We start from the raw sequence: 56,915 nt of genomic DNA on the forward strand, positions 1-56,915 counted from the left end.
CCATACAAGTGCCGTCCAACAAGGCATTCAAGCCGACGGCCCCGCCTCCGGCGGGTCCGCAGCTTAATTTGGGCGTTGGGCCACACAGCATTCGGGAACACAAAGGACTTAGTCATGTTCACTGCTAAGCGTCCTGTCGTGATCACAGCGCTCAAGTCAAAAGCGCACGTACTTCGGCGGGTTGCGTCCGAGCACAACCTGTCATACGAAGAAAGATCAGTGCCTGGGGAAAATGATCTGGTCAAGTTCTTCTTTGAGGAGCTAGATGCGGAAAAAACCAAGGCTTTTGTATTTGATGTACCTCGTGAGGTATATGCGTTTAGAGGAGTGATGTGAGCAAATTCAAGGCGGGTTTGAACGGCCGGACAGATAGGTAACAAAAAAGTCCGGAGACATGGGTAACAGTCACCGGTGGCGTAACAAGCTGCCGTTGGCCTCTTCGATTCGCATATGGCACTCATACAAGCGGCCGAGTTTCAGCGTTGGACGTCATGAAATCGGGTTCTCTCGAGTCTTTTGCTCGCAGCGTCGTAGATAACGTCGTTTCGGCAATCGCGCTTCAAGACCTTTGCGCCGTTCACTCGGTTGGCATGTTGGCGCTCCTTGACCAACTGGCAGGCCACATTGCTCGCGGCTACAGCACGGATGTCTGGTCATTTGCGGACGCGGATGCAGCAATGAATCATCTCTGGGCTTTTCTATGTTCGCAAAAGGACTTCGAGATTCCGTCGTATTTCTATAGCGTTTACGAAGCATTTGATGCTGGTGAGTACTGCCATTCAGGAGGCGCCCAAGATGTCTCTCCAGAGGAGCGTTATACAAAGCCGCTCATTGAAGCGATATTGGGCAGTTCGTGACAATGCCGCCCAACAAGTGTTTCCAGCGGGGGCGCCTCCGCCGCGGCAGCACCGCCCCTGAAGCAAGGCGTTGTGGATCAAAAGATGAGCGCGTTCTCTAGGGTTGGTGGCATTGTTTTCTGGGGAGCCATTGCGTGGCTTCTCGTCGCTGGCCTTTTGGTGCTGCAGTTTTGGCCGTACCATCCAAATTCTCGTACTGCCTGGGCGCTCTTTATCGCGTTTGGTCCGCCGCTTTACGTCCTTGCAGAGGGCGCATCAGAGTATTTCTGGCGTTCAAAGGCGGGGCGTTCTTTGGCAGTGCCATCGCGCACCATGCAGCGCGTATTTATGGTTGCCAGCGTCGTCATCGGTGGCGTATTTGCTTGGGGGCTTTGGTGGCTCAGTTCACACTAGCATTTCCGCACAATAAGGCGCTCCAATGCGACGGCCCTGCCGTCAGCAGAGCCGCGCCTAAGCTAAAGCATTGGACCTAAAAGATGAAAACCGTCGAGTGCGGCACGCACGGCACCCAGCAAGAGAGCTTCGTCTGCCAACATATTGTTCATGGGCTTCAGGTGAGGCGGCGGGTCGGTTTCTTCTGGACTACATTCGATCCGGAAAACCCAAGGCCAGACGCTTGGTGCTCAGAGTGCGAGCGTCGCGTGAAATTGACAGGCGGTGAGTGGGTCGGCGAGGCTGGCGAGCAGTTGAAGGTAAAAATTCTGTGCGGTGCTTGCTACGACGCAGCCAAGATATTTCATCTTGGAGGTAATCCGTGGTCTTAATAGCGCAATGGTCCAACACGGGGCTCAACGCAGTGGCCCGTAAACGGGCCTCGTGTTAGCGCTGGCGTCGGGAGCCATGAGAGTTCAGGTCACATTTGAAACCGAGTTTTTCAAGCCCGAGCCCGGAGAAGATGAAAAGACCAATCCGGGCCGGTTTGGTCATGCACTTGCGGTCTGGCTTCGACAACAACTCAGTGCGCGCGGAATTTCGGCGGAAGAGGTGATTGCAGAGGACTTCGGTTGGGTCGTCATGGTTTCACGCAAACCCCTCCTGCTATGGCTCGGGTGCGGTAATGCCGACGGCTCAACCACCGAGTGGAGCATCTTTCCAGTAGCAGAGGTTCCACTCATCAAGCGGCTCTTTGGAAAATCCAATACGGCTGTAGAGGTTCAAAAACTATGGGAGCACGTGAAGGCAGTGGTTCCTTCCATTCCTGGCATCAGGAATGTCACATGGGAGTAATGCCGCCCAACCAGGCGCTCCAGGCGGCCGCCGTCAAGAATGAGAGATAAGCCCATGCAGGTCGGCGCTAGCCCCGCCGTTCGAGTGCGTTTTGAAGAAATGTGTTTAGATTCAGTATTTTGATCTGCGCCGGAAGTCGCCGCGCCGCTTTCCAGTCGTGGCGCGGGCATTAGTCTCTCATCGCGACAGGCGGGATGAATCCCGCCCTATAGATCTGTTTTGGAGCCGAACTTGAATTCCTCTTTCAGGTGCCCGACTTGCGGTGGGACGCATGATGGCGCACCGACAGACCACGGCTGGAAGCTTCCGGATGTCGTATGGAATATTCCGGAAGAGAAGCGATCGAGCCGCGCCCGGTTCAACACGGATCTCTGCCAACTGGGCGATCGCTTTTTCATCCGGTGCATACTGAAGCTTCCCTTCAATGTACGGTCCGGGTACTACGGATGGGGTGTCTGGGTTGAGCTATCCAGGGATGATTTCTACCGTTACGTCGAGCGGTACGATCAAGACGGAAGTCACGATCCGATGGTGGCCGGGTCTATCGCCAATAAGATTCCGGGCTACTCAGAATCACTTGGTCTACCCGTCATGGTGCAGTTCCAAAACAGTACGAGCCGCCCGACCGTTCATGTGCCGAAAACTACGGGCCACGCGCTCGCGGATGAGCAAGCGTTGGGGATCGACGACCAGCGTTATCACGCGATATTGGAGTCGATCCGTGTGACTGGAAGCAGTTCCTGATTCAGGTGAGCCAAGCTTGCCCGTGCCAATGAACCTTGGGGTTACGGAATAAGGGACACCTCGCCCCTTGAAAAACGTCCTGTTCATTTGCGGAAAGAACCGTCTGCGCAGCCCGACGGCGGAGGCTTTGTTCGCACACTGGCCCGGCATCGCGGTTGCGTCGGCCGGCGTCAATCATGATGCCGACTGTCGGGTCGATGCCGAGCTTCTGCAGTGGGCCGATATCATCATCGCTATGGAGCGGCGGCATCGCAGCAAGCTGCAGGTCCGGTTTCGCGCGGTGCTGAATGGAAAGCCGATCATTTGCCTCGGCATTCCGGACGATTACGAGTACATGGCGCCGGCGTTGGTGGCCATACTGGAAGCCAAGGTGCCGAGGTATTTGCCGGCTGCCGGGCCAGCGTCGGGGGCTTCGCGGTCATAAAGCTTGTTTCCGAAAATCAGATTGTCGAGAGCTTTCCGAGATGGGGCGTTACTGCCGTTGGTCGCGACTGGCGGGATGAATCCCGCCCTACAAGTCTGATGCGCGCTGTGGGGTTTAGGAGATGACATCTTTGCGCGTGCTTGCCGTGATCGTTGCTGCTTTGTTTGTCAGTGCATGTGCTGATCGAAGGACGGTGGCGACAGTTGAAAAGCCGTCGATTCCGCAGTCGGAAGCCGAGTGCGATGCACGGGGCGGTAACTGGACGACGCTGGGGATCGCATATCCTGGCAAGCCAAAGGTCTGCGATCTCAAAACCACTGATGCTGGAAATGTTTGCTCGGACTCCAGTGAATGCCAGGGTTCATGCAGAGCCCCTGAGCATGTAGCGGTTGGGCTTGAAGCGAGCGGCACTTGTTCGGCATACGCTTCGAATTTCGGCAACATCTTGGTTGTTGAGCATGGCAGCGTTCGGTCGCTCACCGTCGAGTAAGCCCCCCGGGGGCGGCCTCGTGGGCGTTGTATACGACCGATTGCGATATCTCTGAGTTGGAGTATTCGATGAAAGCCAGTCTGCAGGAGCTGTTGTCGCGGATTCCCGGCGCACCGTCGCTACAGTGGCCGGAAGGCGAGCGGTATGCGCTGGCGTTTTCGCACGGCACGATGTCCTTGGGTTTCTATGCGCCGCGCGGGCGCGATCCGCAGACGCCGCACAAGCGCGACGAGATTTACATCGTGCACAGCGGCAGTGGCACGCTGACGATTGCCGATGAGCGGCATGCCTGCGCGGCTGGCGATGCGTTTTTTGTCGCGTCCGGGGTCGAGCATCGTTTCGAGGATTTCAGCGACGATTTCTCGGCTTGGGTGGTGTTCTGGGGACCGGCGGGTGGCGAGACGCGTTGAACGCGATATTCTTCGCATCTGGCGGGATGAATCGCGTGCCTCACGGCGCCGATGGGTGGCGGGGTCCGCCTTGTGACGCGGCGCGGGCAGGGACTACAGTGCGTGAGCCCCCACCCCGACGGAGCGTTCTCGATGTTCAAGCCTGTATTTGCTGTGCTGTCTTTGTTGCTGGGCGCGGTCGCCATGTCGGCGCAGGCGGCAGCGGCGACGCCGCAGTTTTATGGCAACGGTTCTGCGGCCCGTCCGTTTTCGGCGGCGGTTCGCATCGGGCACATGGTCTACACCTCCGGTGTGATCGGCGTCGACAAGGACGGCAAGCTGCCGAGTGATTTCACGCAGCAGGCGACCAATGCCATGGACGCGCTCGCTGCCGAGCTGAAGCTGGCGGACGCGTCGATGGACGATGTATACAAATGTCATGTGGCGCTGGCCGATATGAAGGACTGGCCGGCGTTCAACAAGGTCTACGTGAAGTATTTCAAGCTCGATCATCTGCCGGTGCGGATGGCGGCCGGCGCCAACGGGCTGGCGCTGGGCGCGGCGGTCGAGGTGCAGTGCGAGGCGTACACGCATCACAAGTAAGCTCGTTTGCAGCGCTGTATGCGTCACAAAAAAGGCGACCTCGCGGTCGCCTTTTTGTTTGCTACGCAACACTTCAGCTCGACGGTTCGGCGTGATAGATCAACGGCACCTTGGAGTTCATGGCGTCGTCGAAGCTCAGTGCCTTGCTGCCGGACGGGTAGCCGTTTTCCTGAAGGATGTACGCCATGATGTTGACGTAGTCATCCTTGGGCAGCGTGCCCGGCGCTGGTGCCGGCATGTTCTCCGCGACAATCTTGAAGATATCGCCGACGTGGAAGTTGGCGTCCGGGTTGGCGAAGGTCGGACCCTTCAGCGGCGGGCCGGCGCGGCCTTCCAGTTCGGGACCGTGGCAGATCGCGCAGTTGGTGCGAAACGCCATCTTGCCGGTCGCCGCCTGTTGCGGGCTGAACAGGACGGGGACACTCTTTTCCGCTTTACCGGACACTTTGATGAGATGCCCGGCCGGCGTGTCGCGACGCAGGACAACTTTATGCGGCTGGGCCATCGGCGCGGCGCCGGCGAGCTCGCCGTACGGCATCAGCAGCTTCTGAAGATGGCCGTTGCCGCGCAGCGCGGTGATGCCTTGCTCGAACTGCTGCGCGGTCGATTGTGAGGCGTCGCTGTATAGCGCCACCAGGTTCCATTGCGCGTGCGGCTCGGACAGCGGCGAGACCTGCAGCTTGTTGCCGCTGGTCTTGTCCAGATGGCCGGCGACGTATGGCATCCACAACATTGCCGCGGCGACGTCGCCGTGGGTGATGGCCTTGAGCGTTTCGGCGTCGGACGTGAAGACCTGTGCGGTCAGGCGCGGATGATCGGAGAAATACAGGTTCGGCGTCGTCATGTAGGTGACGGCGACTTCGCTGCCCTTGGGCAGCTGATCCAGGGTGGTCGCGGCGTGCTTGGGCGTGACCAGCACGAAGCCGGTATGCGCGTACGCGGTGGTGGCGCGCGTGCCCTGCGGCGCGACGCCGCTCTGCGCGTCGAGCGGGAAGCCCATGACGAGATCGCAGCGGCTGGCGAGCAGCTTGGGGAAGGTCGACAGCGCCAGGCCTTCGTCGTCGTCGCCGCTGCCGTCGAACGGCACGATGGTCGCGGTCAGGCCTTGCTGTTTGGCGACGGCGTGGGCGATCGAGGTGTCCATCGCATGGGCCGGATTGCTCTGGTCGATGCAGGCGCGCAGTTCCGCCGCCTCCGCGCTGCGGTGCGTGAGCACCGCAGCGAGAAGGACCGCCGGAATCAGGCGCAGGGTGATGCGTTTGATTGGCGTGTTCATGGCGAGATTACTGAAGCGAGAAGACGTAGAGGTGGCCACCGACCGGAATGTCCATCACTTCCGGCACCATATCGCCGCCCCAGATCGGAATGCCGCCGCCCCAGCCGGCCCACACGGCGACGTACTGCTTGCCGTTGACGCGGTAGGTGGTCGGCACGCCGATGATGCCGGACGACAGCTTGTCGCTCTTCCACAGCACCTTGCCGGTCTTGGCGTCGAAGGCCATGAAGTAGCCGTCGGCCGAGCCGGAGAACACCAGGCCGCCGGCCGTGGCCAGCGTACCGTCGCTCCACGGCAGCGCGCTTTCGTAGTTCCAGACCTGCTTGCCGGTGTTGAGGTCGATGGCCTGCACCGCGCCCCAGTTCTTGTTGTCCGGGTCATGAACGACCTTGAACGACTCGCCGAGGAACGGCAGACCGGCCTTGTAGTTGACGGTACCGCCCTTCATCGTCATGCACGAGTGCAGCGTCGGCACATAGGCCATGTGCGTTTCCGGGCTGACCGAGATCGGCCACCAGTTCTTGCCGCCGAGGAAGCTCGGGCAGGTGAAGATCTCCTTGTCGACCGTCGGACGCTTGTCGTCGTCGGTGACCGGCTCGCCGTTCTCGAAGTGAGAGACGGACGTGGCGTGCGCGAACTTCTCGGCATAGATCAGCTTGCCGTTGGTGCGGTCGATCGCATAGAACCAGCCGTTGCGGCTGGCCGAGACGATGGCCTTGTACGGCTTGCCGTCATGGGTGATGTCGACCATCACTGTTTCATTGGTGCCGTCGTAATCCCAGGTGTCGTTCGGCGTGTACTGGTAGTGCCACTTGACCTTGCCGCTGTCCGGATTCATGGCGATCACCGAATCCGTGTACAGGTTCTTGCCCGGACGCAGCGTCGCCAGCCACGGGCCCGGGTTGCCGACGCCCCAGAACAGCGTGTCGGTTTCGGCGTCGTAGGTGCCGGTCAGCCAAGCGGCGCCGCCGCCGGTCTTATACGCGCCTTTCGGCCAGGTATCGCCGCCCGGTTCGTTCGGCGCCGGGATGGTATGCGTCTTCCACGCCATCTTGCCGGTCTTGGCATCGAGCGCTTCGATGAAGCCGCGCGCGCCGTATTCGCCGCCGGACACGCCGACCACGACCTTGCCCTTGACGATCAGCGGTGCCAGCGTCATCGCATAGCCGACGTCCGGAGCCTGCAGTTTCTCCTGCCACTTGACCTTGCCGGTCTTGGCGTCGAGGGCGACGACGTAGTTGTCGAGCGTTGCCATGTAGACGTCGTCACCGTACAGCGCGACGCCGCGATTGACGACGTCGCAGCAGATCGTCTTGAGGCCGACCTTGGACAGGTCGTGCACGTACTTCCACAACACCTTGCCGCTGGTCGCGTCGAGCGCGATCAGCTGGTTCTTCGGCGTGGTGATGAACATCATGTTGCCGTTGACGATCGGCGCTGCTTCGTGACCGGTCTTCAGGCCGCTCTCATAGTCGAACGCGACCTTGAGCTTGGTGACGTTGCCGGTGTTGATGTCCTTGAACGGGGCGTAGCCGCTGCTGGTGTAGTCGCGGCGATACATCAGCCAGCCATTGTCGCTGGCGGCATTGGCGAGTCGGGCATCGGTGACGGGCGGATACGCATCGGACGCCGCGGCGCCGATGCCGGGGGCCAGTACCGACGCGATCGCGGCGCCGCACAGCAACAGCCGTCGTAGCGGCTGTCGGCCAGCGGCACGAGTCGTGGTCACTCTCATCGTGTTCTCCTCATTTTCGTTGTGCCCGGACGGGCAGTTCGGGTGTCATGCGTGCGTCCGTCACGGGCAGGCCGGCGGGGCACGGGGCCGCTCAAAAGCAACTTCGATGCCAGCCGCGGCGGCGCGCGCAGATGCCGGTAAATGCAGGGTTTTGTGCGCTTGACCCGAGCGCTGGACGGGCCGTCGCGACGGCGTTGCTGCACAGCCTGTCCTGAGCGTGTAGCAAACTGTCACCCCCTGGCGACGACACACCGTCGCGCCGCCCATATCGCGCCGCCGGTCGCTCGCCCGGATGCGCCGGTCGGCTGATGTTGCGCCGGCGCGGCCCGTGTGACAGCGGGCGTGCGGACGCTGACACAGGGTTGTCCCGTTGCCGGTCGTGACACCGCGGCTCAGCCGCATTCCCCGCGACGTGCCTGCAACGAAAAGATTTTGAAAAACATCACGTAGCGCGTGGCGGGCGCGATTGGCATATCGCTTGCTCCCGGCCGCCGCGCTGCCGCGGGCGTGTTCGACCAAGGGACCGCTGGGGACCGGTCGGCGCGTATAGGAAGACCGCGGGGCGCTGACGCCGTCCGAACCAAACGGACGGCGATGATCATTCGAAAAGAGGAGAGCGCTTCAATGAAACATGCGAATCCACGTCTGCTCGTGGGGCTGGCGGCTGCGTCACTGTTTGCAACGGGTAGTGCGCAGGCGCTGGACCTGGAGGCAGGGGACTGGACGTTTACGGCCAACGGCAACGTCAACGTCCATTACATCCACTCGACCTGCGAGAACCATCCGGAAGCGATCACCACGGTCGGCGGCGCCTGCACGGTTGATGCCGGCGGCGAAAAGAACACCTCGTCGGTCAGCAACGGCCTGTTGCCGGCGGCGCTGGTGTTTGGCGCCAAGACCCAGCAGAAGGGCTACGACATCGGCGTGACCTTCGGCCTGTATCCGGGCATCAGCACCAATGACGGCGGCAGCCCGAACGTGCAGCAGGACGGCACGGCGCTGGCGAACACCGCGCTCGGCACCACCGGACTCGATGTGCGCCAGGTGTTCATGACCATCGGCAACGCCGACATCGGCACGTTCACGCTGGGTCGCAACTTCGGCCTGTTCGGCTTCGACGCGATCATCAACGACATGACCTTGCCCGGCGTCGGCGTCGGCGGCAGCGCGTCGACCGGTGCGCCGTCCAACACTACGCTCGGCTCGATCGGCTTCGGCTACATCTACACCGACACGCTGGCACAGATGAACTACACGACGCCGGACTTCAGCGGTTTCACCGCCACGGTCGGTATTTTCAACCCGGTGCAACCGCTACTGCAGGGCACGGCCACCGCCGAAGGCGCGCCAGGCTTTCACGGCAAGCTGGTCTACAAGAACGGCGGCTATTACCTGTCGTCGAGCGTCATCACGCAGACCCAGCACCTGCCGAGCGGCGAGGACTACCGCGCGTTCGGCGTCGACGTCACCGGCAAGGCAGCGCTCGGTCCGGTCAACCTGCTGGCGAGCTACTACCACGGCAGTGGCATGGGCACGACCGGTTTGTTCGTGCTCGGCGACGACGGCAGCGGCAACAAGCGCGACTCCGACGGCTATCTGCTGCAGGCGACCTACCAGCTCAACGACACCAAGTTCGGCGTCAACTACGGCGTCAGCGAACTCGATTACGCCAACGCCGCTGATCGCGCGGCGGTGCCGAGCCTGCTGAAGAAGAACAGCAAGGTCACGGCCGGCGTCTACCACTCGCTGACGCCGAACCTGACGCTGCTCGCCGAGTTCAGCGACGTGAAGACCGAAGCGCACAACGGTGCCGACAATCACAGCAACAACTTCAACGTGGGTGCGTATCTGTCGTTCTAGCTCGTAGTGCCTCTGCCAGGGAGAGGGCCGAATCCAGATTCGGCCCTCTTTTGCGTTGAGTGCCAATCGCGCCGTAATGCTGATGGCTTCAGGCGTACTCGCTGCGGCGCGGGGTGAACACGTCGAGATTGAGTACGGGTTCATCGCCAACGACTTCGCCCCAGTGCTCGACGTTCGATGGAATGCGAAGAACGCTGCCAGGCCCGAGCAATTTTTCTTCCCCACCGACGACGAAGCGAATGCGGCCTGCAAGGATGTACGCGATCTGCTCGTGCGGGTGTGAGTGGGGACGGGGCTCGTGGCCCGGCATCAGGCGGTTGAGTGCGACGGTTGCGCCATCACCGGAAAAGGCCTTGCGCTCGACACCGTCGCGAACGGGCGTCCAGGGAATGGTCTCCCAGTCCACGCTTTCAAGATTCATTGTTACTGGCTCCTAGGGTTGGGGGGTGGTGGCGGCGTTATCGCCGCCATCCACAAGCACTCGAGACTGCACGCGCGCATTGCACGACCGCATCAATCTGCTCGGGCAGCGGTGGTGAAGGAATGAACTGCAGCGATCCGACGATCGCGACCGAGGCGATGAGTTCGCCGCGGTGGTCGAAGACGGGCGCCGCCAGTGCGTTGACCCCATCAACCATTTCATTCGGCGCCATCGCCCAGCCACGTGCGCGGATCAATTCGATTTCGCGTCGTATGGTTGGCACCGAGGTGCGAACTTCGCCGGACCACGATTTCAGCGGGCCTGCCAGCACCTTGTCCGTCAATTCGTGAGGCCCAAAGGCGAGCCAGACGCGTCCGTGCGCGCTGGCGTGAAAGTCGAAGCGCGTCCCGCGCGGGGTGCCGAACTCAATGATGGAGCGCCCTTCCACTCTTTCCATCACGATCAGTTCTTCGCCGACGAGCGTGCAGATCGTCGCGGACTGCGATGTCTTGTCTCGTAACTGGATGAGATGCGGCTTGCTGGTCGCGATCACGTCGAATTGCTGCTGGACCGCTTCGCCCAGGGTCATGAGCTTGACGCCGGCTGCGTAGTAGCCGGTGCGTGCGTCCTGCCACGCGAATCCATGGCGAATCAGCGTGGTGAGATGCCGATAAATCGTCGGCTTCGTCGCCCCCAGTGCTTTGGCTATTTCCCCAAGGCTCATCGGCGCGTGGCGCAACGCCAGCAACTCTACGGCGCGAAGCGCGAGATCCAAGGTACTGGTCCCCGATTCACGCGGGCGCTGGGCCGATGCTTCTGCTTTTTCCATTTCGATATTTAAAACGATCTTTTGCATATGACAGCGGGATGGCGAGTGTCTTGTCAAATGGGTTATCGAGCAGGTCAAGAGTTTCGAAGAGAAAGCGCTTGACGAGGCGCTCCGAGGCTGCGTATATTTTTTAAAAGACGAAACGATGTTTCGTTATATGAAACGACTGAATCCGCGCCACGCCAGATCCCGTGCCGGCCGTGGCCATGTCCAAAGGAGAGAGAGTTTTGGCTTACTCGTTAGCCGTCGATATCGGCGGAACATTCACCGACATCGTTTTGCGCCATTCCGATGGTCACTTGTCGGTCGACAAGACACTGACCACGCATCACGACCTGCTCGAAGGATTCTTTCGTGGCGTTCACGCCGTTCTTGCCAAGGCCGGCATCTCGAGCGCCGACGTGACCGGTGTGGTGGTGCATGCGACAACGATCGTCACCAATGCTTTGATCGAGCGTAAGGGTCTTCCGACGGCCCTGGTCACGACCGAAGGCTTTCGTGATGTCCTGACCATTCGCAACGAGCATCGTTACGACATGTACGATCCTCAGATCGAATATCCAGAGCCGCTCGTGGCGGAGCCGCTGACGTTCGGGCTGCGCGAACGCATCCTCGCCGACGGTACGGTTTCACAGGAGATCGATGCCGGGGAGGTTGCGGCGCTGGCAGACAAGCTGCGCCAAGGCGGCGCCAAGGCGGTTGCGGTATGTCTGCTCAACAGCTACTCAAATCCGGCGCACGAAGCATTTGTCGCAGCCGAGCTGACGCGCCTGCTCGACGACACGTTCATCTGTACGTCGTCCGACATCGCCCCGCAAATTCGCGAATATCACCGGGCGTCGACGACGGCCGTAAATGCCTACGCGATGCCGATCTCCCAGCCCTATCTGCGCCGGCTGGCCGATCGTCTGCGAGACGAGAATTTCGCCAATAGCCCGCTGATCATGCTGTCCTCCGGCGGCATCGTCGGTGCGGAAACAGCCGGTCGCAATCCGGTACGCATGATCGAGAGCGGGCCGGCGGCGGGCGCGCTGGCCGCTTGTTATTACGCCACCCTGCTCGGTATCGACCGGCTGATGTCGTTCGATATGGGCGGCACGACGGCCAAGGCCTGCCTGATCGAGGATCGCACCCCGCTGGTCACCGGATTGTTCGAGGTTGATCGCCGCTATCGATTCAAGGACGGCAGCGGTATTCCCGTGACCGTGCCGTCCATCGATCTCATCGAGATCGGCGCGGGCGGCGGCTCGATTGCCCACGTCGATGAACTCGGCCTGCTGAAGGTGGGGCCGGAGAGCGCCGGGTCCCAGCCGGGGCCGGCCTGCTACGGCCGCGGTGGCGAGTCACCGACGGTGACCGATGCCAATCTGATGCTGGGTCTGATCGATGCGAACAACTTCCTCGGCGGCGACATGTCGCTCGACAAGTCCGCGACCGAAGCTGCGATGGGGCGTCTGGCTGCAGCGATCGATGTGGACGCCGTACATGCTGCGCGCGGGATTTATCGGGTCGTGACGGAAGCGATGGCAGGCGCTGCGCGGACCCACGCCACCGATCGTGGCGTCGATTACCGCGGCATGCCGTTGTTCGCATTTGGTGGTGCCGGAGCGCTGCATGCCTGCGCGGTGGCCGAGCTTCTGGAAAGCACGGAAGTCATCGTGCCGCCGCAATCGAGCGTGCTGTCGGCGTTCGGCACGTTGGTGACGCCGGCCCGACTTGATCTCGTGCGCAGCGGCTTGGTTCGCGTCGACCAGATCGATTGGGACGCCGCAACCGAAGTGCTCGACAAGCTTGCAGAAGAGGGCGTCGCCGCCCTTGCGGAAGCAGGCTGCTCCGCGAAGGACGTCGTGACGCTGATCGGCGCCGACATGCGCTATGCGGGGCAACAGCATGAGGTGACCGTGACCTTCGAGGAAGATCCTCGCAAGGCACGTGATCCGGAAGCGCTGGTCCAGGCCTTCGAGACGGCCTATCGCGGCCTGTACGGGGTCAATCCCACCGATGTGCAGGTCGAAATCGTCACGTGGCGCGTCACCGCTCGTGGACCGCTGATCGAAGCACGTCTCGCGGCCGATCTTCGCCAGCAGCCGGGCAAGCCCAAGGCCAAGCGCCCCGTTCTGGCCTGGGACGACGATGGCGTCGCCGAGGTGTGGGAACGCTCCCAGATTGCGGTGGGCCAGGAGCTTGCAGGCCCTGTCGTGATCGAAGAACGCGAAACCACGACTGCCGTGCCGCCAGGTTGGACGGCAACCATTAATTCGATCGGCTGCATCGTGGCGCGCAAAAACCGCGCTGCCCAGGCCTGAAGAGAGGACACCCCATCATGATCGACAGCATCGAACTCGAAATTCTCTGGTCCAATCTCATCGGTATCGTGACCGAGCGCGCCAAGGCACTCCAGCGTATTGCCTTCAGCCCTGTTGTACGCGAGGCCGGAGACCTTGCCTATGCACTGTTCGACCAGCGTGGCCGCATGGTGGCGCAGGCCAACACCGGCACGCCGGGCCACATCAATTCGCTCGCCATCGCGGGTCGGCATCTGATCGGCATGTTCGAAGGAAAGTGTGAGCCGGGCGATGTGCTCATCACCAATGATCCCTGGCTCTCCGCTGGGCATTTCTTCGACATCACGATCCTGACGCCGATCTTCCGCGGCGAGCGCTTGATCGCTTACGTCGGATCGACCATTCATCACACCGACATCGGCGGCTATGGAATCGGAGCGGGCGCCAGGGACGTGCACGAAGAAGGCCTGTGGATCCCGCCGCTGAAGTTCTACGAGCGTGGTCAACCCAACCGGACCTTGCACACCATCATCCAGCGCAACGTCCGCACGCCCGACGCGGTTTTCGGCGACTTCTCCGCGCAGGTCTCCAGCGGTCAGGCGGCCGCCAGCCACCTGGTGGCATTGTGCGAACGTTACGGTCACGATGATATTGAAGCGATGTCCGACGCGATCATCGAGCGTTCGGAAGAAGCGATGCGCAATGTGATCCGCGCCCTGCCGGCTGGAACTTTTCATGGCGAAAGCAGCTTCGATGTGCCGGGCGATAAAGTCATCACGCTCAAAAGTGCGGTCACCATCGATAACCAAAGCGGCACGATTATCGTCGACTTCACGGGCAGCTCGGAGCAGACCGACACGGGCATCAATGTCGTGCTGAATTACACGCACGCCTATTCGACCTTTGCGATCCGGTCGTCGCTCAATCCGGAGCTGCCCAACAACACCGGAAGTCTGGCGCCGATTCAAGTCCGTGCCCCGGAAGGTTCGATCCTCAATTGCTCGTATCCGTCTCCCGTGAACGCGCGTCATGTGGTGGGGATGTACGTGCCGATGCCGATCCTCAAGGCGCTGCATCAGGTCATCCCGGACAAGGTTCTGGCTGAAGGTTCGGGCGCCGTCTGGACGATGCAGGTGCAGGGCGTGCAAGCGACCGGCGAAGCGTTCACCTCGGCGATGTTCAATTACTCCGGCGGCATGGGCGCGCGCGCGGCCAAGCGCGGACTCGATGCCACTTGCTACCCGACCGGCGTCGCTGCCGTGCCGGTGGAAATTCTCGAGGCGGCAATGCCCATTGTGTTTGAACGCAAGGAACTGCGTCGCGGATCGGGCGGCGCCGGTCATACCCAGGGAGGCGACGGCCAGATCATCAAGTTTCGGATGAACACCAAGGCGCCTTGGTGGCTGAACGCCGTTCCGAGTCGCCTGAAGGAAGGGCCTGAAGGCGTTGGCGGTGGCGAGCCGGGCGCGCATGGGCGCTTTCTGGTCAACGACGATCCGGTGAGTTCCGTCCGCAAGCTGAAAATGGAGCCGGGTGACGTGGTGGTCCTCGAGACGCCAGGAGGCGGTGGCTACGGCGCAGCAGACGCAACGAAATAAGCGCGCTTAGCGCGAGGCCGGGCGCAGCACGAGATGCCCGGCCTCGCGACATAAAAATGGAGGATGCGCGCCCATGGCGTCTCTCGTCGCAGAAGGACCAGTTTCTGTAATGCTTGAGCGAAAAGTGCGCTCGGGCGTGCCGGTGATCGGCACTTTCGTCAAGACCCTATCGGGGCAAACGGTGGAAGTGCTCGGGCAATCGGGCATGGACTTCGTCGTCCTTGACGCTGAGCACGCACCGTTCGGCATCGAGTCGGTGGACCGGGCTCTGTGCGCCTCGCGCGCTGCGAGTCTCGATACCTTGGTTCGCGTTCCGAACCACGACCCTGCGTTCATCAATAGCTGTCTGGATTCGGGTGCGTGCGGCATCGTCGCGCCACACATACGATCCGCCGACGCGGCCCAGAGCATCGTCGATGCCGTGCGCTACGACAGGGGCAAGCGTGGCTTCTCTCCCTCTGGCCGCGCCGGTCGTTATGGCGCCTTCGATGCGAGTGCGTATCGCCAGGCGGCGGATGCGACAAACATGGTGTGGTGCCAGATCGAGGATCACGACGCCATGGATCGATTGGATGAGATCGCCGCCGTGGATGGGGTCGACTGCCTCTTCATCGGGCCCGCCGATCTCAGCCTGTCGTTGGGCCTGGACGGACAGGACGATCCCCGTCTACAGGATGCGATCAAGAAGATCGCCGCGGCAGGCCGTCACCATCACAAGGCGGTCGCTCTGTTTGTACCCAGCGTGGAACGTGTGGGTCCCATGCTCGATCTCGATATAACGGTATTTGTCTGCGGGTCGGATCAGAGCCTGATGCTGGGGCGCGCCCGTAGCGTGGCCGCCGAGATGGCTGCACTGTCAAAAGGTCGCTCTTAGTCAAGAAGTACGCAGATCAAAAAGATCCGCATAACGCGGAAAAACAGGAGGAGTAACGCTGATGTTCAACTGGTTCCGAAGCCTGAACCCGTCAGAGGCGAGGGCTTTTTACGCTTGTTTCGGTGGGTGGGCGGTCGACGCGCTCGATACTCAAATATTTAGCTTTCTCATTCCGGTCCTGATCGCAACGTGGCACATGTCGCAAGGCGAGGCCGGACTGCTCGGCACCGCAGCGCTGATCTCGTCCGCCATCGGCGGTTGGGGCGCGGGAATGTTGTGTGACCGGCTGGGCCGCGTCTTCATCATGAAGCTGGCGGTTGCCTGGTTTGTCTTCTTCACGATCTTGTGCGGCTTTGCCAACTCGTACGAACAGCTTTTCGTCGCGCGAGTGCTGTCCGGCATCGGCTTCGGCGGAGAGTGGGCGGCTGGCGCGGTATTGATCGGCGAAACCATTCGCCCGGAGTTTCGCGGCAAGGCGGTGGGGACGGTCCAGAGCGCTTATTCCGTCGGCTATGCCGTCGCGGCGGTCATGTCTGCCGTGCTGTTTTCCAATTTGCCCGACCATCTCGCCTGGCGATCGATGTTCTGGCTGGGGGTCGTGCCAGCGCTGTTCGTGTTCTTGCTGTTGCGTAACGTCAAGGACTCGGAAGTCTATCTGTCGGCGCGTCGGCAGCGCGCAGCCAAAGGCACCGCGCATGTCAATCCGTTGATGATTTTTCATCGCAGCATTGTCAAGACCACCATCTTCACGTCGATCTTGGCGCTGGGCGTTCAAGCCGGCGGTTTCGCTCTTACGTTGTGGCTCCCGACATTCCTGAAGACCGTTCGCGGATTTACCGTGGCGGAGGTCGGTTATCACATGGTGAGTTTCACCGTCGGCTCGTTCTTTGGTTTTCTGATCGGTGCGTATCTATCAGACGCACTCGGTCGGCGCCTGAACTTCCTGCTTTTCGCGATCGGCAATGGAATCATGATTCCCGCCTTTCTCTATCTTCCAAGTGGGCAAGCCGTACTGTTTCTGCTCGATGCGCTTCTGGGCTTCTTCTGCTTTGGTATCTACAGTGCACTCGGGCCCTATTTCACCGAGCTGTTTCCGAGCGCAATACGCGCGACAGGTCAGGGGTTCTCATACAACTTCGGCCGTGGTGTCGGGGCCTTCTTTCCCGCTGTCGTCGGCCTGCTGAGTTCGGCGGGTGGTCTCCTGTCTTTGCGCGATGCCTTGGCGATCGCGGGTTGCGGCGCCTACTTTTTTGTCCTGCTCGCTATTGCGTTTCTCCCGGAGACGCGTGGACGAGACCTCAGCGAAATTCCGGACCTCGCGCCTTAAGCGAGGTCCGCCGAATCTGATTGCTTCCATGTCGTGGGACTAACGCCGCCGGCGCGCAATGGCGCCGGCGTTCGGCACCCGTCGGAAGAATTCCAAATAGAACGAAGGAGGAGAGTATGAAAAAGGCACGAAAGGTTTTCGCAAAATCATTGATCGCGATCAGCGTGGCCGCTCTGAGTCCGGCCATTGCACATGCCGACGATACCCAGGATGTTCGAGCACAGCTGCAAGCTTTAAGCACAGTGGTCAAAAATATGCAGTTGCAGCAGCAAGCAATGCAGCAACACGAGCAGGATCTGGAGAAGCGGTTGGCTGCGAGTGAATCGGCTCGTGCTGCGTTGGCCGCGCAGGTGGCGCAACAGGCGAAAGCCCCCGCAGCGGGCGCGGCTGGCGGCGGCGCACTCGCCGCTCAAGGCGCGGCACCATTGCCAGCACAGGCGCAAGTGCCGGTTGCAACAAATTCGGGCGAACCGGTTGCGGCGCATTCCACCGCTCAGCAATCCATGGCGGCCGCCGATATGCAACATGCACCGCCCGGCACACTCGGCGTCAACCCGGTTTTGGCAGACAGTGCGTTGCCGGCGGGGAAGGGGGCCAGCATCCTCATTCCCGGGACCAATACGCGCTTTACCTTCGGCGGGATGATCAAGGTCGACGCCTACGACGATATTTCAGGCGCCAACCTCAATACCGTGCCGACCGATGCGGTTTCGATCCCGATCGACGGTACGTCGCAAGCGGATCGCAAGGGGCAGTTCATGATGACGGCGCGCCAGACGCGCTTCAATGTTGGCAGCGAAACGCCAACGGACTGGGGTGCGCTTCGCTCGTTTATCGATATTGATTTCTATGGCACGGGCGGCACTGGACTGATCACCAACCCGGTGAGCCCGAGACTTCGACATGCTTATCTGTCGTTGGGCGGGCTGACGATCGGGCAGACGTGGTCGGTCTTCTTCGATTTGGCGGCGGCCCCTGAAACCCTGGATATGACGGGACCGGTCGGCAATTCGTATGCGATTCGACAGCCATTGGTTCGATACCAGACGTCGATCGGCCAGCACGGGCAGATGACATTCGGCGTCGAGAACGCGGATGGTGACTTCCTCGGAGCCGACCAGACGAGCAATTTCCCGATCGGGTCGACGCTCAGTACGCGTGTTCTCAACAAGTTGCCCGATTTCACGGCGCGCTATACCTATAGCAGCGGCCCCTTGCGCCTCTCGGCCGCCGGTGTCGTGCGCTACCTCAATCTCGATACAGGCGGCGCTTCGCTGGCCTTCGAGGGTCATGACGGAACATTCAATTTCGCCGGACAGGACTCGACATGGGCTTTCGGCGGCCAGCTCGACATGAAGGTCAAGACCTGGAATAGCGACAGCTTCATGCTCGGCCTCAATGGTGGTCCCGGTATCGGCCGCTATTTGATGGCCCCGCAGGACGCCGCTTTCGCGAAGGGTGTGGCACCCAACGGAGCGACCAATTCGAATCCTGGCAATGGCGCGGTGTTGGGCCCGGACGGCAAATTGAGGCCGATCTTTTCGTGGGGTGCGGTGGCGTCGTATCGCCATATCTGGTCAACCACGCTGCGCTCCAATCTCACGCTTGGCTATCAACATGTTGGCGATCCGGATGGAACGTTGCCCGTCAATTTCCCGGAGGAGTTGACGTCGTTGCATGCCAATCTGATATGGAGCCCGCTGCCGCAGGTCGGCTTCGGTATGGAGTACGTCCGCGAGACGCTTTCTCTGCGCGGGCAGACGGATGCAAACCGCGAGCTTGGCTACGGCGACAGTGGATCGATGAATCGCATCCAGCTGACCGCGCAGTACAACCTTTTCTGAGCGCGAAAAAGGAGTCGACGCTATGACAATTCGGAAGCGCAACCCGAGCGCGGAGAGCTCTATTATCGTGGGATGCGGGCACACGCGCTTCGGTCGTTTGTCTGCCTCTCTGGAGGAGCTGATCCAGGAGGCAGTCACCGAGGCACTCGCCGATGCGGGTATGACCGGTGAGGCGGTCGATGCGGTCTGGCTGGGCCACTTCAACTCGGGAATGGTCGCCGACGGATTCTGCTCGTCGATGATTCTCGGTGCCGATTCGGCCTTGCGCTTCAAGCCCGCCATTCGATGTGAGAATGCCTGCGCTTCTGGCGCCGCGGCGCTCTATTCCGCCCTTGATGCAGTGGCGAGCGGGCGTGTCGATGTGGCGCTGGTGGTTGGCGTGGAGAAGATGACGCACCTCGACACCGCAGCGGTGACGCGGGCACTTGGCGGCGCGAGCTATCAAAGGGAAGAGGCAGGGATGTCGTTTCCCGAAATCTTTTCCCGATATGCACAAGCGTATGCCGATCGCTTCGAGGACCCAACCGAGGCGATGGCGCGTATCGCGGTCAAGAACCACAGCAATGCGCTCGCCAATCCGCTCGCGCATATGCAGAAGCCGCTACCGCTCGATTTCTGCCTGTCCGTTTCGGAGCGTAATCCGATGATCGCCGCGCCACTCAAAGTCACGGACTGCTCGTTGATTACCGACGGTGCCGCGGCGCTGGTTTTGACGCGACGTGACCGCTCTGCAGATTACCCGCGTGCGGTGGGTTTCCGGGCGGCAGAGCAAGTGAGTGATCTGTTGCCGCTATCGCGCAAGGATCTTGCAGCCTTTGAGGGGCCGCGGCACGCGTTTCAGCAGGCCTACGCCGCGGCAGGGATCACGGTCAATGATCTCGACTTCGCCGAGGTCCATGACTGCTTCACAATTGCCGAGTTGATGACGCTCGAGGCGATGGGCCTGGCGAAGCCGGGGGAGGCGCCGGCGATCGTGCGTGAAGGGCAGATCGAGCGTGGCGGACGATTGCCGATCAATCTCTCTGGTGGTCTCAAAGCGAAGGGGCATCCGGTCGGCGCAACCGGCGTTTCGATGCATGTGCTCGCGGCGCGTCAGCTGACGGGGCGTGCGGGAAAGATGCAGCTCGACGGTGCCGAACTGGGCCTTTGCTTCAACATGGGCGGCGGTGCCGTCACGAACTGCGTGTCGGTACTCGAGCCGCTCAAGGCGTAAGCGATTGCCGCACGGTAAAGAGAGGAAAGCGAATATGAAACCCGTTCTGAAAACCGCGGCGGAGGCCTTGCATGGCCTTCTGTCTGAAGGCATGACGATTTGCGTTGGAGGCTTTGGACTGTGCGGTATTCCGGAGCGACTGATCGACGCCATCGAGGCCTCCGGTGTGCGCAATCTGACGGTCGTTTCCAACAACGCGGGAGTCGATGGCATCGGCTTGGGAAGATTACTGCGATCAAGGCAAATCAAGAAAATGATTGCCTCCTATGTGGGCGAGAACAAGGAATTCGCCAGGCAGTATCTGGACGGCGAGCTTGAGGTGGAGTTCTGTCCGCAAGGCACGCTGGCGGAACGCTGCAGGGCCGGCGGCGCGGGCATTCCTGGGTTCTACACGAAAACGGGTGTTGGCACTCAGGTGGCAGAGGGCAAGGAAGTTCGCGAATTCGACGGCGAGCTCTATCTCCTCGAGCGCAGCATTTTCGCCGACCTTTCGCTGGTCAAGGCATGGCGCGTCGACGAAGCCGGCAATACGGTCTTCCGCAAGACCGCGCGCAACTTCAATCAGCCGATGGCGACGGCCTCGCACATGACGGTGGTCGAGGCAGAGGAGATCGTGCCGATCGGGACGATTGACCCCGATGCCGTGCACTTGCCGGGGGTCTTCGTCAAACGCATCGTCCAAGGCGCAGCATCCGAGCATGTCGAGTTCCGGACGGTTCGCCCGCGTCCTGCTGTCGTAGCGGCCGAGGAGACACTCTGATGGCATGGACCCGTGAAGAAATGGCGCGTCGCGCGGCACGCGAGTTGCGCGACGGCTACTACGTGAACCTGGGTATTGGCATCCCGACACTGGTTGCCAACAATGTGCCGCAAGGTATCAAGGTCACCTTGCAGTCCGAAAACGGGATGCTCGGCATCGGGCCATTTCCCTATGAAGGGGAGGAGGATCCGGACCTCATCAATGCAGGCAAGCAGACCATTACCGAGCTGCCCCATTCTTGTTACTTCTCGTCATCAGACAGCTTCGGCATGATCCGTGGTGGCCACATTGATCTGACGGTGCTGGGTGCAATGGAGGTCAGTGAGCGAGGCGACATCGCCAACTGGATGATTCCCGGCAAGATGATCAAGGGAATGGGCGGGGCCATGGACCTCGTCGCAGGCGTGCGGCGCGTCATTGTCCTGATGGAACACGTTGCCAAGGATGGTGGCGCCAAGTTTGTCCCGTCCTGTGCGTTGCCGCTGACCGGTGCGAATGTCGTCGACATGCTGATCACGGACCTGGGAGTGTTCGATCGCGCCAGCCATGGGGCGCCATTTCGTTTACAGGAAATGGCGCCGGGAGTGACACTGGCGGAGATACGGGAGAAGACTGCCGCAAGCTTCGAGCTCGGAGCGGCTCTGTTGGAAGCGTCCGACGCTTAAAGCGATCACGTGGCGTTCGGCGCTCGCCGGTGCGCGGGATCGTAAACGCAGCAACCACTTCAAGTGGGCGCGTGGCTGCCGCTTTGATTGCGGCGCTGGTTGCAGATCGCGAAGGCAGGGTCATGCCCGGCCTTTCGCTTTGGTGGTGTGGGCGCGCGTCAGCCGATTTCGCGAACGCGGTATTTGCGGCCCTTGATCTTCACCTCGCGCAGACGCTGCAGCACGCGCGCGGCGTGCTTGCGGTCGATGGCGAAGTAGGTGCGGGTGTCGAAGCTGCTGATCTTGCCGACCGCTTCCTTGACCAAACCGATGTCGCCGGTCAGTGCACCGAGCAGATCGCCGGGGCGCAGTTTGTCGCGGCGGCCGGCGTCGACGCACAGCGTCACCACCTCCGGCTGCAAAGGACGGTCGGGGCTCAGCGTGCCCGGCAGCGACTCGATCGTCGCTTCGATATTGAGCCGTGCTTCGATCGCGCGGACACGCTCGGCTTCGTCAGCGGTGTACAGATTCAGCGCCAGGCCCGTCTTGCCGGCGCGGCCCGTGCGGCCGATGCGATGCACATGCTGGTCGGGGTCTTCCGGCAGTTCGTAGCTGAGCACGGCGGCCAAGTCTTTGATGTCGAGTCCGCGTGCGGCGACGTCGGTGGCGACCAGCACCCGGCAGCTACCGTTGGCGAAGCGCACCAGGACTTCATCGCGTTCACGCTGGTCGATATGGCCGTGCAGGCCCAGTACGGCGTAGCCGCGCTGTGCCAGTTCGGCTTCCAGATCCTTGGCGTCGTTGCGCGTGAAACAGAACACCAGCGCCGAGGCTGGTCGATAGGTGCTGAGCAGATGGGCGAGTGCGTCGCTGCGCCGCCGGGGGCTGACTTCGAAGAACAGTTGGCGAATCTGCCGGCCGTCGGACTCGACCTTGATCTCTACCGGCTTGCGCTGCAGCTGGCGGCTGAGGCCGCGCACGGCGTCGGCGAAAGTGGCCGAGAAGAACAGCGTCTGCCGCTCGCGCGGCGCGTGCTCGACGATGGACCGGCATTCGGCGGCAAAGTCGGCGCCGAGCATGCGGTCGGCTTCATCGAGCACCAGCACTTTCAGCGCGTCGAGTTTGAGCGCGCCGCTGTCCAGGTGTTCAAGCACGCGGCCGGCCATGCCGACGACGATGTGCGGTTCGTGTTCCAGCGACGCGAGCTGCGGCCGCTTGACGATGCCGCCGCTGAGCACGGTCAGCTTGATGTTGGGGATGAAACGCGCCAGCGCGCGAATCTCGCGGGCGACCTGATCGGCCAGCTCGCGCGTTGGACACAGCACCAGCGCTTGCGTGCGCGCCTGCGCCGGATCGATGCGCGACAGCAGGCCCAGCGCGTAGGCCGCGGTCTTGCCGCTGCCGGTCGGCGCTTCGCCGATCACGTCGCGTCCGTCGAGCATCGGCGGCAGGCTCTGCGCCTGGATCGGCGTCATGCGCGTATAGCCGAGCACCTCCAGGGCGCGTTGCAGCGCGGCATTCAACGGCAGGGCCGTGAACGTCTGATCGGGCGTCGGATTCTGGGTGTCGGTCTGCACGCGGGCTTCCTGCGGGTGGTGTTGCGATGTTGCCTTCCGCGCGATGGCACGGCGGCGAACGGCCCAGAAGCGAAAGCACCGCGACCGGATCGCGATTGTAGTCGCCACGTCTACTTTGCGTGCAGGAAGCCCGCCGTGTCCGGCGGCGGCGGGGCGTCACCCGACGCCCATGCGGGTGTCGGGTGACGGGCATGTGGGACTGAAGGTCGCCGGTCCCGGGGCCTCGTGCGCTCAGAGCTGGCTCATGCCACCGTCGACGACGATCTCGGTGCCGACGATGTACGCCGACTCGGCGGCCGTCAGGTGCAGCACCGTGCTGGCCAGTTCCTGCGGCGTGCCGAAGCGGCCGAGCGGCACCTGGCCCTGGATCTGCGCGGCGGTGGCGTCGAGTTCGGCGCCGCTGAGGCCGAGCTTGCCGTACAGCGGCGTCTGCACCGGTCCCGGAGAGATGACGTTGACGCGGATGCCGCGCGCCAGAAATTCGCCGGACAGGGTCTTGGCCAGCGAGATCAGCGCCGCCTTGCTGGCCGCGTAGATCGTGGTATTTGGCATGCCGATGTGGGCGTTGATCGAGCCGTTGAGCGCGATGGCGGCGCCCGGATTCAGCAACGGCAACAGCGCCTGGATCTGGAAGAACGGGCCTTTGACGTTGGTGTCGAAGATCAGATCCCAGAGTTCGCTGCTGACGCCGGCCACATCGGCGAACTTGGCGATGCCGGCGTTGATGAACACGGCGTCGAGCGTCAGACCCTCGGCGGCAATGGCATCGGCCAGCGCCTGGGCACTGCCCAGGTCGGCGGCGTCATTGCGGATGGCGACGGCGCGCTCGCCGATGGCCTCGCGGGCGCGGGCCAGTGTGGCGTCGTCGCGGCCGGTGATGATGACGCGGGCGCCTTCGGCGGCGTAGGCCTGCGCGGCGGCCAGGCCGATGCCGCTGCTGCCACCGGTGACCAGAACGGTCTTGTCATTGAAGCGATTCATGTCAGTACTCCTGTTGGTTGGGGCGGCTGATTGCCGTGTCTTCATCCTGCGTTTCGGTGCGCCGAATGCCGTGCCACAATCCGCATGAACTCGTTCGAAGGAATCGAACATGTTGTCGGCCGATGAACTGGCGTTGCTCGAAGCCATCCGCGAAAGCGGCAGCCTGTCGCGGGCTGCGGCGCGTCTCGGCAAGGCGCCGTCGACCATTTCCCATGCGGCGCGGCAACTGGAGGAGCGTTTCGATGCGCTGCTGTTCGACCGTCGCCGCTATCGGCTGCAGCTGACGCCTGCGGGCCAGCTGCTGGCGCAGGAGGCGGCGCGCCTGCAACTTGATGTGGCGCGTCTGACGCGTCGCGTGAAGCAGGTCGCAGTCGGCTGGGAGGACCGGCTATGGATCGTCACCGACGAGCTGCTGGAGTTCGAGCTGTTGCTGCCGACCCTGCGTGCCTTCGATCGTCTCGGCTCCGGCGTCAGCCTGCGCCTGACTCACGAAGTGCTCGGCGGTACCTGGGAAGCGCTGCGTGACGGGCGCGCCGATTTGATCGTCGGTGCGACCAATGAGCCGCCGGCGATTCCGGCACTGCGCTGGTTCGAGCTCGGCGCGATGGACTGGGTGTTCGCCGTCGCGCCACGGCATGCGCTGACGCGGGCGCGGCAACCGCTGGATCGCGACACCATCGCCGCGCACCGGGCGGTGGTCGTCGCCGACTCGTCGCGCCGTGTCGATGCCCGTGGCTACGGCGCGGTGGGCGGGCAAGCGGTGCTGGCCGTGCCGAGCATGCAGGCCAAGATCCATGCACAGTGCGAGGGTTTGGGTGTCGGCTGGTTGCCGCGTGCCCGGGTCGCATCACGGTTGGTGCGTGGCGAGCTGGTCGAACTAGCGACCGCCGATCCGCGCGAGCCGAACACCTTGTACGTGGCATGGCGCGGCGATCACGACGGTCGCGCACTGGCGTGGTGGGTGGAGCGTCTGCGTCAGCCGCGTCTGGCACAGGCGTTGGTGCGCGGTCTCGACCGCGGTTGACGGCCGTTCACGCGGCTCGTGCACAATGGGCTGTGCAGGGACGCACACGCCGGGGCCGTGACGGATGGCCGGGCGCGTCGTTTGCCTGCGCTTCACCCGCAGGACATTCAGGGAGTTCGAAGATGAGCATGACCGTTTCCAAGCGTCCCCGTTCGAGCCGCATCTGGCTGCTGCCGCTGTGTGCGTCAGCGCTGGCATTGCCGCTGGCCGCGCAGGCGATGACCAAGCCCAAGCCGGGACTCTGGCAGCAGTACACGAAGAGCGAGGTCAACGGTAAGGACATCGTCGCGGCGATGGCCGCCGCCCGCCAGCAGATGATGAGCAAGCTGACGCCCGAGCAGCGCAAGATGATGGAGGAGCGCATGGGCCCGGCCGAAGATGATCCGCACATCATCAAGTCCTGCCTGACGGCGGCGCAGGTCGATCGCATCAACAGCCCGCAGGACTTCGTCGACCAGCTCAACAAGGACAACGACAGCTGCAAATACGACGCGACGCCGGTCGGCAGCGACACCATCAAGTTCCACGGCAGCTGCGCCGGCGAAGGCGAGTTCAACGGCGACATGAACGGCACGCTGATCATGAAGAGCACGACGGCCTATTCGATGTCGTTCGCCGGCAAGGGCAAGGTCACCGCTGCCGGCGACAACGCCAAGCCGCTCGACATCAAGGGCACCATCGACGCCAAGTGGCTCGGCAGCGATTGCGGCGACATCTCGCCGGACGAATGACCCCCCTTGCTTGAGGGGGTTCCCCCTCTGTGCCGGCGACGGGCCCTGCGTGATACTGATCTGCCGTTACAGGGCGGCTGTCGCGGGGGAGAGGCGTCATGATGTCGATCGTGCTGTTGTGGCTACCGGTATTGCTGTCGGCCGTCGGTGTTTTCGTTGCCAGCAGCTTCGTGCACATGGTGTTTCGATGGCATAACGCCGATTACCGGCCGCTGCCGAACGAAGACGAGGTGTCGGCGCTGCTGCGGCGCGCCGGCGCGGCGCCCGGTCAGTATGTGCTGCCGTACTGCGCGGACATGAAGCAGCTGCAATCGGCGCCGATGCAGGAGCGTTTCGCGGCCGGGCCCAACGGCCTGCTGATCCTGCGTGGCAACGGGCCGGTCAACATGGGGCGCCAGCTTGGTTTGTGGCTGCTGCTGACGCTGTTGGTCTCGCTGATCGTCGCGGCGGTCGCCTCGGCGGCGCTGCCGCTCGGCGCGATCCGCCATCAGGTCTTCCACGTCTGTGCGCTGATCGCGCTGGCCGCGTATGCCTGCGGCAGCATCAGCGACGGCATCTGGAAGGGGCATCCGTGGCGGGCGGTCGTCAAGGACCTTGTCGACGCGCTCATCTATGCGGTGGTCACCGGTGCCTGCTTTGCGTGGCTGTGGCCGGGCTCCTGACGATGACCAAAATTTCATTCAGGGCGTGATGGCGCCGGGGGTCAAGCGCTTCAGGCCCGAATGCGGCATCGTGGTATGACCGGCGGTCGGCGCGGCGCCACCCATGAGCGCCGCGCGCGCCGGCACGTCATGTGCGGGCGTTAAACTTTGAGTTGCTGGGATTTTTTGGTCGGGGTAGCGGATGGACAGGCTGTCCGGGCGCCCGACGTTCGCCACGCTGTTCCGTTCATGTCTGAAGAAGTTTCGTTTCGATTCATTGATCTCGATGCCGAGCGGCGACGCAGCGCGTTGCTGCACGAAGTGCTCGGCGGCGAGAAACCGTGGTTCCCGCTCATGGGCTGCCGCCCGGTGTCGGCCGGCTGCGAGCACTGCGTTGGCCTGAAGCTGCAGAACGACTGGCTGGCGCGCAACGGCCGGCCGGCGAGCCCGACGCTGCTGCCGCCCTGGGTGCAGACCTCGGAGCTGGCCCGCGTCTCCGGGTTCTCCCGTGAGGATCATGTGGTCGTCGCGCCGGGCTCGGATCTGTTCGACGAGGGCGTCAGCGACGACCAGCGCGATCAGATCATTCACGCGATCGAATCGCGCCCGGACGTGCTGTTCTACTGGTTCACCAAGCACGCCGATCGCCAGCGCGACTATCTGCTGGCGCTGGCGGCCTATCCGCACGCGCCGGGCGAGCCGCTGCGGCCGCGTTGGCCGCTGCAGAACGTGCGGATTGGTGTGTCGGTCGAAGACGCCGCCAGCTATCGCGAGCGCGCACCGTATCTGTTCGAGACGCCGGCGGTGTTTCGTATCCTGCGCTTCGAGCCGCTGCTCGAACCGATCGACGTCGAAAAAATCGAACTGTGGTCGGGCGACCTACTCTGGCCGCTGCGCGGCATCGTGCAGGCGTACGGCGGCACCGACGCCGACGGCGAGCGCTTCTGGCTGCCGATCGACGAGCCGCTGACCTATACGCCACGTCCGGACCTGATCGTCATCGGCGGCGAGCGCGCGGCCGTCGCGCGGCCGCCGCATCCGATGTGGATCCGGCAAATCGAAAAGATCGCGAAGGCCTGGGCGGTACCGGTCTTCTTCCGCGGCTGGGGCAGTCTGCATCCGGTGCTCAAGCCCGACCGCGAACGTGATGCCTCGCTGGTCATCGTCTCGGTCGACGGCCTGCGCCGCGGCAAGGGGTTGGGCAGCGCCACCAACTTCCTGGCGACGCAGTCCGGCATCGGCGGCGATGTCTGCTTTACGCGTCCGGCGTCTGATCTCGATCCGGCGCTGACCCAGTATCCGGGCGGCAAGCTCGACGCGCGGCCGGAATGGTTCGCGCCGTCGCAGAAGCAGCGCATCACCGACGTTTCGTCGGCCGCGCGTGACCTGGCCAAGCTGCACGCCCGCGAGCGCTATCGCCTGCTGCAGTCCGAGCGCATGAAGCAGGAGCAGGCATCGGTCGACGATACGCAGAAGGTCGCACTCGGCCAGCGCCTGCGTGAAATCCTGACGACGCCAATCAGCGAGCTTCCCGAGCGTATCCGCGGCCGCGACGAGTAGTTCCGGCTTCAGTCGTCGGTTCGTCGGCGAGTGCGTCGCCGACGGCCCGGCGCCAGCGGAATCGTATCGGCGCTGGCGCTGCGCGTGGCGACCTCACGCAGAATGCGCAAGAACGCCCCCTGGGCCACGGTCGGTTGCCAGCCGCGCCGGGTGGTGATGCCGATATCGCGCAGCGACTCGTCGACGACCACATTGAGAATTTCCAGCACGCCGAGGCGAACCTCGAGCTGGACCTGGTGCGTGGAGATCAGCGTCAGTCGATCGCTGCCGAGCAGGACCCCGCGGATCACTACCTGTGAGCTCGATTCGACCAACCCGGCTTGCGGCGTCATCTCATGGCGCGCAAACAATCGATCGAAGCGCTCGCGGGTCGGCGTGCCGTCCGGCGGGATCACCCACGGATAGGCGCCCAGATCGCGCATCGTGATGCGCTTCTTGCTCGTCAGCGGGTGGCCCTTGCGCGCGGCGATGCACAGCGAAGCCGGGAACAGCGCACGCTGACGGACGTCGTGTTCACGCAGCTGCACGCGCAGCGCGCCGAGCAGGAAATCGATCTCGCCGTGACGCAGGCCATAAAGCAGGTCCGAATACGGTGATTCGATGACGCGAATGCTGACGCCGGGGTAGATCGTCGAGAATGCGTTGATCGTTTCCGGCAGGACGTAATGACGGGACAGTGGCATGCAGCCGACCACGATCGTGCCGCCATGGCGTCCATCGAGTGCCTCGATGTCATGCAGTGCCTGCTGCAGCTCGGCGCGGACCAGCTTGGTCTGCTGCCACAGAACCTGGCCGGCACGCGTCAACGCGCTGCCGCGCGTGGTTCGTTCAAACAACGACACCTTGAGGATGGCTTCGAGTTCGCGAATCGAGCGGTGCACGGCCGGTTGCGAGCTGCCGATCGTTCGCGCTGCAAGCGTCAGATTGTTGAGCGCCCCCACCGCCAGAAAGGCCCGCAGCTGCGTGCTGGTCAGCAACGGGATCAGATTGGCAGCGGCGCGCGTGTTGTTCGACGTCGGCATGCGCGTCGCGTCGGCGACGCCGGCCTCGAGCAGCTCCAGTGACCGGCGTACGCGCGCGGCATAGGCCATGCCCTCGACGGACAGCGCCAGACGGCCGCGTGCGCGCGTGAACAGTGTGTGACCGAGCGAAGCCTCGAGTTTGGCGATGCCCTGCGTGACCGCCGGTTGCGACAGGTGTACCTGCTCGGCACCGAGACGCACGGTGCCGTGATCGGCAACTGCCAGAAATGCGCGCAAGTGACGCAGATTGAAGAACGGTGCGTCCGTGCTCATATCCGGAATGACAGTCTGAAACGCATTTGTATCAGGCAATCGTTCGACATATTGAAATTTAACTATATCAATTTTGAATGGGATGTCGGTGATTTCGAAATTGTGCGAGTCGCGTCTCTCCATAAACATGGATGCTGCGTGATGCCTGCATCGCGTGCCGCCGAAAGCTTTGGCACTCGCGCGGTATTCAACAGATAAATTTCGAGGAGAAGTGCTCGTGGAAAATCAGACCGGCTCTGCCGCCGACCGCTGCCCTGCGCTGTCGCGTGCGGCGACGACGATCGAATAAAGGAGAGCCTTCATGAACGCTTCCGCAACACTCGACATCCGCAGCTTCGTCAACGAACGCAAGATGTCGTCATACCAGTGGATTCTGGTTGCGCTGTGCTTCTGCATTGTCGCTGTCGATGGCATGGACGTCGCGATCATGGGCTTTGTCGCGCCGTCGATCACCAGCGCCTGGGGGATTTCCAAATCGGCATTCGGCTTCGTCATGGGCGCGGCGCCGATCGGTCTGGCCATCGGTGCACTGATCGCCGGCTCGTCGTCGGACTGGTTTGGTCGCCGCAAGGTGCTGCTCGGTTCGGTCGCCGTGTTCGGCATCGCGACCATCCTCACCGCGCATGCGGCCAACGTCGAGCAGATGGCGATCATGCGCCTGATCACCGGTCTGGGTCTTGGCGCTGCGATGCCGAACGCGACAACGCTGGTCACCGAGTACGTGCCGGAGCGCTCGCGCTCGTTCCTGATCGCGCTGATGTTCACCGGTTTCAACTTCGGTTCCGGTGTCATCGGCTTCATCGCCGCCGCACTGATTCCGCGTTATGGCTGGGAATCGGTGCTGGTTTTCGGCGGTGCGCTACCGCTGTTGCTGCTGCCCGTCTTGTTCGCGCTGTTGCCGGAGTCGGCGCGCTTCATGACCGTGAAGGGGCAGCCGGCGGCGAAGATCGGTGCGGTGCTGGGCCGCGTTTGTCGCGCGAACCTGGCGCAGTACGCCAGCTTCGAAGTCAACGAACCGGCGCCGCCGAGCAAGCAGCCGCTGGCGGTGCTGTTCTCGTCCGGATACGGGCTGCGCACGATCGCGCTGTGGGTCACCTACTTCATGGGCTTGCTGGTGATCTATCTGACGACCAGCTGGTTGCCGATGATGATCAAGGATGCCGGCCTGCCGATCGAGCGTGCCGCGCAGATCACGGCGATGTTCCAGCTCGGTGGCACGGTCGGCGCCATTATCGTCGGCCTGGCGATGGACCGCTTCGGCCCGAGCCGCATGGTTGGCCTGGCGTATTTCTTCGGCGCCATCGTCTTGCTGGTGCTCGGCTTCAACGGCGTGATGTCGGCGTGGATCGCACTACTGGTCGGCGCGGTTGGCTTCTTCCTCAGCGGTGCGCAGACCGGCCTCAATGCATTTGCGCCAGGCTGCTATCCGACGGTCGGCCGCGCGACCGGCGTCAGCTGGATGCTCGGCATCGGCCGCCTCGGCAGCATCCTCGGTTCGACCATCGGCGGCGTGCTGCTCAGCCAGGGCCTCGGCTTCCAGGCCATCTTCATGATCCTCGCGATCCCGGCCACCGCGGCTGCGCTGGCGATCTTCCGTGTCCGCACCACCACGCAGCCGGCCGCCGGCCGCGCGGCCTGAACTTACATCCGCAACGCTCATGATTATTGATTGTCACGGCCACTACACGACGGCGCCCAAAGCGCTCGAGGCGTGGCGCAACCTGCAGATCGCCGCCCTGTCGAACCCCAAGCGCGGCCCGAAGGCCGCCGATCTGAAGATCGGCGACGACGAGCTGCGCGAGACCATCGTCAACCATCAGCTGGCGAAGATGCGCGAGCGTGGTTCGGATCTGACGATCTTCTCGCCACGCGCCAGCTTCATGGCGCACCACATCGGCGATGTGGAAACATCGACGACGTGGGCGGCGATCTGCAACGAGCTGATCCATCGGATTACGACGCTGTTTCCGGATCAGTTCGCGGGCGCGGCGATGCTGCCGCAGTCACCGGGTGCCGACACCCGCAGTTGCATCGCCGAGATCGAACGCTGCGTCAATGAATATGGCTTCGTCGGCATCAACCTCAATCCGGACCCGTCGGGCGGCCACTGGCAGAGCCCGCCGCTGTCGGACCCGTACTGGTATCCGATTTACGAGAAGATGGTGGAGCTCGACATTCCGGCGATGGTGCATGTCAGCACCAGCTGCAATGCGTGCTTTCACACCACTGGCGCGCACTACATCAATGCCGACACCACGGCGTTCATGCAGTTTCTGACGTCTGACTTGTTCAAGGTGTTTCCGAAACTGCGCTTCGTCATTCCGCATGGTGGCGGCGCCGCGCCGTATCACTGGGGCCGCTATCGTGGACTGGCTCAGGAAATGAAGAAGCCGCCGCTGACCGAGCACCTTCTGCACAACCTGTTCTTCGATACCTGCGTCTATCACCAGCCGGGCATTGATCTGCTGACGAAGGTGATTCCGGCCGACAACGTGCTGTTCGCGTCCGAGATGATCGGCGCGGTTCGCGGCATCGATCCGCAGACCGGGCATTACTACGACGACACGCGTCGTTACATCGAGGCGGCGGCATTGAGCGACGACGACCGCCACAAAATCTTCGAGGGCAATGCGCGCCGCGTCTATCCGCGGCTCGATGCACGGCTCAAGGCCAAGGGCCTCTAAGGCCCGACAAGGACTATCGACATGCGTCTTAACGAACTCGGCATCGTCCGCCAGACCATCAACCGCGCCGACCGCGCCGCCGCCGATCGGCTCGGCAGCTTCGGCAGCGCCACCGTGCACGAAGCCATGGGCCGCGTCGGCCTGATGAAGCCGTACATGCGCCCGATCTACTCCGGCGAGCCGGTGTCCGGTACGGCGGTCACCGTACTGCTGCATCCTGGCGACAACTGGATGATGCATGTGGCCGCCGAGCAGATCCGCCCGGGCGACATCGTCGTGGCGGCGGTGACTGCCGAATGCACGGACGGCTTTTTTGGCGACCTGCTGGCGACCTCGTTCATGGCGCGTGGCGCGCGTGGCCTGATCATCGACGCCGGCGTGCGCGACACTCGTGAGCTGACCAGGATGGGCTTCCCGGTCTGGAGCAAGGCCGTCAGCGCCAAGGGCACGATCAAGGCGACGCTGGGCTCGGTCAACGTACCGGTGATCTGTGCCGGCGCCCGAGTCGAAGCGGGCGATGTGGTGGTCGCTGACGATGACGGCGTGGTCGTGGTGCCGGCGGCGATCGCTGCCGAAGTCGCTGACGCCGCCGCCGCGCGCGAAGCCAAGGAAGCCGAAAAGCGCGACATCCTGGCGTCCGGCGTTCTGGGGCTGGACCTCTATCAGATGCGCGAGCGTCTCAAGGAAGCGGGTCTCGCGTATGAATGAAGCGCCCTGCATGTGGATGCGTGGCGGCACGTCGAAGGGCGGGTACTTCCTCGCCGACGATCTGCCGTCCGATCGCGCGGCGCGCGACGCATTCCTGCTCGGCGCGATGGGCTCGCCCGATCGTCGCCAGATCGACGGCATGGGCGGCGCGGATCCGCTGACGTCCAAGGTTGCCATCGTGCGCCGCTCGCAGCGGCCGGGCATCGACGTCGATTATCTGTTTCTGCAGGTCTTCGTCGACCGACCGATCGTCAGCGACGCACAGAACTGCGGCAACATCCTCGCCGGTGTTGCGCCGTTCGCGATCGAACGCGGCCTGGTTGCCGCAAGCGATCCGCAGACCACGGTGCGCGTCTATCTGGAGAATTCGCGGCAGACCGCGATGATTCGTGTGCAGACGCCGGGGGGGCGGGTGCGCTACGGCGGCGATGCGCACATCGACGGGGTGCCCGGGACCGCCAGTCCGGTCGACGTGATGTTTCGTGATACTGCCGGTTCGAGCTGCGGCGCGCTGTTGCCGACTGGGCGGCCCGTTGATCACATCGATGGCATCGACGTGACCTGCATCGACAATGGCATGCCGCTGGTGATCATGAAGGCGGCCGACTTCGGCCTGAGTGGCCAGGAGACACGTGAGGCACTGGATGCCAACGTTGCCCTGAAGGCCAGGATCGAAGCCATACGCCTGCAAGCCGGCCAGCTGATGCAGCTGGGCGACGTCAGCGACAAGTCGGTGCCGAAGATGACGCTGGTCAGTCCGGCGACTCAGGGCGGCCATCTGTCGACACGCAGCTTCATTCCGCATCGCTGTCACGCGTCGATCGGGGTCTTTGCCGCGGTGACGGCTGCCACCGCGGCGGCACTCGATGACACGGTCGCCGCGTCACCGGCCACGTTGCCATCCGGTAAGCGCAAGGAGATGTTGATCGAACACCCCAGCGGCGCGACGCGGGTGCTGGTCGAGATCGGCGCAGCGCCGGACGATATCGAATCCGGCATTGTGCTGACGGCGCGCAAGCTGTTCGACGGCGTTGTGTATGCGCCGGAGACGGCGGAGGGCGGTCGATGAACGCTGTCCTCGTTTTGACTCGATTCTGCGAAATCTGCGGCGTTGCCATGCGCCGCGCCATTCGCGCGTATTAGCTTTTCGGAGGAATCATGGCTCGCATCATCGGCGGCATCGGGGTCTCGCATACGCCCACCATCGGCTTCGCGTACGACACCCACAAGCAGAAGGACCCGGCATGGGCGCCGATCTTCGACGGTTTTGAGCCGGTGCGGTGCTGGCTGGCCGAGCGCAAGCCGGACGCCGTCGTCTATATCTTCAACGACCACGTCACCTCGTTCTTCTTCGATCACTACTCGACGTTCGCGTTGGGCATCGACCGCGAATACCGCGTGGCCGACGAAGGCGGAGGTGCACGACATCTGCCGGCGATGCCCGGCCATCCGGAGTTGTCGCGGCATATCGCAATGGGCCTGGCCGCCGATGAGTTCGACATGTCCTATTTTCAGGACAAGCCGCTCGATCATGGCTTCTTCTCGCCGATGTCAGTCCTGCTCGACCGCGAAGGCGGGCAGTGGCCGACGCGCGTCGTGCCGTTGCAGATCGGGGTGCTGCAGTTCCCAATTCCCAGTGCCTCGCGTTGCTACAAGCTGGGCCAGGCGGTTCGCCGCGCGATCGAGTGCTATCCCGAGGACATCGATGTGGCGATCATCGCCACCGGCGGTCTGTCGCATCAGGTGCACGGCGAGCGCTCCGGCTTCAATAACGTCGAGTGGGATCGTGCCTTCGTCGAGGCGGTTGCACGCGATCCGCAAAGCCTGCTCGGCATCACGCACGCCGAATACGCGACGCTGGGGGGGCTCGAAGGCGCCGAGGTCATCATGTGGCTGGTGATGCGCGGCGCGCTGTCGTCGAACGTCAAGGTGCTGCACAACTCGGCCTATCTGCCGTCGGTAACCAATATCGCCACACTGCTGCTGGAGAACGAGGCGCAGGTCGTGCCGGAAGCAGAGCTCGAACGCCGGCGTCAGCGCATGGGTGCGCAGCTGCGCGGCATCGACAACATCGAAGGGACCTATCCGTTCGATCACGCGCGCAGCCTCAAGGGCTATCGGGTCAACAAATTCCTGCACGATCTCGTCGAGCCGGCGAAGCGTGAACGCTTCCGCGACGATCAGGATACGGCTATGCGCGACGCAGGCCTCAGCGACGAGGAGTGCGACTTCATTCGCCGCCTCGACTGGCGCGCCATGATCCGTTACGGCGTCAGCTTCTTCGTGATGGAAAAGCTGGCGGCGGTAGTGGGGGTGCCGAACCCGCAGATTTACGCAGCGATGCGTGGCGAGTCGCTCGAAGATTTTTTGAAGACGCGTAACACGCAGGTGACTTATTCGGTGGCCGGCGATGTGCCCGAGAACGGTGGCGGCTAGCGCCTAGTACCGCCGACGCGCGACGGCCTTTCGCTGAGGCTGTCGCAACAAACATCGGGGCAGGCTCTCGCCCCGAACCGATCGTCAGACGAACCAAGCCGCCGGCATCCGCCCGCGGTAACGGGTGGGGCATGCCGGCGGTTCGCGACAGCAGGATCAGGAGAGCCATATGACACAAGTGAGGAGAGACTGATGTTTACATTCAAGTTGGCGATGCCACAGCTGCACTGGGGTGTCTGTGTGGTCGCCGTCGCTGCGGGGCTGGCGATGGTGACGGGGACCGCGCAGGCGGACGATGCGACCGAGGCGCAGATCCGTGAACTCAAGGCGACGATCCAGGCGCTGTCGCAAAAGGTCGACGCCTTGCAGGCGCAGCAGCAGGCGCCGACGCCGGTCGCGCAGGCCAGTAAACCTGGCCCGGTTGATTCGCTGCTCAGTGCGTTGCCGGTCGGCGTGAAAATCTATGGCCAGCTCGACAGCGGTGTTGAGCGAGTGTCCAATGTCGGGGACGACGCGAAGACGGTCTTTCGCGTGCCGACCACCAGCGGCAGCATGTACAGCAATCTGGGCTTCGATTTTCGCAGCAAGGGCAACGGATGGCTGGCGGCGATCGGTAAGGCCGAGATGGGCCTGTATCTCGATACCGGCTCGTCGGGGCAGGGCGGCCGCCTGTTCGGTCGCCAGTTCTACATCGGTGTCGATACGCCGGCCGGCAGCCTGACCTTCGGACGCCAGTACTCGATGATGTACGGCGGTGTCAGCCTGATTGCCGCCGACCTGCTCGGCCCGAACATCTACGGCCTCGGCTCGATTGACGCCTACATTCCGAACGCCCGTGCCGACAACGCAATCGTCTATCGCGGCAGTTTCGGTCCACTCTCGCTTGGTGCCCTGTACAGCTTCGGGCGCAATACGGTCAGTGGTTCGGTGCCGCAGTCTGGCGTCTGCGCCGGTGAAAGCGCGTCGAGCAGCGCGAGATGCACCAGCTGGTCGGCGATGATCAAGTATGACGACACGCATTACGGCGCGGCGTTCGCGATCGATACGCAGAAGGGCGGCTCCGGCGCCGTCGCCAGCTTCTTCAACGGCACCAGCGCGATCGACACCGGCACCGCCGGTGACGAGGATCGGCGCATGACCTTGAACGGTTACGTGCGTTTCGGCGATCTCAAGCTCGGCAGCGGCTGGCTGGGCCGCAAGGTCGATACCGACGCCGCCGACGTCAAGCAGAACGTCTACTGGCTGCAGGCCTATTACAGCCTCACGCCGAAGTGGATGGTCGACGGCGGCATCTTCCACATCCTCAACGATCTGGCCGACCAGCATTCGGATATGTTCGCTGGCCGCGTCACCTACAAGATTGACGATCAGCTGGTGACCTATGTCACCGCCGGCTATGTCGACAATGCCGGCAACGTTGGCTACAGCGTGTCCGGCGGTGGCTCCGGAACGGCGCCGGCGCTCGGTAACAATCAGCTCGGCACCATGGTCGGATTGCGCTATCGCTTTCACTGAGGTTCGCCGTGCGGTGAACAAGCCCCGCGATCGCCATCGATCGCAGGGCTTTTTTGCTTTTCGGGGATTCGCATTCGAGCCGCTCGGCGCTCCGGTCCGCGCCGTGGGTCTGGGCCGGCTTGTGGCGCAGTCGAGCGCCGAAGATCGCCGCCTAACGGCGTCGGCGATGCTGGTGATTTCTATATTTATCTAATTAGATCAATAAATTAATAAAGAATCAGCAAGATTCTATGGCGTCCGCAGATTTCAAATTTCAAGTGCGGGTTGTGCCTGCCTAGACTGAAATCCATCGATGCAGTCCGCCGGTTCTTGCGGCAGCGAACCGACTTCATCCGCGCACTCACCAAGACGCGAAGACGGATTGCAGCAATACAAAGATCGGTAGGAGAACCCGATGCGGAATTTGAAGCTGGTCGGCACTGCGGTGACCCGGCCTGAGGCAGTCGGCTCGCTTTACATGCTGGGTGGCGACGGTGAATGGAAGCTCGCCGACGGCATTCCCAAGGACGCGTCGGTGCAGGCGATCACGCCGCATCCGACGCGCCCGGATCTGGTGTTTCTTGCGACGCGCAAGGGCCTTTATCGCTCTGATGACGGCGGTGCGACGTGGGCGCGGATCGACGTCACCGATGAGACGCCGCAGTTCTGGAGCATCGTCGTCAGCCCCCACGATCCGGACCTGCTGATTGCCGGGACGGCGCCGGTCGGTTTCTATCGCAGCACCGACTGCGGCCAGACCTGGACGAAGTGCAGGGGCGAATTTCCCGAACGCTACAAGATCTCGTTCGGCGGCTCGCGGACGATGCGCGTGGCGTTTCACCCGACCGATCCAAAGCTGCTCTACGCGGTGGCCGAGATCAACGGACTCTACGTCAGCGAAGACGGCGGCCAGAGCTGGCGCGCCGAGCCGGCCGGTCTTTCGGCGTTGGCGGCGATGCCGCACCTGAAGAATACCGAGCTGACCGACGACGATACCGAAGGCATGTTCGATGCGCATGCGGTATCGACGACGACGGCGAGGCCGGATTCGATTTTCTACATCTGCCGCATGGGCATCTTTGAAAGCCAGGATCGTGGCAAAAGCTTCCGCGACCTCGATGTCAAACGATTCGCACCGTTCAACTATTCCCGGGAGTGCCGCTTCGTCTACGGCGAGCCGCGCAAGATGTATGCGTGCTTCAGTATCTCGTCGCGCAGCGAGGCGGGCGCCTTGTATGGCAGTGACGATCTTGGCGAAACCTGGCATCGCGCCGACGCAGCCGTGACGCCGCGCAGCACGATGATGGGTTTTGGCGCGCACGTCAGCGATCCCGACGGCCTGGTCACGGTGACGCGTCACGGCCAGGTCTTCTACACGACGGACGGCTGCGCGAGCTGGTCAGAGAGGCAACTTCCCGCGGATGCCGGTGACGCGTTCTGCGGCGCCATTCTCTGATCACGAATCCATAACGAGTACCCCATGTCCGAAAGACTCAATGGCATCATCCGCGCGCTTGAAAGCGGCCGCGGCATCTCGTTCACCTCGTTCATGCAGGCCGAGATCGAGAACGCTGTGGCCTTCGCACAGGCGCCGAACGACGGCGTTGTCTTCGAGCTTGAGCACAACACCTGGGACATTCGCGCCCTGCGCGTCGCCATGCAGTTTCTGCTGCTGCGCGAGCGCATCGTCAAGATGGGCTCGGTGGCCAACCCGATGACCCCGCTGGTGCGTATCCCGGCCAGCGGCAGCGAGATGAATCAGTGGTTCGCCAAGCAGGCGCTGGACCTCGGCGCTTACGGCATCGTCTGGCCGCGCATCAGCACAGCGGAGGAGGCCTACAACGCCGTCGCCGCGTGTCGCTATCCGCGCCTGCCGAGCGCCCCGTTGTATGAGCCCAAGGGTTTACGCGGCGACGCGCCGATGCCGGCGGCGCGCTACTGGGGGCTTTCTCAGCAGGCTTACTACAAGAAGGCCGACGTCTGGCCGCTGGTGCCGGACGGCGAAATTCTCGTGGTGCTGATGATCGAGGACACCACCGCGATCCATAACCTCGAAACCATCCTCAAGCAGGTGCCGGGCATCGGCGTGCTGCTGATCGGCGAGGGCGATCTGACTCAGGAACTGGGCTGCCCGCGCGACTATGAAAATCCCGAGTTACTGCGGCTGATGGCGCACGTGCGCGAGGTTGGCAAGGCATTCAACGTGCCGGTCGGCCATCCGCATGTGACCAAGGACAACGCCGCGCGCGTGATCGAGGAAGGCTATCGCTTCCTGATGACGTATCCGCAGCGCGACTTCTCTGCGCTGAAGGCCGGCATGCAGTTGACCGGCCGCGCCTGACGGCGGCGTGCCGAAATTTCAGGAAACGAACATGACGGAAAAGCTGTCTATCGTTCTGGGTCGTCACGGTCAGGTTCAGGACCTGCGAGATCGCCGTGTGACGGTGCCCGGATTCGAATTGGAATTTACCGAGGTCAAGCGCATGCCCGACGCCTATCGGGCGATGGCAAGAACGCAGCCCTATGACGTCTGCGAAATGGCGCCGACGTCGTATCTGATGGCGCGTGCGGCCGGTGCACCGATTACCGCGCTGCCGCTGCCGATGACGCGCCGCTTTCGCCACAAGGGCCTGCAGCGCCTGCGCAGTTCGGATATCCGCGGGCCGAAGGACCTGGAAGGCCGGACGATCGGTGTGCGTGCCTATTCGGTGACGGCCGCGACGTGGACGCGCGGCATTCTCGCCGACGACTACGGTCTCGACAGCGGCAAAGTCCACTGGCTGACCGAAGAGGATGAAAACGTCGAGGGCACGGTGCTGCCGGCCAACGTCCGTCGCATCACCGCCGGCGAGACGCTGGGCGCGATGATGATGCGCGGCGAGATCGACGCCGGGTTTGCCGGTCTGGCCGGTCTCGGCGCCGGCCTGGAGAGCGAGCTGGTCGACGTGGTCCCGGATGCCGCGACGCGCGAGCCGGACTGGTTCCGCCGCACCGGCATTTATCCGCTGCATGGCGTCATCGTTGTGCGCAACGATGTGCTGACCCGCCATCCGCGGCTGCCGCTGGTGTTGTTCGATGCTTTCATGCAGGCGAAGGAGAACTATCTCGCGCGGGTGCGCTCGGGCGAAGCGGCGGCGGCCGAGGATCAGCGCTACATGAAACTCGCCGAGCTGGTCGGCGACCCGTTGCCGTACGGCCTCGACGAGAACCGAGCGTCGTTCGCGGCGCTGGTGCGCTACGCGCATCGCCAGGGGCTGATTCCGAGCGAGCCGCCGCTGGAAGCGGCGTTCCCGGATCCCCGCACCCCCGCCACGCAGAGGAAAACGGCATGAGTCACGGAGATATGGAAAAGATCGAGACCGCGCGCCTGTCGGCGATGATGGGCAGCTATCCGAAGACCGCGCCGCTGAAGGACGCGACGCTGACGTCGCCACTGCTACGGCTGGACTTCGCGCCGATCGAGGTCGCGCAGAAGGGCTTCAAGGATGTCGTGCGCGGCGTCAAGTTCGACGTGGCGGAACTGGCGATCATCACCTTCCTGCAGGCGTTCGAGGCGGGCAAGCCATACCGCCTGCTGCCGTTCGTGATGAACGGTGGATTCCATCACAAGAGCATCGTCTGTCGCAGCGACGACTCGCTGGCGCCGTCGCAGCTCGCCGGCAAGCGCGTGGCAATGCGTGCGTATACGCAGACCACGCCGACCTGGGTGCGCGGCATTCTTTGTGACGATTACGGCGTATCGCTGCCGGACGTGCGCTGGCTCAATCAGGAGGGCGCGCACGTCGAGGGCTACGAAGAGCCGCAATGGGTGACGCGCATCGAATCGCAGCTGAGCCTCGAGCAGATGCTGCGCGCCGGCGAGGTCGACGCGATCATCGCCGGCGGCGGGCTGTCCGGCGGGCCGGGCATCCGGCCGCTGATCGACAATCCGCGCGAGGCGGCGCTCGAATGGCACCGTCGTACCGGTGTCGTGCCGATCAATCACGTCGTGACGATTCGCGCCGAGATCGCCGAGCAGCGTCCGGACCTGGTGCGTGAGGTCTATCGTCTGCTGATCGACGCGCGCAAGGCCTCCGGGCAGATGGCGCCGGGCGATGGGCCTGATCTGCAGCCGTTCGGCTTCGAGCCGATGCGTGCATCGCTAGAGATGGCGGTTCGTTATGCCCACGAACAGAAGCTGATCAGCCGCCGCTACGCGCTCGATGAGCTGTATGGCAGCGTTGCTGCCGCGCTGGCCTGAATCAGACTGCGCCGACCACAACCATTCATCTTAGAGGAGAGTGTCTTGGCTTCACCGATTTCAGGCATGGCGTTCGTCCGGCTCAGTGCCCCCGACCTCGGTCGCATGCAGGCGTTCCTCGAGGACTTCGGCATGGTGCTGGTACACCGCGACGAAAAGCGCATGTACATGCGCGGCGTCGGTGACGCGCCGTTCCTGCATGTCACCGAGCTTGGCGAGCCGGGCGTTGTCAGCTTCGGCTATCAGCTGCGCGGTGACGAGCAGCTCGCCGAGGTCGCGAAGCTGCCGGAGTCGCAGGGCATCGAAACCTTCGATGCGCCCGGCGGCGGCAAGCGCGTCCGCCTGCGAGATCTGAACGGCTTCACGATCGAGCTGGTCGCCGGCCAGCAGCGCGCCGAGACGCTGGCGGCGCGGCCCATCGTGCGCGGGCCAGACGGCGAAAGTCGCTCGCTCAGCTCTGCGCGCGTGGTACGCCTGGCGCATACCGCGTACATGACGCCGAACCTGCCGGAGACGATCGCCTGGTACCAGCGCACGCTGGGTCTGCTGCCGACCGACGAGTTGTACGTCGGCCAGTCCGACAACGTCATCGGCCAGTTCGATCGCCTCGATCTCGGCGATACGCTGGTCGACCATCACGTGCTGTTCATGCTGCGTGGTCCGCGGGCCGGCATGCACCACGCGTCGTTTCAGGTCGAGGGTGTCGACGACATCTTCTTCGGCTTCGATCACATGCGCATGCGCGATCACGATCACGTGCGCGGTATTGGTCGTCACGCGCTCGGCAGTCAGATCTTCAACTACTGGATGAGCCCGTTCGAGCAGATGCACGAGCACTGGATCTCGCATGAGCGCATGAACGCGCACAGTCGTTTCAATCGCATCCAGATCGGCGAAGGCATGAGCTATGACACCGGCGATCGTCCGCCGGAGCGCTTCACCAAACAGGTCTCGCCGGTCGTCGCCTGGCCGCAGTGAGCGGCGCGACCCATACGAATCTTTCGGAGCCACACCATGATTATTGACTGCCACGGCCACTTCACGACGGCGCCGAAGGCGCTGCGCGAGTGGCGGGAGCGGCAGCTTGCGAACCAGGGCGGTGTGCTCGGCGCGCCGCTGCAGATTTCCGACGATGAGCTGCGTACGGCGCTGCAGGGCAAGCAGCTCAAGGAACAGGCCGAGCGCGGCCTCGACATGACGCTGTTCTCGCCGATCGCCGGACAGATGGGCCATCACCTCGGCACGCTCGAGCAGAGCATCGAGTGGTCGACCGTCGCCAACGATCTGATCGCCCGCGTCAGTGAGCTGTATCCGGACAACTTCACGGGCGTCTGTCAGCTGCCGCAGTCGCCAGGCAAGGACCTGCAGGCCTGCGTACGCGAGCTGGAACGCTGCGTCACCGAACTCGGCTTCGTCGGCTGCAACCTCAATCCGGACCCGTCCGGAGGCTACTGGACCGATCCGCCGATCACCGACCGCGTCTACTACCCGCTGTACGAGAAGATGGTTGAGCTCGATGTGCCGGCGATGATTCACGTCAGCAGCTCGTGCAATCCGTGTTTCCACCACGTCGGCGCGCACTATCTCAACGGCGATACGACGGTGTTCATGCAGTTGCTGCTGGCGCCGCAGCTGTTCAAGGACTTTCCGACGCTGCGCTTCGTCATTCCGCACGGCGGCGGCGCGGTGCCCTACCACTGGGGGCGTTACCGTGGCCTGGCGCAGGACATGGGTATGCAGATGCTCGACCAGGGGCTGCTCAACAACGTGTTCTTCGACACCTGCGTCTATCACCAGGCCGGCATCGATCTGCTGACCCGCGTGATCCCGCACCAGAACATCATCTTCGGCTCGGAAATGATCGGCGCCGTGAAGGGCATCGATCCGGAAACCGGCCATCACTACGACGACACCAAGCGCTATGTCGGAGCGACGCCGCATCTGTGCGACACGCACAGGCACGAGGTGTTCGCCGACAACGCGCTGAAGGTCTATCCGCGTCTGCGGCAGAAGCTGGACGCGTAAGCGAGAAAGAGGAAATCACGATATGGATCTAGGAATCGCCGGAAAGAAGGCCGTGGTCTGCGCATCGTCGCGCGGCCTGGGCCTGGCCTGCGCGACCTCGCTGTCCCACGAGGGTTGCATCGTCTACCTCAACGGTCGCAATCAGGACGTGCTCGAAGCGGCGGCCGCCGCGATCGAAGTGGAAACCGGCCGCCGCCCGCAGCTGATCGTCGCCGATCTCGACACCGAGGAAGGGCGCGCCAGGATCGTTGCGGCGTGCCCGGAGCCGGACATTCTGGTCAACAACAATGCCGGTCCGGCGCCGGGGCGTATCGCCGACTGGTCCCGCGAGGATTGGCTGGCCGGCGTGGAATCCAACATGCTCGCGCCGATTTTTCTGATCAAGGCCTATCTGCCGGGCATGCGCGCGCGCAAGTTTGGCCGCATCGTCAACATCACCTCGGCGATGGTGAAATCGCCGAGCGTCAATATGGGTCTGTCGGCCGCGGTGCGTGCGGCGCTGACTGCCTTGTGCAAGTCCGTGCAGCGCGAAAGCGTCATCGACAACGTGACCATCAACAACCTGCTTCCGGAGCGCTTCGATACCGATCGTCAGCGCTATATGGCCGAAAAGGTCGCCCAGCGCGAAAGCTGTTCGATCGAAGAGGCCAAGGTGCGCATCGCCAACACCATTGCCGCCAAGCGGCTCGGCCGTCCCCGGGAATTCGGTGACGCCTGCGCCTATCTGTGCAGCGAGCAGGCCAGCTATCTCTCCGGCCAGAACCTGCAGCTCGACGGCGGCTCGTACGCCGGCCTGGTCTGAAAGGAGGACCGAACATGACGAAATACTGCAGCTTCAAGATCGGTGATCGCACGTCCTACGGTTTGGTCGTCGGCGACGGCGTGATCGATCTCGGCAAGCGCTTCTACGCCCAGTACGCTGATCTCAAGGCGCTGATCGCGGCCGGCCTGCCGGAGCGCGTCGCCGAGGCGGCATCGGATGCGCCGGACTATGCGCTGGCCGACATCACCTTCCTGCCGCCGATCGCCGACCCGGTGCACATCTGGTGTCTGGCGCTGAACTACGTCGAGCATCACAGCGAGGTGCAGAGCGCCGGTCGTGTGCAGGAGTTGCCAAAGCAGCCGGCGCTGTTCGCGCGGGCTCGCGATTCGCTGACGGGCCACGGCCAGCCGCTGCTGCATCCGGGCGTCAGCGAACAGTTCGACTTCGAGGCCGAGCTGGTGGTCGTCATCGGCAAGCCGGGCTATCGCGTCAGTCAGGCCGACGCGATGTCGCATATCGCCGGCTACACGATCATGAACGAAGGCAGCGTGCGCGACTGGCAGTTCCACACCCGGCAGATCACGCCGGGCAAGAACTTCTACCGCAGCGGTTCGATTGGCCCGTGGATCGTGCCGGCCAGCGAAGTCGGCGACGTCGATGCACTGCGCATCCAGACGCGCCTCAACGGTGAGCTGATGCAGGACGACGTGGCAGCGAGCATGGTGCACAAGATTCCGCGCTTCATCGAGTACGTCTCGACCATTGCGCCGCTGCATCCGGGCGATATTCTGGCGACCGGCACCCCGAGCGGCGTCGGGTTCTCGCGCAAGTCGCCCGTCTTCATGAAGCCTGGCGACGTCTGCGAGATCACGATCGACGGCGTCGGTGTGCTAAGCAACCGCGTCGAGCGCGACTAGCGTTTTCGGGCTGGACGACGGTCGACATGGGCATTCCGGTGACATTCCCCGTGGACCAGCAAAAGCAGACGGCGCCGGCGGGCGCGGATGGTGGTGGCGAGCGCACACAGCGCGAGCTGCCGAGTCTTTGGCAGTTGCGCGTGTTCGAGGCGGTGGCGCGGCACGAAAACGTCACCCAGGCTTCGCACGAGCTGTTGCGTTCGCAGCCGGCGATCACTTCGTGCATCGCCGAATTCGAGCAGTTGCTCGGCGCCAGCCTGTTCGATCGCTCGACCACCGGCACCTATCTGACGTCGGCCGGCGTCGCGGCGCTGGTGCGCACGCGGCGCATCCTCAAATCGGCCGAGGAGGCGGTGGTGCTGCTCGACAGCACGCGCAACGTCACGCCGCTGGCGCTGGCCGGCGGTATCACGCGCACGCAGATGCGGTGTCTGATCGCGATCGAGGAGTGTGGTTCATTCCGCGCCGCGGCACGCATGCTCGGCATCACCGAGGCATCGCTGCAGCGCGCGGCACGCACCCTTGAACAGAACCTCGGTGGCGAGTTGTACCGGCGTTCGGCGCTTGGTGTGCAGACCACTGACGTCGGCAAGACCTTCGCACAGGGCCTGAAGCGGGTCATGCAGCAGATCGCGGCGATGGTCGACACGCTCAACGCGTACGAGGCGCCCAAGGACCGCCGCATCACCGTCGGCGTGCTGATCCTCGATCCGTCGATCCTCATCGTCAACGCGATCCGCGAGCTCGGCAAGCAGTTCCCGGACACGCGCGTGGTCGTTGTCAACGGTACCTACGACGCGCTGCTCAACAAGCTGCTGCGTGACGAGATCGACTGCATCATCGGTCTGCTCAAACAGCCCGATCCGGCGTTCGACTTCGTCGAGGAGGCGCTCTACCGCGAGCAGTACTGCGTGGTTGCGCGGCGCGATCATCCACTGATGCACGAACCGGCGGTCACGGTCGAGTCGCTGCGCGAATACCAGTGGGTATTGCCACCAAAGGGCTCGCCGCGCCGCGAGGCCTATGAGCACCTGTTTTCGGAAGGCACGCCGCCGCCGGCGAGCATCGAGACGTACTCGCTGTCGACGATCCGCATCACGCTGTCCGACACCGACATGCTGACGGTGCTGAGCTGGACCGAGGTGCTCAGCGAGCGTCGCTTCGGGCTGCTCGGGCCGCTGCCGATCGAAGTGTCCTGGGACAGCCCGATCGTCGGCATCACGACGCGGCGCGAGTGGCAGCCGAACGAGGTGCAGGCGGCGTTCCTCAAGCATCTCAAGCGCAATGCGGCGGCGATCGCCGCCGACAACCGACATCGCGTAGCGGACAACAGTCCATAAAACCAGCGGTGCAAGACAAGGCTGCTGCCAATCCCGGCAGTGGTCACGGGCGGCGGCTGTCCTGAAGACGGCCGATACGACCTGAATCGAGGAGGAGGCACTTATGTTGGACGCACAAATCGGGCGCAGCCCATTTCAGGAGCAGGCCAGCCTGTCGAACCACCAGCGCGCGTTGCTGGCGATGGTCGGTATCGGCAGCATGCTCGAATTCTGGGACGCCTATCTGATCGGCTTCATCATGGCGTTTCTGATCAAGCCCTGGGGCCTGACCTACGGGATCATGGGCGCGGTGTTGCTGTCATCGGGCGCCGGCGCCGTGATCGGCGGCGTGGTCTGGGGGGCGATTGCCGATCGCTACGGCCGCAAGCCGGTGTTCATCGCGTCGCTGCTGATGCTGGCCGCGACCAGCGTCGGCCTGGCGTTGACGCCGGAGCGCGGCTGGATCTACATGACCGTGCTGCGCACCATCGTCGGCTTCTGCACGGCCGGCTACTTCATCCAGGTCGCACTCGTGCACGAGTTTATTCCGCCGAAGCGGCGCGGTATGTTGACCGGTGTAGTTTCGGCGATCACGACCGGTGGTCTGCTGCTCGGCGCATTCAGTGGCGCCTACCTGATTCCGACGCTGGGCTGGCGCTGGACCTTCGCGTTCGGTGCGGCGCCGGCGGTCATCGCGCTGATCGGCGCGTTCCACATTCCCGAGTCCCCGCGCTGGCTGAGTCTGCAGGGCCGCGAGCAGGATGCGCGCAAGGCGATCGGCTGGGGGCTCGGTCGCGACGGTTACGACGGCGAGATCGACGTGCCGAAGCCGGTCAGGACGCGTTGGCTGCAGATCTTTGAATGCCCGCGCAACGTGCTGACGACGACGCTGATCAACATGGGCCTGATCGCCGGCTACTACGGCATCGTGCTGTGGGCGCCGATGCTGCTCGCGCAGATCCAGAAGATCGATCCGGCGCAGGCCTCGAAGTTGATGATCGTGTTCAGCCTGCTCGGCATCGTCTCGCGTCTGACCGCGGCCAAGCTGTCCGACCGCATCGGCCGGCGCAAGACCGGTGGCTATTTCGCACTGGTCGCCGGCCTGGCGATTCTTTTCGCCGGCTACGTCGGCCACGGCGATCTGCTGACCGTCTCGCTGTTCTGGGTGCCGTTGCTGGTGGCGTTTGTCTTTGCCGACGGCAGCTTCTCGGTCTGCGCGCTGTACTCGACCGAGATCTGGCCGTCGCGCCTGCGCGGCAGCGGCTCCGGCTATGCCGGGCTTGCGGGCTCGATCGGCAAGATCATCGGCCCGCTGGGCCTGGCGCTGGTCGCCGGCTCGAGCAACATCGTGCATCCGTCGGCCACCGTGACGGCGATCGTGCCGGCTTTCGCGTTCCTCGGCGCCTGCCTGCTGGTCTGCGGTCTGACCTATCTGCTGATCGGCATCGAGGTGCGCGGCCGCTCGCTCGAATCGATCGATCACGGTTACGACACCGGCGAAGGCGCGCCATCCGCCGCCGGCAGCGCCAAACCGCAGCATGTGCGCGGCTGAGCGTTCTCGCGCAGGGCAGGGCACGTTGCGCGTGCCCTGCCGTTTTCACTTTTGAAGTTTTTGGAATTCATCGGGTTTTGTGCGAATCCTCTTTTTGCGCTGCACAAACAGCAAAAACGGATGACGCGAGCAGCTTTTTGATTGGTCGCAGGAATCGGCTGAAAAATAGACTCGATGTCAATGGAGCAGTGATGGCTGCAGCGATTGATTCTGCTGCCTCGCGTGCCGACGGCACCGCGACGCCATCAGCCTGAACAAGTGTGAGCCGCCTATGGCTCGCGAACAACGGAAAGAGGATGAACAAGATTCGTGTGGGAATGATCGTTCCGTCGTTGAACACGATCGCCGAGGACGACTTCCGCGCCTTCTGTCCGCCCGAGGTGGCTTATCACGTGCACCGCCTGCGGCTGCGCAAGGAAGGTGGCCGCGTGACGATGGACAGCCTGATCGAAGCGCACCGTCAGGCCGTTGACGAGGCTGGCTATCTCAAGGACCTGTCGCCGACCGCGATCGCCTTCAACTGCACCGGCGCCAGCGTCGCCTGCGGTAGCGACGGTGACGAAAAGCTTGCTGTGCAGATGACCGAGGCGCTCGGGGTGCCGGCGACCAACACCATGGTCGCGATCAAGCAGGCGCTGCGCACGCTCGGAGCCCAGCGCGTGCTGCACATCTGCCCGTTCACCAACGAATTCTCGCGCATCGAGCGCGAAGCGCTGCTCGGCGCCGGCATCAGCGTGGCCGGCACCGTGTCGCTGGATTTCACCGATGCCAAGGTGGCGGCGCGGATGGCGCCGCAGCAGATCACCGACTTCGTGCGACAGAACCTCGACGACGCGGTCGGCTCGGTCTTGCTGTCGTGCGCCAACGTCCGAGCCTTCGAGGCCGCCGACGAGCTGGAAGCGGCGATCGGTTTGCCGGTCGTGACCAGCAACCAGGCGATGTTGTGGGGCGTGCTCAAGGACGCTGGCTGGAAAGGGCGCATCGACGGCGGCGGCCGTTTGCTGCGCGCGCTGGCCTGAAGCGCGACGCCATGAAACCCACGAATCAAGACCGCAAGATGCAGATCGTCGATTCACAGATCCACGTCTGGGCCGACGGTGAGTCGACAGGCCATCACCGGCGCGCGCCGATCACCGGCGCCGTGCTCGATGTCGAGATGCGCCAGGCTGGTGTCGACCGCGTCGTGCTGGTCCCGCCGCTGTGGGATCCGCACGGCAGTGCCTATTCTTTGCAGCTGGCGCAGCGGGCGCCCGAGCGCTTTTCGGTGATGGGCGTGATGGAGCCGGACATCGCCGACCCGGTGGCCCAGCTGCATGCCTGGCAGCAGACGCCGGGCATGCGCGGCATCCGCTTTCTGTTCAACGCCGCCGATCGCTTGCGGTCGCTGCATGACGGACGCTTTGAAGCGGTCTGGCCCGAAGCCGAAAGGCTCGGCGTGCCGGTGGCGATGCTGGCGCCGAATCATCTGCAGATCGCCGACGACATCGCGCGCCGCTTCCCAGGCCTGCGCATCATCGTCGATCACCTGGGCGTGCCGCGCGGTGCCACCGGGCCGAGCGCGTTCGATCACCTCGGCGAGCTACTGGCGCTGGCCGCGTATCCGAACGTCTCGGTGAAAGCTGTCGGCGTCGGCGACTACGCGCTCGATCCGTATCCGTTCCGCTCGCTGCAGGACACGCTGCAACGCGTGTTCGAAGCCTTTGGTCCGGAACGTGTCATATGGGGCAGTGACCTGTCCCGGCTGCATCACCCGTACCGGCAGTGCGTGAGCCATTTCTGCGAAACGTTGCCGTGGCTGTCCAAGGACGATCTGGCGCTGGTGATGGGCGGCAACATCTGTCGCCTGCTCGGGTGGAGCTAGATCCGAACGTCGTATATTTAAATGTCGTCCCGCACAAGCGCAAAAAACAAAGCGGGACATGAGGAGGAGAGCAATGCTTAGACCAGGCAGCTGGCCCTGCATCATTTTGTTGTACATCTACGGCATGCTGGCGACGTCGCTGGTGACGCAGGCGGTGCCGATCATTGGCGACATCGCGCAGCGCTTCGGCTTGTCGCACACGATGTCCGGCTGGGTTATCTCGATCCCGTCGCTGATCACCGCGATTGGTGCGTTGCTCGGCGGCTGGCTGATCGATCGTGTCGGCGACAAGCGCGTGATCTTCGCCGGTTCGATGTTCGCGCTGGTCGGCAATATCGGCGTGTTCTTCTCGCACAGTCTCGGCATGCTGTTCTTCAGCCGCTTGCTCGAAGGCGTCGGCTATCTGTCGCTGACGGTCGGTGCGGTGACGATGGTGATGCGCACGACCAGCGGGCCGCGCCGCAATATCGCGATCGGACTGTGGACGTCGCATACCGCGGTCGGCATCGGCCTGACCCTGAGCATTGTGGCGCCATTGGCCGGGCACGGTGATCAATGGCGCTGGGCGTTTGGTGGCCATGCCGTGCTGATGGCGCTGCTGGCGCTGGCGGCGCCGCTGCTGCCGGCCAAGACCGGCGACGAGGCGGCGCGTTCGTTGTCCGATATCTGGGAAGTGGTGAAGCGTCGCGCACCATATCGCGTGGCGTTGGCAGCCGGAGCGTCGGCGTTCATCCAGACCGGCATCATGGCGGCGCTGACGGTCTACCTGGCCAAGACCTTCTCGATTCCGATCAAGACCGCCGCCGGCATCGGTACGGTCGCCGAGGTGTTCGTCGTCATCGGCTGCGTGGCAGTCGGACATCTGCTGAAGGCCGGGCTCGGCGCGCGCCTGCTGGCACTGGTTGGCGGCCTCACGGTGCTGGCCGGTGGTATCGGCCTGTATCTGCCGGCGACGGCGCTGTCCGGTGCGGCGGTCGCGATCTGCACGTTCTCGATCGGCATCGGCCTGCTCAACGGTCTGATCTGGACCTTCGTGCCGGCGGCGGCGCCAAGCCTGGCAACGCTCGGTGTGACCAGTGGCCTGGTCTCGCAGGCCTGCTACCTGGGCGTGCTGCTCGGTCCGCCGGCGATCTTTTCCAGCTTGCATCCGGGCGGCTGGACCACCCGCGTCGGGTACGTGCTGATCGCCACGCTGCTGCAGCTGGCACCACTGCCGATCTGGACGCGCAAGGCGCGTCAGCCGGTCGCCGCGCAGAACGCACATCAGGTGCTCGGCCACGGCTAGCCACTAGACGCCGGTCGCAGGCGGCCGGCGTCCATCACCCAAGGACGTTGCAAATGTGGGGCGATGCCCCGCAGCGGGTGCGGCTGGCCCGCGACACGCCAGGGCACCGGCTGTCGGCTGCCTGGGCACTCAGATATGACGCGTTGTGATGGGACACGACGCGCAGCGGTACAGACCTAAATACGTGAGGAGAGTGTGATGAAAGGCATCAATCCATCGGGCTGGGGGCGGCGTGTCACACGCGGCACACGGCTGTTGCTGACCGCATCGGCGTGCGCGTTGGCGGGCCATTCCGTGCTGGTGGAGGCGGCAGCCCCGGGCGCCTATCGCGGGCCGCTGGCCGACATCGGCGACAAGCTCAATGATGCGGGCTTCTATCCGAACGTCTTCATCGGCGAGTGGTACATCTCCAACCCGAGTGCCGGCGTGCATGAGGGCAGCCATCAGTGGATGACACAGGTCAACGCTGGCTTCGACTATTACCTGGAGCCGCTGACCGGCCTCAAGGGTACGTCGATCCACTTCATGGAAGGCTATGTGCCTTGGATCACGCATCAGACGGCGCTCGATAACTACTTCACGCAGGCCGGCGACGTCATCAACGGCAGTGCATCGGGCTATGTGCCGATCAAGGCGCATCTGACGCGCTTCACGCTCGAACAGGAATTGTTCGACAAGCACCTGTTCATCGAGGGCGGCAAGGGCTACGTCAACGACTACGTGGCGCGTCCGGACTGCCTCAACGCGTTCCAGTGCATGAGCACGATCGCCATCACGCACAAGGCCAGTGGCTTCAACTTTCCGAACTATTCGAACTGGTTCGGGCGCGTCGGTTACAACGTCTCGCCCACGGTGAAAGTCCAGGGCATGTGGTACCAGTACGACAACAACGCCTCGCAGACCAATGGCTGGGAGGACTGGCGGCCGTCGAACTACAGCGCGTATCTCGTCGATCTGCAGTACAACGCGCAGCGTACGGCGCGGCCGGCGGCAGCCGAGATCATGGGCTACTACAACAAGATTCCGCAGACCGATCAGCTCTGCGCGACCTGCGACAAGGACGTCACGAACTGGCAGGGTGGCATCTTCGCCAGCGGTATGCAGACGCTGTGGCGCCCCGAGCCGGCCAGCCCGAAGATGCTGCAGGCCTTCGTGTCGGTTGGTACCGCGTTCAACGAAAAGCAGACGACCAGTCCGTCGGTTGGCGGCATGAACTACGCGCTCGACACCGGCCTGACGATGCACGCGCCGTTCAAGAGCCGGCCGCTGGACAGCTATTCGCTGCAGCTGACGATGGTGCAGCTGACCAAGGACGAGCAGACGTACCTGAAGAACCAGGGCTACGGTGATCCAGGCCGGCGCGAGTACTCGATCGGCGCCAGCGCGTTCTTCAACGTCTACGACTACATCTTCGTCAGCCCTTACGCCGAGTACCTGATCAACGCGAACGCGGCGTTCGCCGGCAACGACTACGTCAACCCGACGCATGCGCAGCCGTCCGACGGCCTCGGTGTGGGCATGATCATCACGATCCCGTTCACGCATCTGCTGGGGCTGAGCCCGGGCCGTTCGCCGTACGACGGCCACTACCCCTGATGACAATGGCCGGCGCGGTGTGCAGGCCGCGCCGGCTAGGTAACGAGGATCCGAATGCCGAACGGCGAACGCGTGGCACCGGCGAGCGGTGCCGTTCCGGGCGACGATCACATCGCAGCGCTGCGTCGCGCGTGGCGTGACCGCAACTTCATTCTCTACATCGGCAGCAACGCGATCGGCTGGGGCGGTACCTGGATCCAGCGTACGGCGATCGGCTGGTTGTCGTGGGAACTGACGCATTCGGCGTCGTGGGTCGGCATCGTGTCGCTGATTCAGTACTTGCCGCTGATCGTGCTCGGGCCGTTGTTTGGTGTCGTGCTCGATCGTCACGACCGCAAGCACTTTGCGCTTGGCGTGCAATGGGCGCTGACCTTGCTGGCCTCGGTGCTGTGCGCGGTCAAGGGCATGGGCTGGCTCGATCTGCGCATGCTGATCGTGCTCGGCGTGCTGCTCGGCTGCACCAACGGCGCGTACCAGCCGGTGCGGTTGGCGATCGTCCACGACGTCGTGCGCGGGCCGATGGTGACGCAGGCGATTGCGATCAACGCCGTGCTGTTCGCCGGCATGCGCCTGGTCGGCCCGGCGCTCGGCGGCATCCTGATCGCCACGGCCGGGTTGTCGTTGACGTTCATGGTCTGCGCGATCGCCTACGGACTGAGCGCCATCGCCTTGATTGCGCTGAAGACGCAGCCACATCAGCCGTCGGCATCGTCCGGCGGCCTCGGCTCGCAGTTCGCCGACGGTGTGCGCTACGCGCTGGCGACGCCGGCCGTGCGGTCGATGATGGCGCTGACCTTGATCACCTCAGTGATGGCGCGTGGCGTGCTGGAGCTGATGCCGGCCTATGCCGGCGGTGAGTTTCATCGCGGCAGCAGCGGTCTGGCGACGCTGATGTCGAGCATCGGCGGCGGCGCGATCGTCGCCGGCTGGCTGTTGTCGCACGGAGGTAATCGCCGCGTGCGCACGCTGATGTGGTACGCGTGTATCGGCAGCGGTCTGGCGGCCTTTACATTCGGCCTGATGCCGAACTTCGGCGGCGCGATTGCCGCTGCGGTGGTCATGGGGACGAGCACGACGCTGGCCAGCATCGGCCTGCAGGCGATCCTGCAGGGCGAGCTGGCGCCCGAATATCGCGGCCGCGTGATCGGCATCTGGGGCGTCGGCAACGTCGCCGGACCGTCGATGGGCAGCGCAATGCTCGGTGGCATCGCGCATCTGGCCGGGCTGCGTGCCACGACCTGCGCCAGCGGGCTGCTCTGCGCGCTGCTGTGCTACGTCGTCATGCGCCGCAGCGCCGCCTTCCGGCGCTAAGCGTCGTTCAGCCGACCGGCGTGCCGATCGGCCGAGCGCCGAACCTGCCCGGCGTGAGGTCGGCGTCGACGCGGAACACGGCGCTGTCGACCTGGCGGCGCAGACGGATTTCCACCATCAGCGTTTCGTTGGCGCGAACGATGTCGGCGACGGCACCCTCGTCGGAGCGAAATTCGATCGGCTGGTAGTAGACCAGCGCCTGCGGTCCCGGCTCGGGCCGCGCGCGGACCTGGAAGCCGACGCGGCCGCCGCCCTCGTGGCGGTTCAGGCCCAGGCGCAGCACGTCGTGGTCGACGTAGTAGGTGAGCTGCCCGGGGCTCTTGCGGTTGCGCTGACGGTCGACGAAGAAGCCGGGCGGCAGATCGTCCGGCGAGTAGTGTGGCCCGCCGGTGATCAGCAAGTCGTAATCGGTCAGCACGTTGCCGCGATCATCGATGAAACGGAAGACCAGCATGCTGTAGCGGCTGGTTTTGTAGGTCTTGGTGCCGAAGAACTTCTGCTCGGTCTGTTTGGCCTCGTCTTTCTGCGTGGACTTGGTCAGCGTGTCGAGCGCGTCGCAGAGCGTGGCGTATTCGTCGCCGTTGCGAACCTGTAGGCAGCGCTGTGCCCAGATCACGGTCGGGTGCGTGGCGGCGTTATCCAGGGTCACGCTACGAATGATGCCCATCGCATCGCCCGAATGTGAGCGCCCCGGCAGCACGCCAAACGCGGTGCGCGACGTGCGCTGTGGTGCGGCGCCGGTGATGGTCTCGCCGTCCTGATGCAGATGTAGCACGCCGTAGTTGAGGTTGGCGGCGGCCACGCGCACGACGCCATCCGAGCCGGCCTCGCCGGTGTACGAGTTCAGATGGTCGTAGAACTTGCGATCGATCGACTGGCCGGTGAGCACGAACGGGTAGATGCCAGCCGCTGCCCAGTCGATCGTCATCCACGCCACATTGAGCCGCCACGATGCGTCGCTGCCAAGCTCCAGCCAGTCGAGCACGCCGGTGCCGGGCTGCACGCCGTCGGCCATCGATTTCAGGCGGCCGATCGGCCCCTTGCCGAGCTGCGCCAGTGCCGAGCCGTGATTGGCCGGCGCCAGCATGATCAACTGCTTGAGCGGGCATTCGGCCGGCTCGTGGCCGTGATAGAGCTGCATCCACAGCCGCACGACCGGACCGCCGGTCGAGTGCGTGATACAGGCGAAGTCCGCTAGTGGACCGGGGCCCAAAGTGTCCGTCAACGCCTGCTGGAACGCGCGCGCGATATCGTCGAGCGTTACCGTGTCGACGAAGCTGATGTAGCGCCCCAGATAGACGTCCTCCACCGCCGCGCCTTGTTGGGCAAGCCAGCGTGGCAGCGCGCCGTAAGTGTCGGTATTGGTGACGCTCCAGCCGTGAACGAAGACGATGCGCGTGCCCATGCTTGATTCCCCTCTACGCCGTTCACGCATTCTGCAGCGACCGCGTCGGCGCCGATGTGATCTGGCGCACGCGCTCGACGCCGCGTCGCAGATGTCTACACTGTGCGCCCCTCAAAACCGAAAGTGACGTGATGTCCGTCGACGCCTTCCTGCAGCGCCTGCGCGCGAGCCCCGAGCAGATCGAGTTCACCGAAACTATGGCGGCCATCGAAAGCGCCTACGAATACACGCCGACGGCGTTTCGCAACGGCGAACTGCACAACGACGCCGGGCAGAACGCCGGTTCCTGCAAGCTCTTGTCATTCGCGCGCATGCAGAACCTCAGTGAGGCCGAGACACTAGCCTGCTTCGGCCGCTATTACCGCGACGATGTGCTCGGCCACCCGGACGGCAGCGATCACCAGAACATCCGCAACTTCATGCGCAGCGGCTGGGTCGGCGTCTCGTTCGAAGGGCAGGCGCTGGCCGAACGCTGAAACAAAAAAAGCAGGCACATGGCCTGCTTTTTAAACCGCAACTGCATGGCGCCCGGCGTGGACACCACGCAGTGCTGCCATGCGGCATTGACTGGCCGATCAGGCCGCGGCTTCTTCGGTTTCCTCGGCCGGCTCGGCCACCGCCACCGGCTTGGCCGCGGCTACAGCCGCCGCCGCAGCGGCCGCCATCGATTCGACCGACGGCATCGGCGGAATGTGCTCGCTGAAGAAGGCCTGGACCTGCTGGTCCGCTTCCTCGCGGCTCAGCTGGCCGTACATCTGCACCAGGCCGGCGACGACGTGAAAGTTGCCGTCCGAATTGGCCAGCGCCGCTTTCGGCACGCGCGGCCAAGTCTGGTCAGCCACACCGATCAGCGTCTGCCACGTCGAGACATGTGCGCGAGCATGGGCTTCGGCAGCGGCGCGCAGCTGATTCTTGGTTGGCGAGCCAGCCGGACGGCGCTGCTTCGGCGCCGACATATGGAAGGGCGAGCGGCCGCCTTTTTTTCTGGGTTTCATGTGAACTCCTGTGGTGGTGGGCTTCGGCGTGATCGCCGCGCGACAGGTTCAACCGTGCATGAACGCGAACCCGCCGAGTTCCCTGAAAAGCCGAGGTCGCGCGCAAGCGCATGGCGCCTGCTGCGGCGAGGGCTCAACTCGACGGAATCGATCGAGATTCGCTCAAGACACATTCCGATGAAGGGCATCGAAAAAACCAATCGCGAAGCGACAGGTCAGGGAATGCGTCGAAAAGCCGTGCGCCGATGAAGCCAGGGCACGCGCGAGCGAAATGCACTGCTGATTACCTGACGCAGCAGGATACGCGCTTTGTCCATTTTTGTCGAACCTGAACCGTGCGCCGGGGCCAGTTTTGAGGTGGTTTTGCTTGTGAAATCCGGCGTCAGTGAAGGGCGATGGTCTGTCAGGACATATTTTATAAATTATAAAAATATCATTTACTTATATTTTATTTTTGCATGTATTGGCGCAATGGGGCGCCGGCCTAGTTCGTAAAAATATCGGCTTCAGGCGGTGGTGTTTGAATCAATTTGAGATTTTCAAGCCTGGCTGGCCGCCCCATCCGCATTCGGCGGCGCAGATCTTCAGTTTCGATTCATTTGACCGGCCTAGCGTGGCGATCAATGAACCGGGCGTTCGCCCGGATGAGTGGAGTTGACGTGTACAAGTCGCTATTGCTTGCCGGTTTGGGTGCCGGTCTCGTTGCGGCCCCGGCATTTGCCGGCCCTTACGGTTACGGCGCCCCGTATGACGGTTACCGTGGCGGCGATGACGCGCCCGCCTACGCACGAGTCGTCCACTCCGAGCCGGTCTACCAGGCCGTGCGTGTCGACCAGCCGCGTCAGGAATGCTGGAACGAGCCCGTGACCTATCGCGATCCACGCTACGACAACAACGTCGCGGCCGGCGGCATCATCGGCGCCATCGCCGGTGGCGTGATCGGCCATCAATTCGGCCAGGGCGGCGGTCGCGCCGTCGCTACCGCGCTCGGTGTGGCGGTCGGCGCCGGTGTTGGCGCCAACACCGCAGCGGCCAACACTCCACGTGCCGAACGCGTCGGCTACCAACAGCGCTGCCGTGAAGTGGCCGACACCCACTACGAAGACCAGGTGATC

The 56,915-nt window shown here is 63.5% G+C and carries 54 protein-coding genes (1 of these 54 running past the window's edge); 45 read left to right on the top strand and 9 right to left on the bottom strand.

The annotated features are described in order from the left end of the window. The first annotated feature begins 114 nt into the window (after positions 1 to 114). The 9 genes from G7Y82_RS17475 (at position 115) to G7Y82_RS17515 (ending at position 4,734) form a co-directional block, all read left to right on the top strand. The gene (locus G7Y82_RS17475; RefSeq protein ID WP_168149437.1) at positions 115 to 336 is read left to right on the top strand and encodes a hypothetical protein; all 222 of its coding nucleotides are present in this window, start codon (positions 115 to 117) and stop codon (positions 334 to 336) included. Positions 337 to 482: 146 nt separating this feature from the next. Continuing rightward, on the top strand, positions 483 to 857 hold the full coding sequence (locus tag G7Y82_RS17480; protein WP_168149438.1) for a hypothetical protein: 375 nt from the start codon (positions 483 to 485) through the stop codon (positions 855 to 857). Between the two features lie 84 nt (positions 858 to 941). Then, a complete protein-coding gene (locus G7Y82_RS17485; protein WP_168149439.1) occupies positions 942 to 1,250 on the top strand; it encodes a hypothetical protein in 309 nt (102 codons plus the stop codon). 83 nt (positions 1,251 to 1,333) lie between these two features. Next, positions 1,334 to 1,621, top strand: coding sequence for a hypothetical protein (locus G7Y82_RS17490; RefSeq protein WP_168149440.1), 288 nt, complete (start codon positions 1,334 to 1,336; stop codon positions 1,619 to 1,621). A 76-nt stretch (positions 1,622 to 1,697) separates the two neighbouring features. Then, a complete protein-coding gene (locus tag G7Y82_RS17495) occupies positions 1,698 to 2,084 on the top strand; it encodes a hypothetical protein (protein ID WP_168149441.1) in 387 nt (128 codons plus the stop codon). A 231-nt stretch (positions 2,085 to 2,315) separates the two neighbouring features. Then, complete coding sequence (locus tag G7Y82_RS17500) at positions 2,316 to 2,828, top strand: DUF2199 domain-containing protein (RefSeq protein WP_168149442.1); 513 nt, start codon at positions 2,316 to 2,318, stop codon at positions 2,826 to 2,828. Between the two features lie 67 nt (positions 2,829 to 2,895). Further along, positions 2,896 to 3,252: a low molecular weight protein tyrosine phosphatase family protein gene (locus tag G7Y82_RS17505; protein ID WP_168149443.1), complete on the top strand. Its 357-nt coding sequence runs from the start codon at positions 2,896 to 2,898 to the stop codon at positions 3,250 to 3,252. A gap of 558 nt (positions 3,253 to 3,810) precedes the next feature. Further along, positions 3,811 to 4,152, top strand: coding sequence for a cupin domain-containing protein (locus G7Y82_RS17510; RefSeq protein WP_168149444.1), 342 nt, complete (start codon positions 3,811 to 3,813; stop codon positions 4,150 to 4,152). A gap of 132 nt (positions 4,153 to 4,284) precedes the next feature. Next, positions 4,285 to 4,734 (top strand): RidA family protein, encoded by a 450-nt coding sequence (locus G7Y82_RS17515; protein ID WP_168149445.1) that lies wholly within the window; start codon positions 4,285 to 4,287, stop codon positions 4,732 to 4,734. A gap of 73 nt (positions 4,735 to 4,807) precedes the next feature. Here G7Y82_RS17515 and G7Y82_RS17520 read toward each other — a convergent pair whose 3' ends face one another. Continuing rightward, on the bottom strand, positions 4,808 to 6,010 hold the full coding sequence (locus tag G7Y82_RS17520) for a c-type cytochrome (protein ID WP_168149446.1): 1,203 nt from the start codon (positions 6,008 to 6,010) through the stop codon (positions 4,808 to 4,810). A 7-nt stretch (positions 6,011 to 6,017) separates the two neighbouring features. Next, positions 6,018 to 7,745, bottom strand: coding sequence for a PQQ-dependent dehydrogenase, methanol/ethanol family (locus tag G7Y82_RS17525; RefSeq protein WP_168149447.1), 1,728 nt, complete (start codon positions 7,743 to 7,745; stop codon positions 6,018 to 6,020). A gap of 624 nt (positions 7,746 to 8,369) precedes the next feature. Here G7Y82_RS17525 and G7Y82_RS17530 point away from each other — a divergent pair. Continuing rightward, positions 8,370 to 9,605 carry a porin gene (locus tag G7Y82_RS17530; RefSeq protein ID WP_168149448.1) on the top strand — a complete coding sequence of 412 codons (1,236 nt, stop codon included), beginning with the start codon at positions 8,370 to 8,372 and terminating at the stop codon, positions 9,603 to 9,605. 88 nt (positions 9,606 to 9,693) lie between these two features. Here the strand turns inward: G7Y82_RS17530 and G7Y82_RS17535 are convergent, their stop codons facing one another. Together G7Y82_RS17535 and G7Y82_RS17540 are read right to left on the bottom strand one after the other, a co-directional pair. Next, a complete protein-coding gene (locus G7Y82_RS17535; RefSeq protein WP_168149449.1) occupies positions 9,694 to 10,026 on the bottom strand; it encodes a cupin domain-containing protein in 333 nt (110 codons plus the stop codon). 37 nt (positions 10,027 to 10,063) lie between these two features. Further along, positions 10,064 to 10,882: an IclR family transcriptional regulator gene (locus G7Y82_RS17540; protein WP_168149450.1), complete on the bottom strand. Its 819-nt coding sequence runs from the start codon at positions 10,880 to 10,882 to the stop codon at positions 10,064 to 10,066. A gap of 179 nt (positions 10,883 to 11,061) precedes the next feature. Between G7Y82_RS17540 and G7Y82_RS17545 the strand changes: the two genes are divergently transcribed. The 8 genes from G7Y82_RS17545 (at position 11,062) to G7Y82_RS17580 (ending at position 21,421) form a co-directional block, all read left to right on the top strand. Further along, complete coding sequence (locus G7Y82_RS17545) at positions 11,062 to 13,161, top strand: hydantoinase/oxoprolinase family protein (protein ID WP_240954394.1); 2,100 nt, start codon at positions 11,062 to 11,064, stop codon at positions 13,159 to 13,161. Positions 13,162 to 13,178: 17 nt separating this feature from the next. Beyond that, complete coding sequence (locus G7Y82_RS17550; protein ID WP_168149452.1) at positions 13,179 to 14,738, top strand: hydantoinase B/oxoprolinase family protein; 1,560 nt, start codon at positions 13,179 to 13,181, stop codon at positions 14,736 to 14,738. A gap of 73 nt (positions 14,739 to 14,811) precedes the next feature. Continuing rightward, positions 14,812 to 15,612: an HpcH/HpaI aldolase family protein gene (locus G7Y82_RS17555; RefSeq protein ID WP_168149453.1), complete on the top strand. Its 801-nt coding sequence runs from the start codon at positions 14,812 to 14,814 to the stop codon at positions 15,610 to 15,612. Positions 15,613 to 15,673: 61 nt separating this feature from the next. Beyond that, positions 15,674 to 16,939 carry an MFS transporter gene (locus G7Y82_RS17560; protein WP_168149454.1) on the top strand — a complete coding sequence of 422 codons (1,266 nt, stop codon included), beginning with the start codon at positions 15,674 to 15,676 and terminating at the stop codon, positions 16,937 to 16,939. A 116-nt stretch (positions 16,940 to 17,055) separates the two neighbouring features. Further along, positions 17,056 to 18,783 carry a DcaP family trimeric outer membrane transporter gene (locus G7Y82_RS17565; protein WP_168149455.1) on the top strand — a complete coding sequence of 576 codons (1,728 nt, stop codon included), beginning with the start codon at positions 17,056 to 17,058 and terminating at the stop codon, positions 18,781 to 18,783. Positions 18,784 to 18,805: 22 nt separating this feature from the next. Next, positions 18,806 to 19,996 (top strand): thiolase domain-containing protein, encoded by a 1,191-nt coding sequence (locus tag G7Y82_RS17570; RefSeq protein WP_168149456.1) that lies wholly within the window; start codon positions 18,806 to 18,808, stop codon positions 19,994 to 19,996. 34 nt (positions 19,997 to 20,030) lie between these two features. Beyond that, complete coding sequence (locus G7Y82_RS17575; protein ID WP_168149457.1) at positions 20,031 to 20,756, top strand: CoA transferase subunit A; 726 nt, start codon at positions 20,031 to 20,033, stop codon at positions 20,754 to 20,756. Further along, entirely contained in the window at positions 20,756 to 21,421 is a 666-nt protein-coding gene (locus G7Y82_RS17580; protein WP_168149458.1) for a CoA transferase subunit B, read from the top strand. Before G7Y82_RS17575 ends, G7Y82_RS17580 begins: the two co-directional genes overlap by 1 nt. 158 nt (positions 21,422 to 21,579) lie before the next feature. On the opposite strand, the gene dbpA is transcribed toward G7Y82_RS17580, so the two are convergent. Further along, a complete protein-coding gene (gene dbpA, locus G7Y82_RS17585) occupies positions 21,580 to 22,977 on the bottom strand; it encodes an ATP-dependent RNA helicase DbpA (protein ID WP_168149459.1) in 1,398 nt (465 codons plus the stop codon). 231 nt (positions 22,978 to 23,208) lie between these two features. Next, on the bottom strand, positions 23,209 to 23,958 hold the full coding sequence (locus tag G7Y82_RS17590) for an SDR family oxidoreductase (protein ID WP_168149460.1): 750 nt from the start codon (positions 23,956 to 23,958) through the stop codon (positions 23,209 to 23,211). 109 nt (positions 23,959 to 24,067) lie between these two features. Between G7Y82_RS17590 and G7Y82_RS17595 the strand changes: the two genes are divergently transcribed. The 4 genes from G7Y82_RS17595 (at position 24,068) to G7Y82_RS17610 (ending at position 27,914) form a co-directional block, all read left to right on the top strand. After that, positions 24,068 to 24,982, top strand: a complete 915-nt coding sequence (locus tag G7Y82_RS17595) for a LysR family transcriptional regulator (RefSeq protein ID WP_168149461.1) — start codon at positions 24,068 to 24,070, stop codon at positions 24,980 to 24,982. A gap of 122 nt (positions 24,983 to 25,104) precedes the next feature. Beyond that, positions 25,105 to 25,713 carry a DUF3617 domain-containing protein gene (locus G7Y82_RS17600; protein WP_168149462.1) on the top strand — a complete coding sequence of 203 codons (609 nt, stop codon included), beginning with the start codon at positions 25,105 to 25,107 and terminating at the stop codon, positions 25,711 to 25,713. A gap of 98 nt (positions 25,714 to 25,811) precedes the next feature. Beyond that, a complete protein-coding gene (locus G7Y82_RS17605; RefSeq protein ID WP_168149463.1) occupies positions 25,812 to 26,375 on the top strand; it encodes a hypothetical protein in 564 nt (187 codons plus the stop codon). Positions 26,376 to 26,603: 228 nt separating this feature from the next. Then, the gene (locus G7Y82_RS17610) at positions 26,604 to 27,914 is read left to right on the top strand and encodes a DUF5131 family protein (RefSeq protein WP_168149464.1); all 1,311 of its coding nucleotides are present in this window, start codon (positions 26,604 to 26,606) and stop codon (positions 27,912 to 27,914) included. An 8-nt stretch (positions 27,915 to 27,922) separates the two neighbouring features. Here G7Y82_RS17610 and G7Y82_RS17615 read toward each other — a convergent pair whose 3' ends face one another. Further along, a complete protein-coding gene (locus G7Y82_RS17615; RefSeq protein ID WP_168149465.1) occupies positions 27,923 to 29,209 on the bottom strand; it encodes a LysR family transcriptional regulator in 1,287 nt (428 codons plus the stop codon). 301 nt (positions 29,210 to 29,510) lie between these two features. Between G7Y82_RS17615 and G7Y82_RS17620 the strand changes: the two genes are divergently transcribed. The 21 genes from G7Y82_RS17620 (at position 29,511) to G7Y82_RS17720 (ending at position 53,400) form a co-directional block, all read left to right on the top strand. Then, entirely contained in the window at positions 29,511 to 30,848 is a 1,338-nt protein-coding gene (locus tag G7Y82_RS17620) for an MFS transporter (protein WP_168149466.1), read from the top strand. Between the two features lie 19 nt (positions 30,849 to 30,867). Further along, positions 30,868 to 31,893 carry an amidohydrolase family protein gene (locus tag G7Y82_RS17625; RefSeq protein ID WP_168149467.1) on the top strand — a complete coding sequence of 342 codons (1,026 nt, stop codon included), beginning with the start codon at positions 30,868 to 30,870 and terminating at the stop codon, positions 31,891 to 31,893. Between the two features lie 21 nt (positions 31,894 to 31,914). Further along, the gene (gene ligK / locus G7Y82_RS17630) at positions 31,915 to 32,601 is read left to right on the top strand and encodes a 4-carboxy-4-hydroxy-2-oxoadipate aldolase/oxaloacetate decarboxylase (RefSeq protein WP_168149468.1); all 687 of its coding nucleotides are present in this window, start codon (positions 31,915 to 31,917) and stop codon (positions 32,599 to 32,601) included. Continuing rightward, entirely contained in the window at positions 32,594 to 33,670 is a 1,077-nt protein-coding gene (locus G7Y82_RS17635; protein WP_168149469.1) for a 4-oxalomesaconate tautomerase, read from the top strand. The genes ligK and G7Y82_RS17635 overlap by 8 nt, the downstream gene beginning before the upstream one ends. An 89-nt stretch (positions 33,671 to 33,759) precedes the next feature. Then, a complete protein-coding gene (locus tag G7Y82_RS17640; RefSeq protein ID WP_168149470.1) occupies positions 33,760 to 35,037 on the top strand; it encodes a gallate dioxygenase in 1,278 nt (425 codons plus the stop codon). A gap of 192 nt (positions 35,038 to 35,229) precedes the next feature. Continuing rightward, on the top strand, positions 35,230 to 36,552 hold the full coding sequence (locus tag G7Y82_RS17645) for a porin (RefSeq protein ID WP_168149471.1): 1,323 nt from the start codon (positions 35,230 to 35,232) through the stop codon (positions 36,550 to 36,552). Between the two features lie 394 nt (positions 36,553 to 36,946). Then, positions 36,947 to 37,987, top strand: a complete 1,041-nt coding sequence (locus tag G7Y82_RS17650; protein ID WP_168149472.1) for a WD40/YVTN/BNR-like repeat-containing protein — start codon at positions 36,947 to 36,949, stop codon at positions 37,985 to 37,987. A 24-nt stretch (positions 37,988 to 38,011) separates the two neighbouring features. Then, positions 38,012 to 38,872 (top strand): HpcH/HpaI aldolase family protein, encoded by an 861-nt coding sequence (locus G7Y82_RS17655; RefSeq protein WP_168149473.1) that lies wholly within the window; start codon positions 38,012 to 38,014, stop codon positions 38,870 to 38,872. Between the two features lie 31 nt (positions 38,873 to 38,903). Then, positions 38,904 to 39,863, top strand: a complete 960-nt coding sequence (locus G7Y82_RS17660) for an ABC transporter substrate-binding protein (protein WP_168149474.1) — start codon at positions 38,904 to 38,906, stop codon at positions 39,861 to 39,863. Further along, positions 39,860 to 40,771, top strand: coding sequence for a substrate-binding domain-containing protein (locus tag G7Y82_RS17665; RefSeq protein WP_168149475.1), 912 nt, complete (start codon positions 39,860 to 39,862; stop codon positions 40,769 to 40,771). The genes G7Y82_RS17660 and G7Y82_RS17665 overlap by 4 nt, the downstream gene beginning before the upstream one ends. Before the next feature lie 66 nt (positions 40,772 to 40,837). Then, a complete protein-coding gene (locus G7Y82_RS17670) occupies positions 40,838 to 41,749 on the top strand; it encodes a VOC family protein (protein WP_168149476.1) in 912 nt (303 codons plus the stop codon). 36 nt (positions 41,750 to 41,785) lie between these two features. Further along, on the top strand, positions 41,786 to 42,796 hold the full coding sequence (locus tag G7Y82_RS17675; protein ID WP_168149477.1) for an amidohydrolase family protein: 1,011 nt from the start codon (positions 41,786 to 41,788) through the stop codon (positions 42,794 to 42,796). 22 nt (positions 42,797 to 42,818) lie between these two features. Continuing rightward, complete coding sequence (locus tag G7Y82_RS17680) at positions 42,819 to 43,598, top strand: SDR family oxidoreductase (RefSeq protein WP_168149478.1); 780 nt, start codon at positions 42,819 to 42,821, stop codon at positions 43,596 to 43,598. 14 nt (positions 43,599 to 43,612) lie between these two features. Continuing rightward, positions 43,613 to 44,476 (top strand): fumarylacetoacetate hydrolase family protein, encoded by an 864-nt coding sequence (locus G7Y82_RS17685; RefSeq protein WP_168149479.1) that lies wholly within the window; start codon positions 43,613 to 43,615, stop codon positions 44,474 to 44,476. A 50-nt stretch (positions 44,477 to 44,526) separates the two neighbouring features. Continuing rightward, positions 44,527 to 45,816, top strand: a complete 1,290-nt coding sequence (locus G7Y82_RS17690; protein WP_168149480.1) for a LysR family transcriptional regulator — start codon at positions 44,527 to 44,529, stop codon at positions 45,814 to 45,816. Positions 45,817 to 45,919: 103 nt separating this feature from the next. Further along, positions 45,920 to 47,347 carry an MFS transporter gene (locus tag G7Y82_RS17695; protein WP_168149481.1) on the top strand — a complete coding sequence of 476 codons (1,428 nt, stop codon included), beginning with the start codon at positions 45,920 to 45,922 and terminating at the stop codon, positions 47,345 to 47,347. A gap of 296 nt (positions 47,348 to 47,643) precedes the next feature. Then, positions 47,644 to 48,366, top strand: coding sequence for a maleate cis-trans isomerase family protein (locus G7Y82_RS17700; protein WP_168149482.1), 723 nt, complete (start codon positions 47,644 to 47,646; stop codon positions 48,364 to 48,366). An 11-nt stretch (positions 48,367 to 48,377) separates the two neighbouring features. Further along, positions 48,378 to 49,208, top strand: a complete 831-nt coding sequence (locus G7Y82_RS17705; protein ID WP_168149483.1) for an amidohydrolase family protein — start codon at positions 48,378 to 48,380, stop codon at positions 49,206 to 49,208. 73 nt (positions 49,209 to 49,281) lie between these two features. Next, positions 49,282 to 50,493, top strand: coding sequence for an MFS transporter (locus G7Y82_RS17710; protein ID WP_168149484.1), 1,212 nt, complete (start codon positions 49,282 to 49,284; stop codon positions 50,491 to 50,493). 198 nt (positions 50,494 to 50,691) lie between these two features. After that, positions 50,692 to 52,089, top strand: coding sequence for a carbohydrate porin (locus G7Y82_RS17715; RefSeq protein WP_168149485.1), 1,398 nt, complete (start codon positions 50,692 to 50,694; stop codon positions 52,087 to 52,089). Between the two features lie 54 nt (positions 52,090 to 52,143). Then, entirely contained in the window at positions 52,144 to 53,400 is a 1,257-nt protein-coding gene (locus tag G7Y82_RS17720; RefSeq protein WP_168149486.1) for an MFS transporter, read from the top strand. A 7-nt stretch (positions 53,401 to 53,407) separates the two neighbouring features. On the opposite strand, the gene G7Y82_RS17725 is transcribed toward G7Y82_RS17720, so the two are convergent. Beyond that, entirely contained in the window at positions 53,408 to 54,805 is a 1,398-nt protein-coding gene (locus G7Y82_RS17725; RefSeq protein ID WP_168149487.1) for an esterase/lipase family protein, read from the bottom strand. Between the two features lie 131 nt (positions 54,806 to 54,936). Between G7Y82_RS17725 and G7Y82_RS17730 the strand changes: the two genes are divergently transcribed. Continuing rightward, entirely contained in the window at positions 54,937 to 55,281 is a 345-nt protein-coding gene (locus tag G7Y82_RS17730) for a HopJ type III effector protein (protein ID WP_168149488.1), read from the top strand. A gap of 99 nt (positions 55,282 to 55,380) precedes the next feature. On the opposite strand, the gene G7Y82_RS17735 is transcribed toward G7Y82_RS17730, so the two are convergent. Further along, positions 55,381 to 55,800, bottom strand: a complete 420-nt coding sequence (locus tag G7Y82_RS17735; RefSeq protein ID WP_168149489.1) for a hypothetical protein — start codon at positions 55,798 to 55,800, stop codon at positions 55,381 to 55,383. 659 nt (positions 55,801 to 56,459) lie between these two features. Here G7Y82_RS17735 and G7Y82_RS17740 point away from each other — a divergent pair. Beyond that, on the top strand, positions 56,460 to 56,915 hold the 5' portion of the coding sequence (locus G7Y82_RS17740) for a glycine zipper 2TM domain-containing protein (protein ID WP_168149490.1). The gene runs 111 nt beyond the window's last position; only the first 456 of its 567 coding nucleotides appear in the window; it begins with the start codon at positions 56,460 to 56,462; the stop codon falls past the right edge of the window.

This window comes from Solimonas marina (assembly GCF_012241385.1).
In the GTDB taxonomy this organism is placed as follows: Bacteria; Pseudomonadota; Gammaproteobacteria; order Nevskiales; family Nevskiaceae; genus Solimonas; species Solimonas marina.

Coding starts and splice junctions, on each gene's coding strand:
- G7Y82_RS17475 (WP_168149437.1), top strand. CDS start 115: ATGTTCACTGCTAAGCGTCCTGTCGTGATCACAGCGCTCAAGTCAAAA.
- G7Y82_RS17485 (WP_168149439.1), top strand. CDS start 942: ATGAGCGCGTTCTCTAGGGTTGGTGGCATTGTTTTCTGGGGAGCCATT.
- G7Y82_RS17490 (WP_168149440.1), top strand. CDS start 1,334: ATGAAAACCGTCGAGTGCGGCACGCACGGCACCCAGCAAGAGAGCTTC.
- G7Y82_RS17495 (WP_168149441.1), top strand. CDS start 1,698: ATGAGAGTTCAGGTCACATTTGAAACCGAGTTTTTCAAGCCCGAGCCC.
- G7Y82_RS17510 (WP_168149444.1), top strand. CDS start 3,811: ATGAAAGCCAGTCTGCAGGAGCTGTTGTCGCGGATTCCCGGCGCACCG.
- G7Y82_RS17515 (WP_168149445.1), top strand. CDS start 4,285: ATGTTCAAGCCTGTATTTGCTGTGCTGTCTTTGTTGCTGGGCGCGGTC.
- G7Y82_RS17520 (WP_168149446.1), bottom strand. CDS start 6,010: ATGAACACGCCAATCAAACGCATCACCCTGCGCCTGATTCCGGCGGTC.
- G7Y82_RS17525 (WP_168149447.1), bottom strand. CDS start 7,745: ATGAGAGTGACCACGACTCGTGCCGCTGGCCGACAGCCGCTACGACGG.
- G7Y82_RS17530 (WP_168149448.1), top strand. CDS start 8,370: ATGAAACATGCGAATCCACGTCTGCTCGTGGGGCTGGCGGCTGCGTCA.
- G7Y82_RS17535 (WP_168149449.1), bottom strand. CDS start 10,026: ATGAATCTTGAAAGCGTGGACTGGGAGACCATTCCCTGGACGCCCGTT.
- G7Y82_RS17540 (WP_168149450.1), bottom strand. CDS start 10,882: ATGCAAAAGATCGTTTTAAATATCGAAATGGAAAAAGCAGAAGCATCG.
- G7Y82_RS17545 (WP_240954394.1), top strand. CDS start 11,062: ATGTCCAAAGGAGAGAGAGTTTTGGCTTACTCGTTAGCCGTCGATATC.
- G7Y82_RS17550 (WP_168149452.1), top strand. CDS start 13,179: ATGATCGACAGCATCGAACTCGAAATTCTCTGGTCCAATCTCATCGGT.
- G7Y82_RS17555 (WP_168149453.1), top strand. CDS start 14,812: ATGGCGTCTCTCGTCGCAGAAGGACCAGTTTCTGTAATGCTTGAGCGA.
- G7Y82_RS17560 (WP_168149454.1), top strand. CDS start 15,674: ATGTTCAACTGGTTCCGAAGCCTGAACCCGTCAGAGGCGAGGGCTTTT.
- G7Y82_RS17565 (WP_168149455.1), top strand. CDS start 17,056: ATGAAAAAGGCACGAAAGGTTTTCGCAAAATCATTGATCGCGATCAGC.
- G7Y82_RS17570 (WP_168149456.1), top strand. CDS start 18,806: ATGACAATTCGGAAGCGCAACCCGAGCGCGGAGAGCTCTATTATCGTG.
- G7Y82_RS17575 (WP_168149457.1), top strand. CDS start 20,031: ATGAAACCCGTTCTGAAAACCGCGGCGGAGGCCTTGCATGGCCTTCTG.
- G7Y82_RS17580 (WP_168149458.1), top strand. CDS start 20,756: ATGGCATGGACCCGTGAAGAAATGGCGCGTCGCGCGGCACGCGAGTTG.
- G7Y82_RS17590 (WP_168149460.1), bottom strand. CDS start 23,958: ATGAATCGCTTCAATGACAAGACCGTTCTGGTCACCGGTGGCAGCAGC.
- G7Y82_RS17595 (WP_168149461.1), top strand. CDS start 24,068: ATGTTGTCGGCCGATGAACTGGCGTTGCTCGAAGCCATCCGCGAAAGC.
- G7Y82_RS17600 (WP_168149462.1), top strand. CDS start 25,105: ATGAGCATGACCGTTTCCAAGCGTCCCCGTTCGAGCCGCATCTGGCTG.
- G7Y82_RS17605 (WP_168149463.1), top strand. CDS start 25,812: ATGATGTCGATCGTGCTGTTGTGGCTACCGGTATTGCTGTCGGCCGTC.
- G7Y82_RS17610 (WP_168149464.1), top strand. CDS start 26,604: ATGTCTGAAGAAGTTTCGTTTCGATTCATTGATCTCGATGCCGAGCGG.
- G7Y82_RS17615 (WP_168149465.1), bottom strand. CDS start 29,209: ATGAGCACGGACGCACCGTTCTTCAATCTGCGTCACTTGCGCGCATTT.
- G7Y82_RS17620 (WP_168149466.1), top strand. CDS start 29,511: ATGAACGCTTCCGCAACACTCGACATCCGCAGCTTCGTCAACGAACGC.
- G7Y82_RS17625 (WP_168149467.1), top strand. CDS start 30,868: ATGATTATTGATTGTCACGGCCACTACACGACGGCGCCCAAAGCGCTC.
- ligK (WP_168149468.1), top strand. CDS start 31,915: ATGCGTCTTAACGAACTCGGCATCGTCCGCCAGACCATCAACCGCGCC.
- G7Y82_RS17635 (WP_168149469.1), top strand. CDS start 32,594: ATGAATGAAGCGCCCTGCATGTGGATGCGTGGCGGCACGTCGAAGGGC.
- G7Y82_RS17640 (WP_168149470.1), top strand. CDS start 33,760: ATGGCTCGCATCATCGGCGGCATCGGGGTCTCGCATACGCCCACCATC.
- G7Y82_RS17645 (WP_168149471.1), top strand. CDS start 35,230: ATGTTTACATTCAAGTTGGCGATGCCACAGCTGCACTGGGGTGTCTGT.
- G7Y82_RS17650 (WP_168149472.1), top strand. CDS start 36,947: ATGCGGAATTTGAAGCTGGTCGGCACTGCGGTGACCCGGCCTGAGGCA.
- G7Y82_RS17655 (WP_168149473.1), top strand. CDS start 38,012: ATGTCCGAAAGACTCAATGGCATCATCCGCGCGCTTGAAAGCGGCCGC.
- G7Y82_RS17660 (WP_168149474.1), top strand. CDS start 38,904: ATGACGGAAAAGCTGTCTATCGTTCTGGGTCGTCACGGTCAGGTTCAG.
- G7Y82_RS17665 (WP_168149475.1), top strand. CDS start 39,860: ATGAGTCACGGAGATATGGAAAAGATCGAGACCGCGCGCCTGTCGGCG.
- G7Y82_RS17670 (WP_168149476.1), top strand. CDS start 40,838: ATGGCGTTCGTCCGGCTCAGTGCCCCCGACCTCGGTCGCATGCAGGCG.
- G7Y82_RS17675 (WP_168149477.1), top strand. CDS start 41,786: ATGATTATTGACTGCCACGGCCACTTCACGACGGCGCCGAAGGCGCTG.
- G7Y82_RS17680 (WP_168149478.1), top strand. CDS start 42,819: ATGGATCTAGGAATCGCCGGAAAGAAGGCCGTGGTCTGCGCATCGTCG.
- G7Y82_RS17685 (WP_168149479.1), top strand. CDS start 43,613: ATGACGAAATACTGCAGCTTCAAGATCGGTGATCGCACGTCCTACGGT.
- G7Y82_RS17695 (WP_168149481.1), top strand. CDS start 45,920: ATGTTGGACGCACAAATCGGGCGCAGCCCATTTCAGGAGCAGGCCAGC.
- G7Y82_RS17700 (WP_168149482.1), top strand. CDS start 47,644: ATGAACAAGATTCGTGTGGGAATGATCGTTCCGTCGTTGAACACGATC.
- G7Y82_RS17705 (WP_168149483.1), top strand. CDS start 48,378: ATGAAACCCACGAATCAAGACCGCAAGATGCAGATCGTCGATTCACAG.
- G7Y82_RS17710 (WP_168149484.1), top strand. CDS start 49,282: ATGCTTAGACCAGGCAGCTGGCCCTGCATCATTTTGTTGTACATCTAC.
- G7Y82_RS17715 (WP_168149485.1), top strand. CDS start 50,692: ATGAAAGGCATCAATCCATCGGGCTGGGGGCGGCGTGTCACACGCGGC.
- G7Y82_RS17720 (WP_168149486.1), top strand. CDS start 52,144: ATGCCGAACGGCGAACGCGTGGCACCGGCGAGCGGTGCCGTTCCGGGC.
- G7Y82_RS17725 (WP_168149487.1), bottom strand. CDS start 54,805: ATGGGCACGCGCATCGTCTTCGTTCACGGCTGGAGCGTCACCAATACC.
- G7Y82_RS17730 (WP_168149488.1), top strand. CDS start 54,937: ATGTCCGTCGACGCCTTCCTGCAGCGCCTGCGCGCGAGCCCCGAGCAG.
- G7Y82_RS17735 (WP_168149489.1), bottom strand. CDS start 55,800: ATGAAACCCAGAAAAAAAGGCGGCCGCTCGCCCTTCCATATGTCGGCG.